At 37.8% G+C, this 57,671-nt stretch carries 47 protein-coding genes and 1 pseudogene (2 of these 48 only partly in view); 18 read left to right on the top strand and 30 right to left on the bottom strand.

The features are described 5' to 3' along the window. From RGB74_RS02495 to RGB74_RS02465, 7 genes are all read right to left on the bottom strand, one after another. Nucleotides 1–640, bottom strand: partial view of a Gfo/Idh/MocA family protein gene (locus RGB74_RS02495; protein ID WP_310761416.1) — the 5' portion only. 440 nt of this gene lie to the left of the window's left edge; only the first 640 of its 1,080 coding nucleotides appear in the window; the start codon lies at nt 638–640; the stop codon falls past the left edge of the window. After that, on the bottom strand, nt 637–1,278 hold the full coding sequence (locus RGB74_RS02490) for a YesL family protein (RefSeq protein ID WP_310761415.1): 642 nt from the start codon (nt 1,276–1,278) through the stop codon (nt 637–639). The genes RGB74_RS02495 and RGB74_RS02490 overlap by 4 nt, the downstream gene beginning before the upstream one ends. 43 nt (nt 1,279–1,321) lie before the next feature. Beyond that, a complete protein-coding gene (locus RGB74_RS02485; protein ID WP_310761414.1) occupies nt 1,322–3,631 on the bottom strand; it encodes an alpha-L-rhamnosidase-related protein in 2,310 nt (769 codons plus the stop codon). Between the two features lie 17 nt (nt 3,632–3,648). Next, entirely contained in the window at nt 3,649–4,524 is an 876-nt protein-coding gene (locus RGB74_RS02480; RefSeq protein WP_310761413.1) for a carbohydrate ABC transporter permease, read from the bottom strand. Between the two features lie 4 nt (nt 4,525–4,528). Next, nucleotides 4,529–5,482, bottom strand: a complete 954-nt coding sequence (locus RGB74_RS02475; protein WP_310761412.1) for a carbohydrate ABC transporter permease — start codon at nt 5,480–5,482, stop codon at nt 4,529–4,531. Nucleotides 5,483–5,668: 186 nt separating this feature from the next. Further along, nucleotides 5,669–6,967: an ABC transporter substrate-binding protein gene (locus tag RGB74_RS02470; protein ID WP_310761411.1), complete on the bottom strand. Its 1,299-nt coding sequence runs from the start codon at nt 6,965–6,967 to the stop codon at nt 5,669–5,671. 183 nt (nt 6,968–7,150) lie between these two features. Further along, nucleotides 7,151–8,170 carry a LacI family DNA-binding transcriptional regulator gene (locus RGB74_RS02465; RefSeq protein ID WP_310761410.1) on the bottom strand — a complete coding sequence of 340 codons (1,020 nt, stop codon included), beginning with the start codon at nt 8,168–8,170 and terminating at the stop codon, nt 7,151–7,153. Nucleotides 8,171–8,729: 559 nt separating this feature from the next. Here RGB74_RS02465 and RGB74_RS02460 point away from each other — a divergent pair. Continuing rightward, the gene (locus RGB74_RS02460) at nt 8,730–9,140 is read left to right on the top strand and encodes a hypothetical protein (protein WP_310761409.1); all 411 of its coding nucleotides are present in this window, start codon (nt 8,730–8,732) and stop codon (nt 9,138–9,140) included. 67 nt (nt 9,141–9,207) lie between these two features. On the opposite strand, the gene RGB74_RS02455 is transcribed toward RGB74_RS02460, so the two are convergent. The 4 genes from RGB74_RS02455 to RGB74_RS02440 all read right to left on the bottom strand — a co-directional run bounded on the left by RGB74_RS02455 (nt 9,208) and on the right by RGB74_RS02440 (nt 16,938). After that, a complete protein-coding gene (locus RGB74_RS02455) occupies nt 9,208–10,470 on the bottom strand; it encodes an O-antigen ligase family protein (RefSeq protein ID WP_310761408.1) in 1,263 nt (420 codons plus the stop codon). 371 nt (nt 10,471–10,841) lie between these two features. Beyond that, the gene (locus tag RGB74_RS02450; protein ID WP_310761407.1) at nt 10,842–12,479 is read right to left on the bottom strand and encodes a thiamine pyrophosphate-binding protein; all 1,638 of its coding nucleotides are present in this window, start codon (nt 12,477–12,479) and stop codon (nt 10,842–10,844) included. A gap of 12 nt (nt 12,480–12,491) precedes the next feature. Next, a complete protein-coding gene (locus RGB74_RS02445; RefSeq protein ID WP_310761406.1) occupies nt 12,492–15,284 on the bottom strand; it encodes a sensor domain-containing phosphodiesterase in 2,793 nt (930 codons plus the stop codon). Between the two features lie 418 nt (nt 15,285–15,702). Continuing rightward, complete coding sequence (locus RGB74_RS02440; RefSeq protein WP_310761405.1) at nt 15,703–16,938, bottom strand: tetratricopeptide repeat protein; 1,236 nt, start codon at nt 16,936–16,938, stop codon at nt 15,703–15,705. A 577-nt stretch (nt 16,939–17,515) separates the two neighbouring features. Between RGB74_RS02440 and RGB74_RS02435 the strand changes: the two genes are divergently transcribed. Further along, nucleotides 17,516–18,181, top strand: a complete 666-nt coding sequence (locus RGB74_RS02435; protein ID WP_310761404.1) for an SGNH/GDSL hydrolase family protein — start codon at nt 17,516–17,518, stop codon at nt 18,179–18,181. A gap of 100 nt (nt 18,182–18,281) precedes the next feature. On the opposite strand, the gene RGB74_RS02430 is transcribed toward RGB74_RS02435, so the two are convergent. Further along, the gene (locus RGB74_RS02430) at nt 18,282–19,196 is read right to left on the bottom strand and encodes a helix-turn-helix domain-containing protein (protein ID WP_310761403.1); all 915 of its coding nucleotides are present in this window, start codon (nt 19,194–19,196) and stop codon (nt 18,282–18,284) included. A 190-nt stretch (nt 19,197–19,386) separates the two neighbouring features. Here RGB74_RS02430 and RGB74_RS02425 point away from each other — a divergent pair, with 190 nt between their 5' ends. From RGB74_RS02425 to RGB74_RS02385, 9 genes are all read left to right on the top strand, one after another. Next, nucleotides 19,387–19,542 (top strand): hypothetical protein, encoded by a 156-nt coding sequence (locus RGB74_RS02425; RefSeq protein WP_310761402.1) that lies wholly within the window; start codon nt 19,387–19,389, stop codon nt 19,540–19,542. Nucleotides 19,543–19,674: 132 nt separating this feature from the next. Next, complete coding sequence (locus RGB74_RS02420) at nt 19,675–20,100, top strand: DUF2712 domain-containing protein (RefSeq protein WP_310761401.1); 426 nt, start codon at nt 19,675–19,677, stop codon at nt 20,098–20,100. A gap of 248 nt (nt 20,101–20,348) precedes the next feature. Continuing rightward, a complete protein-coding gene (locus RGB74_RS02415) occupies nt 20,349–20,933 on the top strand; it encodes a hypothetical protein (RefSeq protein ID WP_310761400.1) in 585 nt (194 codons plus the stop codon). Next, the gene (locus tag RGB74_RS02410) at nt 20,923–21,636 is read left to right on the top strand and encodes a WxPxxD family membrane protein (protein ID WP_310761399.1); all 714 of its coding nucleotides are present in this window, start codon (nt 20,923–20,925) and stop codon (nt 21,634–21,636) included. The genes RGB74_RS02415 and RGB74_RS02410 overlap by 11 nt, the downstream gene beginning before the upstream one ends. Further along, nucleotides 21,629–22,357: a DUF2705 family protein gene (locus RGB74_RS02405; RefSeq protein WP_310761398.1), complete on the top strand. Its 729-nt coding sequence runs from the start codon at nt 21,629–21,631 to the stop codon at nt 22,355–22,357. The genes RGB74_RS02410 and RGB74_RS02405 overlap by 8 nt, the downstream gene beginning before the upstream one ends. A gap of 13 nt (nt 22,358–22,370) precedes the next feature. Next, on the top strand, nt 22,371–23,006 hold the full coding sequence (locus tag RGB74_RS02400) for an ABC transporter ATP-binding protein (RefSeq protein ID WP_310761397.1): 636 nt from the start codon (nt 22,371–22,373) through the stop codon (nt 23,004–23,006). After that, entirely contained in the window at nt 22,993–23,619 is a 627-nt protein-coding gene (locus tag RGB74_RS02395) for a hypothetical protein (RefSeq protein WP_310761396.1), read from the top strand. Before RGB74_RS02400 ends, RGB74_RS02395 begins: the two co-directional genes overlap by 14 nt. A gap of 155 nt (nt 23,620–23,774) precedes the next feature. Then, entirely contained in the window at nt 23,775–24,260 is a 486-nt protein-coding gene (locus tag RGB74_RS02390) for a hypothetical protein (RefSeq protein ID WP_310761395.1), read from the top strand. A gap of 300 nt (nt 24,261–24,560) precedes the next feature. Next, nucleotides 24,561–25,388 (top strand): M23 family metallopeptidase, encoded by an 828-nt coding sequence (locus tag RGB74_RS02385; RefSeq protein WP_310761394.1) that lies wholly within the window; start codon nt 24,561–24,563, stop codon nt 25,386–25,388. Between the two features lie 146 nt (nt 25,389–25,534). Here the strand turns inward: RGB74_RS02385 and RGB74_RS02380 are convergent, their stop codons facing one another. The 4 genes from RGB74_RS02380 to RGB74_RS02365 are packed head-to-tail and all read right to left on the bottom strand — an operon-like array spanning nt 25,535 to nt 28,579. After that, the gene (locus RGB74_RS02380; RefSeq protein WP_310761393.1) at nt 25,535–26,119 is read right to left on the bottom strand and encodes an NADPH-dependent FMN reductase; all 585 of its coding nucleotides are present in this window, start codon (nt 26,117–26,119) and stop codon (nt 25,535–25,537) included. Next, on the bottom strand, nt 26,034–26,807 hold the full coding sequence (locus RGB74_RS02375) for an HAD hydrolase-like protein (protein WP_310761392.1): 774 nt from the start codon (nt 26,805–26,807) through the stop codon (nt 26,034–26,036). The genes RGB74_RS02380 and RGB74_RS02375 overlap by 86 nt, the downstream gene beginning before the upstream one ends. Before the next feature lie 9 nt (nt 26,808–26,816). Next, nucleotides 26,817–27,764, bottom strand: coding sequence for a pseudouridine-5'-phosphate glycosidase (locus RGB74_RS02370; RefSeq protein ID WP_396136010.1), 948 nt, complete (start codon nt 27,762–27,764; stop codon nt 26,817–26,819). Between the two features lie 14 nt (nt 27,765–27,778). After that, nucleotides 27,779–28,579, bottom strand: coding sequence for a cupin domain-containing protein (locus RGB74_RS02365; RefSeq protein WP_310761390.1), 801 nt, complete (start codon nt 28,577–28,579; stop codon nt 27,779–27,781). Between the two features lie 165 nt (nt 28,580–28,744). Between RGB74_RS02365 and RGB74_RS02360 the strand changes: the two genes are divergently transcribed. Continuing rightward, a complete protein-coding gene (locus RGB74_RS02360) occupies nt 28,745–29,932 on the top strand; it encodes an MFS transporter (protein WP_310761389.1) in 1,188 nt (395 codons plus the stop codon). Nucleotides 29,933–30,268: 336 nt separating this feature from the next. On the opposite strand, the gene RGB74_RS02355 is transcribed toward RGB74_RS02360, so the two are convergent. The 4 genes from RGB74_RS02355 to asnB are packed head-to-tail and all read right to left on the bottom strand — an operon-like array spanning nt 30,269 to nt 35,643. Beyond that, on the bottom strand, nt 30,269–31,705 hold the full coding sequence (locus RGB74_RS02355) for a dihydroorotase (protein ID WP_310761388.1): 1,437 nt from the start codon (nt 31,703–31,705) through the stop codon (nt 30,269–30,271). Then, complete coding sequence (locus RGB74_RS02350; RefSeq protein WP_310761387.1) at nt 31,702–32,817, bottom strand: acyl-CoA dehydrogenase family protein; 1,116 nt, start codon at nt 32,815–32,817, stop codon at nt 31,702–31,704. Before RGB74_RS02350 ends, RGB74_RS02355 begins: the two co-directional genes overlap by 4 nt. After that, nucleotides 32,793–33,827, bottom strand: coding sequence for a PrpF domain-containing protein (locus RGB74_RS02345; protein WP_310761386.1), 1,035 nt, complete (start codon nt 33,825–33,827; stop codon nt 32,793–32,795). Before RGB74_RS02345 ends, RGB74_RS02350 begins: the two co-directional genes overlap by 25 nt. A 1-nt stretch (nt 33,828) precedes the next feature. Continuing rightward, nucleotides 33,829–35,643 carry an asparagine synthase (glutamine-hydrolyzing) gene (asnB, locus tag RGB74_RS02340; RefSeq protein WP_310761385.1) on the bottom strand — a complete coding sequence of 605 codons (1,815 nt, stop codon included), beginning with the start codon at nt 35,641–35,643 and terminating at the stop codon, nt 33,829–33,831. A 409-nt stretch (nt 35,644–36,052) separates the two neighbouring features. On the opposite strand from asnB, the gene RGB74_RS02335 reads away from it, so the two are divergent. From RGB74_RS02335 to RGB74_RS02320, 4 genes and pseudogenes are all read left to right on the top strand, one after another. Continuing rightward, nucleotides 36,053–37,291, top strand: a complete 1,239-nt coding sequence (locus RGB74_RS02335; protein ID WP_310761384.1) for an MFS transporter — start codon at nt 36,053–36,055, stop codon at nt 37,289–37,291. Between the two features lie 126 nt (nt 37,292–37,417). Then, nucleotides 37,418–38,707: an ATP-grasp domain-containing protein gene (locus RGB74_RS02330; RefSeq protein WP_310761383.1), complete on the top strand. Its 1,290-nt coding sequence runs from the start codon at nt 37,418–37,420 to the stop codon at nt 38,705–38,707. Then, a pseudogene (gene cysK / locus RGB74_RS02325) lies at nt 38,613–39,614 on the top strand (cysteine synthase A). Before RGB74_RS02330 ends, cysK begins: the two are co-directional and overlap by 95 nt. Nucleotides 39,615–39,908: 294 nt before the next feature. After that, entirely contained in the window at nt 39,909–41,126 is a 1,218-nt protein-coding gene (locus tag RGB74_RS02320) for a tetratricopeptide repeat protein (RefSeq protein ID WP_310761382.1), read from the top strand. 383 nt (nt 41,127–41,509) lie between these two features. Here RGB74_RS02320 and RGB74_RS02315 read toward each other — a convergent pair whose 3' ends face one another. Continuing rightward, nucleotides 41,510–41,719, bottom strand: coding sequence for a hypothetical protein (locus RGB74_RS02315; protein ID WP_310761381.1), 210 nt, complete (start codon nt 41,717–41,719; stop codon nt 41,510–41,512). Between the two features lie 437 nt (nt 41,720–42,156). Here RGB74_RS02315 and RGB74_RS02310 point away from each other — a divergent pair, with 437 nt between their 5' ends. Continuing rightward, nucleotides 42,157–42,921: a zinc ribbon domain-containing protein gene (locus tag RGB74_RS02310; RefSeq protein WP_310761380.1), complete on the top strand. Its 765-nt coding sequence runs from the start codon at nt 42,157–42,159 to the stop codon at nt 42,919–42,921. Between the two features lie 42 nt (nt 42,922–42,963). On the opposite strand, the gene RGB74_RS02305 is transcribed toward RGB74_RS02310, so the two are convergent. Further along, nucleotides 42,964–44,823, bottom strand: coding sequence for a zinc ribbon domain-containing protein (locus tag RGB74_RS02305; RefSeq protein ID WP_310761379.1), 1,860 nt, complete (start codon nt 44,821–44,823; stop codon nt 42,964–42,966). A gap of 348 nt (nt 44,824–45,171) precedes the next feature. After that, nucleotides 45,172–47,322 carry a S8 family peptidase gene (locus tag RGB74_RS02300; RefSeq protein WP_310761378.1) on the bottom strand — a complete coding sequence of 717 codons (2,151 nt, stop codon included), beginning with the start codon at nt 47,320–47,322 and terminating at the stop codon, nt 45,172–45,174. Nucleotides 47,323–47,668: 346 nt separating this feature from the next. Here RGB74_RS02300 and RGB74_RS02295 point away from each other — a divergent pair, with 346 nt between their 5' ends. After that, nucleotides 47,669–49,351 (top strand): bifunctional metallophosphatase/5'-nucleotidase, encoded by a 1,683-nt coding sequence (locus tag RGB74_RS02295; protein ID WP_310761377.1) that lies wholly within the window; start codon nt 47,669–47,671, stop codon nt 49,349–49,351. Between the two features lie 34 nt (nt 49,352–49,385). Here RGB74_RS02295 and RGB74_RS02290 read toward each other — a convergent pair whose 3' ends face one another. The 7 genes from RGB74_RS02290 to RGB74_RS02260 all read right to left on the bottom strand — a co-directional run. Then, nucleotides 49,386–50,420, bottom strand: a complete 1,035-nt coding sequence (locus RGB74_RS02290; protein WP_310761376.1) for a DUF4179 domain-containing protein — start codon at nt 50,418–50,420, stop codon at nt 49,386–49,388. Next, nucleotides 50,414–50,989 (bottom strand): sigma-70 family RNA polymerase sigma factor, encoded by a 576-nt coding sequence (locus RGB74_RS02285; RefSeq protein ID WP_310761375.1) that lies wholly within the window; start codon nt 50,987–50,989, stop codon nt 50,414–50,416. The genes RGB74_RS02290 and RGB74_RS02285 overlap by 7 nt, the downstream gene beginning before the upstream one ends. Nucleotides 50,990–51,119: 130 nt before the next feature. Next, on the bottom strand, nt 51,120–51,383 hold the full coding sequence (locus RGB74_RS02280; protein ID WP_310761374.1) for an excalibur calcium-binding domain-containing protein: 264 nt from the start codon (nt 51,381–51,383) through the stop codon (nt 51,120–51,122). Nucleotides 51,384–51,408: 25 nt separating this feature from the next. After that, entirely contained in the window at nt 51,409–53,295 is a 1,887-nt protein-coding gene (locus RGB74_RS02275) for a SpoIID/LytB domain-containing protein (RefSeq protein ID WP_310761373.1), read from the bottom strand. 106 nt (nt 53,296–53,401) lie between these two features. After that, nucleotides 53,402–55,444 (bottom strand): pre-peptidase C-terminal domain-containing protein, encoded by a 2,043-nt coding sequence (locus RGB74_RS02270; RefSeq protein ID WP_310761372.1) that lies wholly within the window; start codon nt 55,442–55,444, stop codon nt 53,402–53,404. A gap of 160 nt (nt 55,445–55,604) precedes the next feature. Then, complete coding sequence (locus RGB74_RS02265; protein WP_310761371.1) at nt 55,605–56,726, bottom strand: outer membrane protein assembly factor BamB family protein; 1,122 nt, start codon at nt 56,724–56,726, stop codon at nt 55,605–55,607. Nucleotides 56,727–56,865: 139 nt separating this feature from the next. After that, nucleotides 56,866–57,671 carry the final stretch of an Ig-like domain-containing protein gene (locus RGB74_RS02260; RefSeq protein ID WP_310761370.1) on the bottom strand. 3,718 nt of this gene lie beyond the right edge of the window, so the window shows 806 of its 4,524 coding nt (coding positions 3,719–4,524); its start codon lies off the right edge, out of view — the gene reads right to left on this strand; it ends in the stop codon at nt 56,866–56,868.

Raw genomic sequence — 57,671 nt, 5'->3', positions numbered from 1 at the left:
TCTGACCCAGTTTGTGAAAGCTCGAACCCAATACTGCCTTAGGCTTATAATTGTTCATCATCCATAAAGTCAAGTCGAGAGCATGGGTACCTATGTCGATAAGAGGTCCACCGCCTTGTTTCTCTTCGTCGAGAAAAACACCCCAAGTTGGGACGGCACGACGTCTAATGGCTTGCGCTTTTGCAAAATAGACTTCACCAAGTCCGCCTTCTTCACAATATTTTTGTAAATATTGACTATCTGGTCGATAACGGTTTTGGTAACCGATCGTTAATTTCTTTCCCGATCGTTTTGCTGCTTCAAGCATTCGTTCTGCTTCTTCTGTAGTTTTTGCCATAGGTTTTTCACACATAACGTGTTTTCCTGATTCTAGAGCTGCAACCGTGATTTCAGCATGAGAATCATTCGGGGTACACACATGTACGACATCAATGGAAGGATCGTTCAATAACTCTTGGTAGTCTTGATAGACAATTGATTCTTCTCCTCCAAACTCCTCTTTTGCCTTAATCGCACGCTCTTCTACAACATCACAAAATGCGACCATTTCTACAGTATCCAGCTTTTTAAGTGAAGGCATATGTTTTCCGTTTGCAATTCCTCCACAGCCTATGATGCCTACTCTTAATTTCTTATTCATATCTGATCTACTCCTGAATGTTTAATTTTTTGTTCCATTTTTGAAAATACATGGTGACTGATTAAAGTAAGCCAAAATGCTAGAGGACTTCCGCTTAAAAAGAGAGAAAGTCCTGAAAAATTAATCACAAACAAAAACATGAATAGACTTCCGCATATCATGAGAATACATTCCAACGGATAGGACAAAACAATCATCAAAACATTTTTCATATACTGTAACGGCTTGAACTGATAATGCACGTATACCGGAAAAATAAAGAAAAGGAACAAAACGTACAGAATAAATAAAGCAGCTACTAGAAATTTAACAGGAAGAACAATATCCACATTACCTTGAATATAAAATTGGTAATCGATCCAAAAAACAAACCCTATCAAAATGAGCACCAGGCCAAATGGGAGCACCTTAATAAATTCTTTTCGGTAAATCTCCCAAAAGGTTGTAAAAATCTTAATATCGCTGTTCCCCAGCACCCATTTTCTAGTCACTGCAAACATAGCGGTTGTTGCTGGTACAAGCCCAAAGAGAATCAATCCGGCAAACGTAAAAAGAATCCATAGAATATTTAAATAGGCGAGACGTGTAATCCATTCACATAAACTATAAATCTTTCCTATATACCGTGTTCCCTCCATTGAGCTTTCCTCCTGTGTGTCCGTTTAAGTAAGTTCAGTTGTTTTATTTACATACACGAATGGTGTGGCTTGTTGCATCGTTTATCTCAATTAAACCTAAAGCAATTTCTACTTCCTCATCATCTACAAAAACTTTAGCCAGAGGCTCCAGCTTCAGATCCACATTCACCTTCCACCCGCCCTCTTGTAGAGAGATTTCATATATATCCTCTGTATCACCTAATAAAATAGATACATTTACTTCGTTTGATCGTTCACCCGTTCCAATCTGCACGTTTTCAACTTCAGCTTGATTCCAACTTTTTGGAAGTCTCGGTCTTACTGTTACTTCTTTCCAATAAGCCCTTGGCTGGATCCCAAAGAAATAACTAATTAATGGTGTGACTAAACCATATGCGGTCCAAGCTTGAACGAAACAGCCATAATCCGGAGACATTTCATAGATCGACCCTGGAAGTCTTTTATTGAATGTGCTTGCGATCAGGTTAACATACCTTAGCGCTTCATCACTGCGATCATACCGGCATTCTGCTACTGCCTGGACACCTGTTGAAATGGTCATCATTGACGTCTGGTACATTCCGGATAAATACGTCCCCCATTCTCCGGTAAATTCATCAGTACCCATTCTGTTTAATGCTGGGATTGCTTTATCCACGGGAGCAAGGCCCGTTTCCATCGGGGTGTTGATTACCCAGTTCTTGAATAGCCAAGGCTGTTGAACACTTTGGTCCAGCTTGGACATCTTTTCTTTCATCAATTCCATATCAACCGCTGCTTTTTCCGCTCCGTCTCTTCTGGCCCGTTCAATATATAAATCGATTCTTCCTAAGACCATTTCTGGTGTTGCCATCGCGTCTGCATACAATTGTTCATCTTCAATCCATAGTTGATTATTGATGACTTCCTTTAGTTTTTTTGCAAGTGCATCATATTCTCCAGCGACCTTGTCTTCCTGAAATATTTCAGCCATCAATGCTCCTACACGCAATGCCTCATATGTATAAACAGCCGAATCTATCAATTCAACATTAAGGCCTTCGATCTCAATAATGCCATATCCCTCCGGAAGCAGGTCACGATCAGGGTCCATTTCTTCAAGCAGCCAATGAATACCTTTTTTTACTGTCGGGTATATGTTTTCTAAAAACGGCAGATCTCCCGTCCATAAAAAGATATCCCACACACACTTGATAAAATGCGGCGTTTCCTGAGTGTTCCCATTATTCGAGACAGCGCCATAAGTAGAAACCTCATGGATGATGCGGCCGTTTCCGTTAGTTGCTTCAGAAACCTCATGAATGAGGTTAATCGTATCTTTAGCCAAATCCAGGTTCCCGATCGGCAGGTTTCCTTGAAGAGCATAGCTGTTATCGCAGCCAAACCACCATGAATACTCTGGGTGTCCTGCAGCAAGACCACGCCCGATCGCTGGAACTTCCATCGTGAGCCAATCCATATGGAATTTGTTCCAATTGAATACTTTTTCAAGGTGTTTATCAGGAATATTGATATTCGTTGTCCGGAGAATTTCGTTATACCGTTGTTTCTTCGATTCAAAAAGAGTTTTTCTATTTTCTTTTAAGGTAGAGAAAGATTCCAATGCACTTTCTAATGATTCATTTGAACCCGCGATAAAGAAATTAAGTTCCGTAGTTTCTCCCTTTTTGATCGAGATAGTTTGATAGGATAGCAATCCGGATACGCCTTGTCCTGCCGTCTTTTCAGGTCCGAAGAGTGTACGGTCAACGATACCTTTTTCAAAAGACTGATCCCCGCCAAACACGACGTACCAAGCATTTTTCGTATCATTGCCAATAAATATACCTTCGTCTTCATCCAATTTGCCTTCATCTGGAGCATCTTCAATGCCCAGAGTCTCTGAAAACCAGACCGGACTTAATTCTGTTCTCCCTAAAAATGAAAAATCAAACTGACGATCGCTATCACCAATATTTTTTACAAAGTAGGACACGACCACCCCTTCTATACCATCGGGACAGAACTGACGACGTACAATCTCTAAATGACGATCATTCAATGAATAATCGTGCTCGTTGTAAAAGGGATAATTATGAAATCGATCTGCTTCCTTTAGCCAAAACCCCTGTTCATCACCCTCTTCTTTTACATGCAGCCAATAGCCATCTAACAGTTTAATAGGATGTGCCCATACACCACCCATCTCATCTTTGACATGATGACCGAAATCAGGGAATAGCCCGTTCTGAGATCCAATTACGGAACTTCGATCACCTGCGGTTATAAATAAATCTTGTAAGCGATCGGTCTTGCTTTCTTTAAATTGATCAACACCCGTTATTTCTAACTCTTTTTTCTGCTGAATGTTCATAAAGCTCTCCTCCTTCATCAACCTTTTATCCCGCCTGATAAAGATATACCTTCAATAAAGTATTTTTGGCCTACAAAGAACAAGATCAGAGACGGCAGCATCGTCACTAAGGAAGCAGCCATCAAATAATTCCACTGAACATCGTTCTGGCTTTTAAAGAAATTGATTCCTAGCGCTAACGTATAGAGATCCGGTTTACTTAAGTAGAGCAACGGACCCATAAAATCGTTCCATGCTCCGTTAAACTGAAAGATGGCAACTGTAGTTAATGCAGGCATAGTAAGCGGAATAATAATTCTCCAAAGAATACCGACTGTGCCTAGACCATCGATTTTTGCTGCATCCTCAAGCTCGGTCGGAATCGACATATAAAATTGGCGAAGAAGAAAAATAAAGAAGGCGTTACCAAAGAACGCAGGAACGATCAATGGATAAAAGGTATTGATCCATCCCAGGCTCTTAAATAAATAAAATACGGGAATCATCGTTACCGCTGAAGGAAGCATCATCGTGGCAAGCATCACAAGAAATAGTATATTCCTGCCTCGAGCTCGGAACCTAGCAAACCCATACGCCACAATCGAGCATGAGAGCAGTGTGCCAACAATCGTTGATGCTGTGATAACAACCGTGTTTACAAGCCACTTGCCGAACGGCAGAGAATTGAAGGTTAAAACATAGTTATCCCATTTGATTGGATCGGGTATCCATTTCGGAGGAAATGAAAAAACTTGGAACGATTCTTTTAAAGAGGTGGACAGCATCCAGAAAAAAGGGATAAGCATAACGATTGCACCTGCTATCAAAATCAGATAAACAATTACCTGCCACATGATTTTTGACGGCTTCATCCTTTTTTTGTTTGTGATTTTTTCCCTTTCCATCACTGACATGTTTTTACTTCCTTTCTCCCTCATAATGGACCCACAAAGCTGACGATTTAAAAACAAGGAGGGTAAAAATGAAAATAATAATAAACAGAATCCAAGCTAGTGCCGAAGCATAGCCCATATCAAACTCTTCAAACGCTTTTTTGAACAAGTAATAGTTAAAGAATAAAGTAGAATTCATCGGTCCTCCCTTAGTCATGACATACGCCTGACCAAAGGTTTGAAGCGCCCCAATTATGCCTGTAATCAAGTTAAAGAAAATGGTAGGCGTCAGCATGGGAACGGTGATGTGCCGAAACTTCTGTATCCTGCTCGCACCGTCTAGATCAGCGGCTTCATACAGATAATTCGGAATCCCATTCAATCCAGCAAGCCAAATGATAATGCCTCCGCCTGCCCCCCATAGACTCATGATGATGATGGAAAACAACGCCCATTTCGGATCGAATATCCATCCAGGACCTTGTATGCCAAAATAGCCAAGTATGGTATTCAAGAGCCCGATTTGAGGATTGAAGATATACATCCATAAGACCATTACGGCAACACCACTTACGACTGCCGGTAAATAATAGATTGTTCTAAAGATCGACATGCCCTTCACAGCCTGATTAAGGAGCATAGCTATCCCTAGGGAAACAATTAAACCAAGCGGTACGGAGAAGATGGAATAAACCATCGTTACTTTTAAAGCCTGCCAAAACAATGCATCTCCAGAAAAAGCCTTTATATAATTTTCAAATCCTACCCATGATGCTGAAGTTAACAAATCCCAATCTGTAAAACTGATATATAAAGAAGCGATCATTGGTCCTAAAATAAAAAAGATAAAGCCAAGAATCCACGGAGAAATCAAAGCATAAAAGGTTAACTCTTCTTTTCTAGCAGCCGTCATTCTTTTTTTCTTTATCTTTACAGGTACGCTGGTCCTTGCTGCAGCTGGAGCCGTATTGTTTTGCATGTACTCACCTCTTATCTGCAATAAGGTGAGCATATGCCCACCTTATTTTTCCTAATTATTGATGTTACTTAGCATCGAATCTCTTCGGCAATTACTTTTGTTTTTTCGGTGCTCGTGCAGGAGTACTGCATTCAACTCCTCAAAACTTCATTCTCTCGACCTTCTCGCTTCTAAAACATCAAAATTTTACTTCGCTGCTTTTTTGAGAAGCTCATCTGACTCTTTAGCAGCTTTATCCAGTTCTTTATCTACATCCATCTTTTTCCCTGTCATAAACTGCTCCATGAATTTCATGTAGACATCCCTTGCACCAGATGAAGCATAATAAGGGCTGATCAATTCAGGGAAAATTTGAACATCCTCAATCCCATCTACAAATGGCTTCAACACGGGATCATCTGTTTGCCCTTTTTCTTCTGCAACTGATTTAACTGCTGTGAATGCATGATCGGCGAATACAGCTGCCCCTTCTTTACCCGTCAAGTATTTCAGATAATCCCATGCAGCATCTTTATGTTTTGACTTCGAATACAAGCCATAACCTGCGTAGAAAATACTGTTTACTTTACCATTTGGACCTTGTGGAACCTCAACTGTTCCAAACTTTAGATCTGGATTTGCTTTGTAATCATTAACCGGCCAACGTCCCATTAGGTTCATTGCGACTTTACCGGCACTAAATAAATCTACACCCTTAAATGCTTCCGTATCTGATGTTGAAGGAGCGACCTTATCTTTAAAATACATGTCATGGTATAAATTGAGAGCTTTTTTAGATCCATCACTGTTAAAATAGCCGTCAATTTCCGTTCCATCCTCACTGATTACACTGCCACCATAGCTATAAAGAAGCGGTGAAAGGAAGCGCTGTTCAGCCCCGCCCAATCTCACTCCCCATTGAACAATTTTCCCATTATCCTTTTTCGTTAGTTTCTTCGAGATTTCATAAAAATCATCCCATGTCCAGCCAGCTTTTGGATAATCTACACCAGCTTTGTCGAACAAAGCTTTGTTATAAAAGACAGCAAGTGTTGAATAGTCTTTCGGCATCGTGTAGAGTTTATCGTCAATCTTTCCTACATTTAAGACGTTTTCATAATAATCTTCTTCTTTAATTCCGCTTTTACCATCTACAAATGGGGTAAGTTCTTCTAAAGCACCTTTTTCCATAAACGTTCGAATGTCCCCGTCCCCGATTTGGAAAATATCAGGAGCATCCCCAGCAGCAATTTGAGTGAGCAGCTTTGTTCCATATTGATCTGGAACCGATTCAATAACGATTTTCACATCTGGATGCTTAGCCATGTATGCGTCAGCAATTTTTTGCTGCATGGCTTGACCGTCTCCACCTTCCCATGTTCCAACACGCAATGTTACTTTATCTCCATCTTTTCCGTTACCATCAGAAGAGCTATCGCTGCTGCAGCCTGTTAGCATTAGACCAAAAGATAAAGATAGTGCTAATAGCAGTCGTCCTTTTTTCATCGTTCTTACCCCCCAAATAAAATTTTTATATTGAAGTAACAGTTCACAGACTTGCGGTCGAGTACTGTCACAAACAACCACTATTAAATCTGAATTGTTGACTGGTAAACGCATGAATCAAAACGTTTCGGTTTTGTTTGACAAACAAAGTAATCTTTAACGTTTCGGATTTTTAATAATGAATTATTGTTTGTTATTAAGTGAGGTAGATTCTCTAATGATAAGATGTGTGTTTAATAGTCTTTGATGAGGAGTCGTGTTGTCTTTTAACATACTGATTAAAAGTTCTGCGGCCTGATAGCCCATTTGGTACTTGTCTTGTGAGATGGTGGTGAGTGAAGGAGTCACATATGATGCTAATAAGATGTCATCATAACCGACGATCGATAAATCTTCAGGAACCTTGATATTCAACTTGGCCGCTGCTTTTATTACGCCAAGAGCCATCAGGTCACTCGCGCAAAAAATGGCTGTGATTTCAGGGTTGTTCTGAAGCAGTTCATAAGCAACTTTTTCAGCGGTACTGTCTAAAAAGGACCCATTTACGATCCATTCTTTATGTATCGGAAGTTCTGATTTTTCAAATGCGGATAAATAACCTTCTAACCTCTTTTTGCTCACATAAGCAAAATTATGCCCGTTCATAAATGCGATTTTCGTATGTCCAAGCTCAATCAAGTGTTGCACAGCTTTCATAGCACCTAATACATTGTCTGTTGTAACGAAACCGACCGAATTTGAATTGACTGGTATATCAATCAATACGCACGGAATATCGCTTGTAACTACTTCTGTTAAATAGCGATCGTTTGTCTTAATACCAGAAATGATTACTCCATCAACCCTTCTTTCACGACAAAGCTGAGTGTATGTTTTTTCTTTTTGCTTATCTGAACTTGTACTGAATAAAACTAAATCATATCCCAAATCACCGGCACACTTGTTAATTCCAGTTAGTACTTCAAACGTAAAGTTATCTTTAACCCCTTCACGCATTAAATCGGACACAAGTAGACCAATTGTTTTCGTTTTCTTCATAACTAAGCTTCTCGCAATGTGATTAGGACTGTAATTCAACGCTTCAGCTACTTCTTTTACTCTTTTTTTAGTCTTAGGACTAACATCATAATAATCATTTAATGCTCTGGATACTGTGGTTACAGAAAGCCCCACTTCTCTTGCTATGTCCTTTATCGTAGCCAATTGGTCGCTCCTCCGAAACGTTTAGGATTTTATATTTAAAGGATAAGCGATAACGAAAGCGTTTTCAACTATTATTTTTGAATATTCAAAAAATTATAATTGAGCTCCATTGCTATCATAAAAAATCTATATAAAGAAGCAATCCCTCTTCACTAAAACTAGCAGATTTAATAGTTTCCTTTCATATAGGAAACTTTTTAATCCATTTGTTTGATTTACCTAAAAAATTAACTAATAATCGCCATAATTCATCAACAAGCATCTGATGTTCAGTAAAAATATTTTCTGGTAACTTTTCAAGCGGGAAAAACTTATTCTGTAATGATTCCTCGTTACTGTCAACCAAATTACCTTTATATTGCCTACAAATAAAGGTGATTTGGACTAACGAGACTTGGCCACCATTTGAAAATGTATCGTCATATTCTGGGCCTTGTGGTGACTATTCTTTTGTATGCAATTGTTAACAATTAATTTTCTGCTTGTAAAAATTTGTTATAATAATTAATAATATTATCATATTTGCACTAATAGGTTTATTTGACTAGGAGCGTTTTATTTGTATAAATTCTATTTAAAAAGAAAATTATTTGCCTCTTTTCTTTCTTCTTTCCTTTCATCATTTATCATTGCAGTTCTACTCCTTTGGGCTCAAGTGGAGTCCGTTCATGATTTGACAAAATTAATAAAGTCGATTTTCCAAGCAATCTTTTTTTACAACCTTGTTATAGGTATTATTGTTTTAACATATGGCAATATTGTTTCATCAACTTTAGAATTTATATATAAAAGTCAAGACTATAAAGGAAAAGTAAGCAATGTCCTCTATGTGATCATCCATGTATTCTTTGGTGCTCTTTTCGGTGCTTTATTAGAAGGAGATATTGGAACCGCTCTAATTTGCGGACTTCCTGCACTCATTTTTGGTATTACAGATCTGTGGCTAATAATGGATGGGAAGCAAGAATGACGAGCCAACATATCCTACATAATAAAAGAGAAAAAGACAAGAGGGCGCTCATGTCTTTTTTTATTGCTTATAATTTTGAATGACTTTTATTTTTTGAGGTTTTAAATAGTGTACTTATCTGCTGTTTAAGAGCATCTACCATTCTCGGATTCAGCAGAGTCAGTCTTTCCGTGTACTTATCCCAGCAAGCCATTAAGATGATCGCCATCAATGCGACCTGTGGTGAGTAGAGGACATAGTCGAATACACCCGTAAGAATAATGACCGGCAAGGAAAACAGAAACACATCCAAATACACCTTATTCTCCTGCTTCGAGAAATAGAGAGAGAACACTTTGTAGCCATTGATAACGACGACGATAAGAAAAGCAATTCCTCCAAGCGCGCCATATTCGGTAAAGATGCCGAGCAGAATGTTGTGAGCATGCGGTATTTTTTCGTAAAAATAATGATAGTATTCCTTTTTAAAGCCTAAAGGCGTCGTCCCAAACAAGGAATGTTTTTGCCAAATATAAAAAGAATGTTTCCATATTTCTTTTCGCAGACCTGCGGATTCGAAAAGCTGCTCGCTCCTTGGCATCCAGTTTAAGATAAGCTGCATATTCAAGCCCATCATAAACGCAAGTAACATAGCCCATAATTTATTGAATCTGAAAATAAATAGCAGGAAAATAACGAACATACTGGCAAATCCAGCCTTTGAGCCGGTTAAAATGATGGCATGGATGAACAGCCCTACGATTGCAATCTTAACCCCAAGTTTATAATAAGCCGCTTTCCTCAAGTTCTTCACACAATCAGAAAGAAGAAAGGATAAACCGAAAAGCAGCACAGCCACTGAAAAGTTAGGATTGTAGCCTGCCCCAATCAGCCTTTGATAGTCATGCACATTAGAAACACCCAATAAAGCTGTTCCTGTAAAGTAGCTCATCACCTTATGATTCATGATAGTCTGCTGAAATGGGTATAAACTATAAAAGTACAGACCACCAAATATCGTGATCCACTTAAATGCAGAAAATATTTTTTGAACGCCTTCATTCTTAATCCTTACGTATAACCCAAAGTAGGCCAGGAGCAGCGCGGATACGAGAAAAAACGAATAATTATCCATCATTGCCGCAGCACCTATTGATGACACAAACATGCAAATGATTAAAAATAAGCCCGGCGATAGCGTGATCTTTTTGCCTTCTTTACATACGTGATGCAACGAATACCAGCCTGTGAACAATAAAATAGTGATACCGACTGGCGGGAGAACGAAACAAAGAAAGATTCCTATTTCAAGAAAATACTTTTTAATCCATGCTAGAATAAAGTTTTTCATATATAACCTCTTTTTGTTCGCATAATGATTCATCATACTAAAAGAAAGAGAATAAAATAGCATTTTTACAATAACAAAACGATAACTTAACGGTGGATTTATTAATTTACCTTTTGTTAATGAAGTTATTTCCTCTGGTTAAACAGTTGTTTAAATTCCTTATCGAGTTTGTCGAATTTTGGCGGCACGTGCTTATATTCTGAAAAAGTGTGGGTTTGTTAAAAAAAAGTGCGCGATTCCAATCTGTTTTCCTGTGATTGCGAAAAAAAGTGTGCGATTCCGACCCAAAAGTCTGGGATCGCCACATTTCCACCCGTACAAAATACAAAAAAAGAAGCTGAATCCACTGATTCAGCCTCCCCTTACCACTTTTACTTCCCAAACGAAGATAAAAACTTAACGCGATCGCCCATTGGTGGTACGTTATTGTCCACCAACGCGATTTCGAGTACGGCTGGTCCCGCATTATTTTGCAATGAACTCAGCATATCCAAATTAATGTCTTCTAGTCGCTCAACTCGTGCACTTGGGATTCCAAATGCTTCTGCCATTTTTGCGATGTTCACCGGTTCTTGTTCAAAGCTTGGGTGTGAACGTTTGTATTGAAGCGAATGGCCGTGATACACCATACCTAAACGAGCGTTGTTCATGACCACAAACAGGATTGGCAAGTTATTTTCTTTTGCCGTCAACACTTCCATCCCGTGCATGAAGAAGCAGCCATCGCCTGTTATACATGCCACCGGCCGTGCAGGATCAGCAAACGCAGATCCTAAAGCAGCACTCAATCCGCTTCCCATCGCGCCAAAGTGGACGTTTATATCAAATGTATCGGGATCCAACACCTTCATGTAGTGAATCACGTAGGACATGAACTCACCGATGTCGATCGTATAACGGTTTGTTTTCGGAAGGTATTCTTGCAATTTCAGCAATACGTTTTGCGTATTGTACTCTTCATCCACTCTACTGCCTTTTTTAGAAGTCCATTCTACTGATGTTCTCTCCAGTCCTAAGCGGCGCAGTTCGCCAATCAGCATTTCCAAACTGACATTCACATCTCCTAAAATCGGATAATCTACATTATACTTTCTGTTAAACACTGTCACATCAAAGTCAATTTGAATCACTTTACGGTCTTTCGCGAGGTTCGCGTTCCAGTTGTTTGTTGCCGTTTCACCAAGACTCGATCCGATCACTAAAAGTGTGCTGCCATTCCCATCATTAACAAGTTCTGATGCACTTTCATGACCGGCAAAGCCGAACACTCCTGCATTTAATGGATGGTCTGACGGAATAAAGCCTTTCGCTTGAGGCGTGGAAATGATCGGCCATTCCAATAGCTCCGCCAGTTCAACCAGCAACTCAACGGATCCTCTGATCCCTTGTCCGATAAAAACGTAACCGCCGCCCTTTGATTCGATCATGGTTCGCGCTGAGTCTTGAATGATGCTCGCCTCTGGGACCAACACTTCTCTTTTTGGGAATGCCGGCAACACCACTTCATCCACCGACTCCAGCTGCACATCGATCGGCATTGCAACATGAACGGGTCCGGGAACACCGGATAAGGCGATCTCTACCGCTTTCGCTACCTCATCTAAAAGCTGGCTCGAATCTCTCACGGTCACACTGTACTTTGTGACAGGTTTGAAGATCGGATCAGCGTCCAATTCTTGTGAAGCGTTTAGTCCTTCTGTATTCACCGGCACGGCACCTGTCAAAAATAAAACGGGAAGATGCTCTCTCATCGCATTTGCTGCGCCTGTGATCAGGTTCGTTCCACCAGGACCGCTGCTCGCGATACAAACCCCCAGCTTTTTAGAGTACTTCGCATAAGTGGCTGCCATGTAAGAAGCCGCGCCCTCATGTTTTGTAACGACTGGTTTTATTTCGGGCATTTCATATAGTTCGTCGAAAAAAGCGTTCACGGAACCGGCAGGAATTCCAAAAATGTACTCTACTCCGCCACTTCGAAAAAAGTCCAATACTGATTTTACTGCTTTCAATTAAACCGCCCCTTAGTTTTTAATCGTAGAATAAAACAATTCCTCAACCTTTTCTCCACTTACAGGCGGACTGAAATAATACCCCTGCATGTGCGAACACTCGCTGGACAGTAGAAAATCAATTTGTTCCTTCGTTTCTACACCTTCTGCGATCACGTTTAAGTTCAAGTTTTTCGCCAAAGAGATGATCGTGTTTGTAATGGCAGCGTTGTTTTTATCTTGGACGATGTCCCTCACGAACGTCTGGTCAATTTTTAACGTATCAATCGGGAAGTTTTTCAAGTAACCAAGCGATGAATAACCCGTTCCAAAGTCGTCGATCGCGATTCGAATACCGAGTTCTTTCAACTTTTGCATGATGCATAACGTCATTTTTGTATCTTGAATGATGGCGTTTTCCGTCAATTCCAGCACAAGAAACTCCGGAGACAGCTCAGTTTCCTGAAGGATGTCATGAATCATCGGGATAAGTTTCTTTTGCGTAAACTGCTGTGCCGCCATGTTCACGGATAAATACACAGGTGGAAGTCCTTGATTGTGCCACTCTTTAATCTGCTTACAAGCATTACGCAGCACCCACTCCCCGATCGGTACGATCAAGCCCGTTTCTTCCGCAATCGGAATAAATTCTCCTGGTGAAATCATCCCTCTAACCGGATGGTTCCAGCGGATCAACGCTTCAACACCAGTGATTTTTTTATTCACAAAATCCACTTGAGGCTGATAGTAGATGACAAACTGATCATTTTCTAAAGCCTTGTTCAAGTCACTCTCCAGCTTAATGCCGTCGAGCGAACGGAAATCCATATGATTTTTATAAAAACAATAATTTCCGCCTGATGATTCTTTCGCTTTGTACATCGCCGTATCTGCATTTTTTATTAACGTATCAGAATCTGCGCCATCACGCGGATATAGGCTGATTCCGATGCTCGTCTTAATAAAGACCTCGTTGCCATCCAAGCTAAAAGAACGCGTGAACGAATCTAATATTTCTTCAGAAAGCTCCTTTACAGCGTCTTCACTCGTTAGCTTCGGCATGATGATGGTGAATTCATCTCCACCCTGTCTCGAGAGCGTATATGCTTTAGGGATAAAGGAAACAAGGCGCTCCGCCACCTTCTTTAGAAGTTCATCACCAAAACTATGCCCCATCGTGTCATTGATCGTTTTAAAACGGTCAAGGTCCAAGAACATAACAGCCAGCTGCTCATTGTTTTGTTCAGCATCAACCAGCTCTTCATTCAACTTGTCTCTGAACAAAATTCGGTTGGGCAAGTTAGTGGAACTGTCGTAATACGCAAGATATTTTATTTTTTCTTCCATCTTTTTTCGAATCGTATTGTCTTTGAACGTGATCACATAGCCAACAATATGATCCTCTTCCTTAATCGTGGAAGTAACAAATTCGACGGGTATGGTCGTCCCATCCATCTTGCAAAAATGTTTGTCCGTTAGGAATGAGTTTTCGGGAATGATAAATTCTCCATTCAATCCATTGCATTTGATCGAGCGGTATATCTCATAAAAAGGCAGTCCAATCAGCTCTTCTTTGTCTGAATAGCCGAGCATTTTGACCGCGGCAGGATTACAGAACGTAAAGTTCCCATTCAGATCTAGTCCAAAAATTCCTTCACCAGCAGAATCCAGAATCAGTTCGACTTCACGGCTCAACCGGCTCAACTTACTGACTGCTTCGTTTAGCGCCTCATTTTTTTGCATCAGCTGTGACGTTCGTTCTTGAATGATGATCTCCTGTTTTTCAACAAAAAGAAGATTGAACAGCGCCAATGCGGTCGCATCAACAATCGACTGTGCAAGCTGAAGATCCACGTCCTTATAATTTCGATAGCTATCCTTCAAGTTTGCCACCGGAATAGTTCCAAGCACCTCTCCCATCGCAATGAGCGGCATCGTGTACATCCCTTTGATTCCAAAGCTGCGGCAAGCATCATGATTCGGCCTTGGATCCTGGAACACATCAGGAATATAAACCGCTTTTTTCGTCATGATGACTTCCTGAAACATAAGGTCCTTTTTAAAATCGACCTCGATCTGGCCATGCTTCTTCTTCCAGTTCTCTTCCGTCCAGTCACTCTCTTTACTGAGGCTTGCTGGCCGAAGCTTTCGTTCCGCGATCGGATCGATGATGTGCGCTGCTATATTGGTGTTGCCGAGCACCTTTCCGACATATAAAAAGCATGTGTCCAGCACAGCCTGCATCGTCGAACATTCGGACAGCTCCCGGTTCACATCAAGCAAAAGCTGCTTTTCAGCAAGAAGGCTTTCCTTTCTATGCAGGCTTTTCGTGTTTCGAATCGCAACGGCTGCCATGTTCACATAAGCCTGAACCGTCTGGATTTCAGAATCGGACAAATCCATTGGAATACCGTAATCGAACAAAAACACTAACCCATACGTCTCATCACCGTTGAAAATCGGCAAACAGAGGAGCGACTTGATACTGAACGCTCTGATCGGCCTTGGATCCGGTCGATCATCCTTTGACGTATCCGGAATATAAATCGCTTCTTTTCTCTCCAAAACTTCCTTCGCCAACAAATCCACATTCGGATCAATGACAAGGTTCGTTAACGTATTCCCATTAATTACTTCCGGTTTCCCAACAAATCCCCTAAACGTTCCATCATCCTGCGGCAAATAGATGCCTATGGAATCACACTGAACGATCTCTTCAGAAATGGCCGAAACCACGTGTTTTAACACATCTTCTAATTCCAATTTCGTATTGATCAACTTTGTAATATGGGCTAATCGGGAATATCTCGTTTGATTCTCTGACATGTTCATCCCCCACAAAATGGTGCATATAGTTTACAAATATTGCGTCTTTTCCGCACACCAAAATCTACTCTCTTAAACTATCGGAAAAAAGCAGGGATTTTGAATAGGGAGTTAGGTGGAGGAGCAAAACAGGATGGATGGCTTGAGGGGTGGTTTGTGAAGTTGCAGTGACAATTGATCCAGCAAGAACTGGTTATGGGGATTTTGGCCTTTGAAGGGATGAGGTTTGAGATAAAACAGGAAAGCCCCTCCTTTAATAGGAAGGGCAAATTTTATAGATTAGATAATTTCCGCACTTATGATCGGTGGTGTTACAGGCTTTGGAAGATCTTCATCAGATAGTAATGGTACGGTGGATATTACCATAAAAAACAGTGCCATTATTAATAGTTTATTTTTTAACATCGTGCATTCTCCCCTATTGAGCTTTTCTCAATTCATACGCTTTCAATAGACATTCCCTTGAACTCTTATACAATTTTTGTGAAGAATAATAGTTAGCCAGAAGCTCATAGCATCGTTCCATGTTAAACAAATCTTTTCTTTGTTCATAGAACGGCACTGCCTCATCCCTCAGCAGTTCCAAATATTCTTCACAATCTATTCGATCTCTTACATGAAATTTCATGATTTTTAGCAGATAGGTATGCGAGGTAATGGTATTTCCTAACAATTTTAATCCAATCTCAATCCAAGTGAGGCTTTCTTGCTTGTGACCCAAGACATTCCACTCTTTCGCAAGCAGATAGATGGTATTCTCTCTGCCTTTATAACTCTTTTTATGTTCGATCGCTTTTAAGAAATGGCGGATTGCCTTTTTTGAATCGTTTTGTCCTTGATAGACGCACCCAAGATTATGGTGGATCGAATCTCTCACATCTTCTGTACTCTGTATGGTTTGTGCAGCGTTTAAAGCTTTAAGAAGGTACGTTTTTGCCTCTTCAAATTCTCGTATTCTATTGTAATTGACTCCCAATAAGATGTAACAGTCAATAACTTTAGAAAACATGATTTGCTTATTGAACTCCAGAAGAGCTTTTTCCGTATGTAGAATAGATAACGTGATCTTATTCATCCGGGTATAGATCAGTCCTAGCTGATAAAAATACTCCGGTTCATCAATATAGCCTTTAATAGATAAATAGTATTCTAACGCATCCTCTAAGTTTCCGTTCAGATACTCATATAAACCTTTAAAGTAAAGATAATAGTTTCCTATGTTTTTAGGAACATAACTTATAATAGAATGGGCAATTTTCAAATAGTGATCGGCTTCTTCATATTTTTCTAACAAGAGGAAATGTCTGGCGCACATTACTTTATAGAACGCTAATACCTCAACATCATCTATAGATTCTGCGGGTTCCTTTAGTTCATCATAATAACGGTTAGAAGAAATAGTGTCCCTTAATTTGATAACTTCGTACCAGTCCAGCATCTCTTGTTTTAATTTTTCTATGGTCTCTTTTGGAGAAACCTCATTAAAATTGATCTGTAACCGTTCACAAAGCAACCCAAGGATTTCATCAGAAGGTACTAAGATACTGTTTTCGACTTTACTCAAGTAAGGAATCGAACAGATTCCCGCTGCCAGTTCCTTTTGAGTAAGATTTCTTACACTTCGATAATACTTAATCTTCGTCCCTCTGATCATAACGTGTGTCACCTCTTAATAAGATAAAAAAATAAGAAAATTATTCCAACTTAATACCTATCATACCATATCGAATAAACATTTTTTCCTATGAACCGGCCACTGTGTTATTGAGAAAATCCAGGTTATTTTAAGCGTATAGAGCCCTATAATTTAGAAAGTTTCCCAACTTTCTAGTAGGTTAATGAAATGATGGTTAGTCAATCTAATTAAAAATGTGTGCTTAACCATTGTTGCTCTTAAAAGTGGTTGATTTCCGTTTCAGGATGCTCGCTTTCCTCGAGGGGTAAGGTGAGCCTTAGTGAAAGACATATGAAGTACTTGCTCCTGCGTCTGCATGCAAAACAACTTCGAAGTGAACTTCCTCGTCGCATGCCTTGCGAGAAGTATATTCAGGTGGCTGGCACGCACCTTGCACTCCAATCAACTAATCAATGAAGCGACTTTTCGAAAACAACAATCTTTTAGAAAGCAGCCCAGTATAAAGATATAAGAAGTGTTGCACTGTTTTTACTCCAGCAAAATGGACAAGAATGTTAGTATATAACCTATAAATCATAACTATCAGGAGCTGAACATGAACTTTAAAAAAATCATTATGATCACTACACTGCTGTTTCTCCTTGCAGCTGTTCTCATTTACGTAAAACAACATAAAGAATCAACTAACGAAAACAAATACGAGGGCAAGACATGGGTCACAATCGGAGACAGTATTACGTATCAAAATGGTTATCAGCCTTTAGTCGATCAAACCTTTCATTTTGGAAAAATTAAAAATTTTGGCAAAAGCGCCTATACGACAGAAATGTTAGTAAACGAAATGGACACTTGGGAAAATGGAGCTGCACTCGTTACGTTTTTCGCTGGAACAAATAATTTTGGACAAAATGTAGACTTAGATGTAACGAAGCGTTCAACTGATCAGATTTTTCGTCATTTAAAAGAAAAATATCCTGCAGCTGATATCGTGGTTGTTTTACCTTCACAAAGGTGGGGTTTCATGCGTGACCCCATACCCGAACCTACCATGAAAAACCACAAAGGAATCACGCTCCAGCAATATTGTGATACCATCGAAGAAACGGCTAAAAAACACAAACTTCCTGTAATCGATTTGTACCATAATTCAGGGATTACAAAGGACAACATTGATACGTATACTAAAGACGGACTTCATCCGAATAAAAAAGGATTCAAAAAAATCGCTAACGTGATGAGTGATTTTTTCATTCGGTTTTGATCGAATAAAACTAAAAGAGCTGACTCATCTCATGTGCGATAACACACTTCTGAGCCAGCTCTTCCTTCTTACAAACTTTAAACAACCGTTTAAAGCTCCCCTACTCTCCAGCCGAAAGTACATCTTTTCTTTCACCAAGAAACTGCTGTTTTTTCTCTTTAATCAGGTCCATATACATATCTTTATTTTGCAGTTTGAAAATAAAGATGGCATTTTTATAATTTAGGGAGATCTTGTCATAACTTTCCTTTAAGTTTTCAAAGCAAAGACCTTTTTGATAATAAAGCTGCCCAAGGACATAAAAGCTTTCCTGCTTTAAGCTATCATCAATGGCTTGATCAATGATTTGTAAAGCATCATTATATCTTTGATCCAGAGTATACACTTTTGAAAGGTTATACATTACTTTAATGCGGAATTTTTTAAATGAATCGATATAGATTGTCTTATTTAAGATCGCCTCATAATATTTATAACTGTTTGTGTAGTCTTTATTTTCCGCATAGATCGCTGCTATTGAATTATGTATTTTTAAATCTTGATAGTTATCTTGATCCAATAAATTATTAGCGGATAGCAATTCCTTTAATTGATCGGTAACCTCAACATAAGACATGAACTTCAGGTAATAGGAAGCTAAATAGTAATGCCAATTAATAAACTGTTCATATTGATAGCCGTATGATTTTAGGTTGTTTGAGCGTTCAAACTTCGTGATTTCATACAGTTCCTCATAATTTTTATTGGTATTCAGTTTTTCAATCCACTCGATCGTGGTAGAAATATATCCATTACGTTCTTGAAACAATAAGGAGATAAAGTAAGTAATCTCCACTCGAAGTTTAATCGAAATTAAATATAAAGTATCTATACCAGGAAAACATTCCCCAGACTCTATTTTGCTGATAGCAGCTTGTGAGCATATTCCTTCTGCCAGTTCTTTTTGGGACATCTTATAATATTTGCGTAGATTAAAGATTTCCTCACCAAGTCTCTCCATATCTAAAATCATCATCATTTTCACCTCTGCCCCGAAAAATATAACAAAAATTATATTTTTTCTACATTTCGTTAAAAGAGTCTTGAATTTCTCTTCATAAGACTCAGAAATCCATTTTTCTAAAAATACACTACTTTTCCTTTTATTGTAATATAAAACCAACTCATTTTGTTTATTTTATTACCACCCTTAAGGAGAGAAAAAAATGAAAAAGGTTTTAATTTATTTGTTACTCGGAATTTGTTTACTTTCAGGAAGTACTTATTTTGAAAATAAAATGGATTTTAATCACTCAAACCATGAAGCTAGTTCTAATGGTCCAAGCTATATTATTGAAGACGATCTTCCTTTCGAACATTAATAATTAACACTAGGAATATATACCCATATTAAAAATAGAACTTTAAAACTATTGTTCTCTTTAAATTTTACATATATTGTAAAATCGTTACAGTAAAATGTAATAATTTGTAAAATAGCAGGAGGAAAAGAGATGAAGAACACGGTTAAAAAGTTTTACCGCGTAGGCTTGGCTGGAGTTATGGGGTTATCATTACTTGCAGTAGGAAACATGGCATTTGCAAGTAACGACAACGTTCCCTACAGCTTTACGTTGAAGCCTGGATATGGAAACTCATATTCAGCTGAAAGGTATCGCCAAACATCTGATACTAGCAACAAGTGGAAAGTAAATCTTTCTTATTCTAGTGAAGGTGCTGGAACGGTCGCTACTTTTTGGTTAGATAAGAGCACTACACAAGTATCTGATACTCATGATGTAGCACAAGGTTCTGGAAATCATTATTATACGGCTTTCAGTACTGCCAATCAGCATGATGTTAGATTAGGTGCAGAAAACAATAACTACTCAGCTAACAGTTACAGCATCTCAGGATACTGGGACGAAGAAATCAACTAATGATCACAGGCAGTGGTAATCCATGATTACCACTGTTCTTTTTCAACTTACTTCTTAAGAATTGGGTGATTCGATTGCAGAGCCAATTTTATCGCGTTTTACATACAAAATTAAATCGCTTTATCTTTTTCATGATTATATTGATCCCTTGTGTGGAAGTAATCCAGTTACTATTATTGAAATTCCAATCCGGTTACGAACTTTATCCACCCTTCTCTTTCTTTTTATCAGGTGCAAGCAGAGGGCATATGACACAATCTCTATTGTTATGGTTCTTGCCTCTCTTTTTAATGCTGTTAGGCTCAGATACAATTATCCAAGATGTCCAGACCGGCACTCATACGATTTTCATTAGTAAGCTTGGAAAAAAGAAATATTACTTCCAAAAACTTGCCGTTTCCTTTGTTATTTCATTTACAGCTATGTTTCTTTCACTTTTATTAAATTTCATCTTAGTTTCTCTATTTTTTATGAATGGCAAAGATACAAAAGACTTTACACTGCAAGATAACCAGCTGTTTCGTTTAAGCATCGAACATCCTTATTTAGCTGTTCTATTTTTTTCCTTATTAGCTTGTCTGCTCGCAGGTTTTGCCGGGTTGCTCGGATCCGCCTTAAGCTTGTTTTTTCAGGACAGGAAGTATTCTTATTCGGCTGCTTTTTTTATTTGGTTTTTTCTTGTCTTGCGAGATGATTCATTAATGTACTTATTTCAGCCATTTGCAGAATATGGATTTGATGTACTTATTCCTATTTTATTGATTGCATTAGCTGTGTTTATTTTGATACCTGCCATTATTTACTTCTATGAGGTGAAATACAATGACGGGTAAAAGGATTATTAGTATATTCGGTATCATTTTATTCTTTATCATTGTGTGGTTCATCACCAATAGCCGTTATATCGGTGCTTCTACAGTGCAGTCTTTAATCATTATGAATAACAGTGCATTCGGTTATAACTCGTTAAAAGCGTTCACTCTGTTTTATCCCGTGCCATTTCTGTTCTTTTTAAATTATTTTTTTCTGTTTGAAAAATCGTACACACTCATTAGACAGCCTAGAGAAAAACTTTATATCCAATTTGTCTTTAAAATTCTCATCATGGCTCTTTTATTTTCGTTTATACAAATGGTCATTAACGACCTATTGAGCGCTATTTTTATGGATTCTCAACTATTAGCAGATAACCAGTTCTTCCTCATCAGTCTGCTTCAGATGGTGGTGCTCACGGTTTATCTGGTGTGGATGGGTATCTTTTATCGATGGATTTATGATGTGAGCAACTCTAGTACGCTCGCAATCTTTGTTACATATTTATTTTTAGGATGCCTTTATTTCGCCGGTCTTCTACTGATACCAGCGAATATGTGGGATCCGATTAAGGAACTTAACATTTTTCAGCCTTTATTGGAACAGGAAAAGACCTTGTCAGCTGTTTGGTTAACGGTCGGTAAACAGGTCATGTTAGCTGTTATGTTTTATTTAGTCGGCTCCTCCATCTTTTTAAAGAAGGATATTCTAACCAATGATTAAAAATAGAGTCTTCTTTTTACTCGTGATCCTGACAATGGTCGTGCAAGTCCTATTCATGAATGATTTTGATACGTTGTATTCTTCGTTTCCGTTTCTGGATGGAGTACCCATTACGCCGTCTTACAGTTTAGAAACTATTTTTTTACTTTATTGGTTTCTACCGATCGTCGCTATGAGCTTTTATTTTTCAGGATCATGCAGCGATAATCTCAAACATTACGGAAAGATTCTAATTACGAGAAACTACAGCAGATCCAGATGGATGTTGAATCAGTACTTTTCGGTGCTTATCGTCCTTTTAACCTTTTGTCTCATTCAGTTCATCATTTTCTCACTGTTGTTTATCAATGAAACGACTAGTCTGCAGCCCGTGGCAGCAATCAAACTTTTTATCATGTACTTCTTTACACTCTCAACGCTTTTTAGTTTTCAGTTAGCACTAGAGCTCTATCTTTCACCGCAGCTATCGCAGTTGATCGTAAACGGATACATCGTCGTTTCCGTCCTTTTTACGCAGCAAATTTATAACTCTGCTCTCAAATTAATGAACTACTTGCTCATACCGAACTATGCAATGGGCTTTAAAACAGGATTAACGCCAATACCAGCGTTCCAAACTGATCTCATTTCATTCCTATTCGGATTATTCATCCTTATCATCCTAATGGCGTGCACAGTCGTCCTCTCAGTTGTGAGGATTAGAAAAATGGATATCTATTAAAGTGGGGGATAACATGATTGAACTTGCAGATGTAAGTAAAAAATTGAAAGATACGTATGTATTGAAAAATGTCTCTTATACGTTTGAAAAAGGAAAAATCTACGGCATCTACGGTAAGAATGGGTCAGGAAAAACGATGCTGCTCCGCTCTTTAGCAGGACTGCTTATTCCGACAGAAGGCCGTATATTAATAGATAACAAACAGCTTCATCAAGATATTTCCGTCCCTCCGAGTGTTGGGATCATTATTGAAAACATGCAGCTCCTGCCCCAATTCGATGCTTATAAAAATCTCAAAATGATAGCTAAAATCAAAAAAACGGCAACAGACGAAGATATTGAATCGTCGATCGAACGAGTAGGACTCGACCCTCATTCCCATCTAAAAGTAAAAAAGTACTCATTAGGGATGAAACAAAGATTGAACTTAGCTCAGGCGATTTTTGAAAAACCGGATCTCCTGTTGCTGGATGAACCAACAAATGCGATCGATGAAAAAGGTGTAAGCCAAGTCCACAAACTGCTTTTAGAAGAAAAAGAACGCGGCGCTACCATCATCATCGCCAGCCATCATAAAGACGATCTTTCCTTGTTATGTGACAAAACAATAAAAATGTCCGACGGATTATTGATCGATGAACAATTTTAAACGAGTTCTTTTTATAAGTCTGGCTGTACTGTTTATCGTATTCATTGGAACTCCTTATCTATTAAAGATCATAAAAAATCAAAACCCTGCGCTCATGAATAGTGCAGAACAAATCACCCTGAAACGTGGTGACTACATCGTAAAAAAAGATATTGAACCTGGTTTTTATGATATTACCGCTCTAACCGATAATGTTTCTTTCATGCCATTCAAACTATCAAAAGGTGATCAAATTCTCGGGTTACAATTAGATAAAAATACACATGTGATCATTGAAGGAAAAGGGAAAGTTAAGCTCTCACCCGCTAAGTTTGAGACACTTAAAAAGCCCGAAAATGAATATGTGATTGACCATTCCGGTAATTACTTGATCGGAAGACAGATTCCAGAAGGTCAATACAAAATCTCCTTCAACATTACGAGTAATAAGAAAATAAAAGAAATGCCTTTTATTCAACTCCTCCCCGGCTATGGGAAGGATCCAATAAAATCTCTTACGTTCGAAAAGAAATCTACCCAAGATATTCAGTTACAAACAGGGAATGTTTTGGAGGTTCATAAGTCGATGATGGAAGAGTATGATCATGTTGTTATTACGTTAATCAACCAATAGTGTTCAATGCAAACCCCAACCGTTAGAAGCGGTTGGGGTTTCTTTTTGTTTAAACACTTGTTTAATTAAATTTGCTAAATCGTCTTAAATGGATGTTTTTTTCTGTAGAATAGGACAATTCCGCTAGTGAATAAGGTGATTGTGGAGGTGAATTGATGAAAAAATATTTGCTGGCGAGTATTCTTTTTTTAGTGTTCATCCTTTCTGGTTGTGGGGATGATCCCGTTCAAGAAGATCTGCTTCATTACGTGAACAAGGAAGCTCCAAAACTTGCTAAAGAAGAAGGGAAAGCCGTCGGCGCGTATTCCAGCGTAACAGGAACCAACTACACCGATGATTTAACGATGTACAATGTGTTGTTAGACGAAGTCATACCCCAATATAACGAGTTCATAGATGATTTAGAATCTGTCGATGTGAAAACGGATGAATTAAGAAAAATCCATGAAAATTATATTGAGGCAGCAAACATACAAGCGAGCGCTTTCTTAACATTAGTGACGGCACTTGAAAACCAAGACAGTGCACTCGTTAACGAAGCGAACGAAAAATTGAACACCGCAAGAACAATGCTTCGCGACTACCAGCAAGATATCAAAAAACTGGCGAAGGAGCATGATGTGGAATTGAATAAAAAATAACAAGTAAATTCCCCCTTCTATACATACAACATAGAAGGGGTTTTTATGTTCCTCTACCCCATAATCTTCATTCATTTATCCCTCATTTATAAGTAAAAAATAAGATATTTTTAAAAATCCCAACCATTTCCCTATTAAGACTAAAGTTTAATAGCTATAAAGTTTAAATTTTTATATTGTAAATTTATTTTTTGATAGTCTTTTTAACTCTTTTTATGTAGCTATAAAAGTTTTATTGTATAAATATAGAATTTAATTCTATTTTATGTAATTTATTTTAATATTTGGGGGATTATCAGCATGAGAAGTATAAGCATGAAGAAAATGAGTTTTATTTTATCAACCGTTTTTGCATTTCTATTCACAGCATTCTTTTGGGGAACTGATGCTCAAGCTGCGGCTGGCGACAACACGTTTATTAAACCTGCAGAAGGAGTGTTCACCTCGTACTTTGGAGTAAGAGATGGTACAAATCACTATGGAGTGGATATCGCGAAAAGCGGATATGTTAAAGTTGTCGCAACAGCTCCAGGAACAGTTAGCAGATCCTATTTATCTACTTCCTATGGAAATGTCGTTTTTATTAAACATACAATCAGTGGCTTACAATATGAAACAGTTTACGCTCATTTAAATACTAGAGATGTAGGGGTTGGAGCTACTGTATACCAAGGTCAGATGATTGGCACTATGGGGAACACAGGAAATTCAACCGGACAGCACCTGCATTTTGAAGTTCATCAGCCTTACTGGACTTCTGCAAAAACGTATGCGGTGAACCCGATGAACTATATCCCAACTTGGGAAGGTAAATATAAGACAGGCAGTTTCACGACTCAAGTAGGAACGGATACCATCTATCCAATCTCCTATAATGGCGACAATGATATCATCGTAAAAGTGGACTCTACAAGTGCAACTGCCGGACAATACAAAGTCTATCTACAGCGAGTGATAAGCGGATCGTGGACAAGCGTTGCACAAACGGATGTCCCTAAAACAGGTGTCACAACCGTTACTTTCACACAAGAAGACAGCGGAACAGCATTAATTCCTAATACACAATACCGACTTCTATTAAAGAACTCCGATACTGCCAGCGTTAGTTACAAAGTTTGGTATGAATAAAATTTTCTTAGTAATTAGTTTTTCTTTCGTCAGCCGATGGAAAGAACATTGAACTTCAAACGCGGTAAATACATTATCTTCTATAGGATTTTATGTACTATTCATTTATATAAAACACTCAGGTAAGGACCTGAGTGTTTTTTAGTTCAAATACAGATGTTATTTTCCTGTTCTTTATATTCGAACAAATCAGCTCTGTTATTTCTAAGTTGAAGCATGTCAGCAAAATCGATTACTTCATTCGCCAGATCGTTTATTTTTTCTAACAGATTTAAATTCGTGCAGCGACCATCTTCGAAAAAACAACCATCCACTACGATTTGCTCAGCTAACACCATTCCATATAGGCCGCGCAGGAAAGTACGCATACTGTTCAAACAATTTATTCCGCCTTTACCGCCACCAGAAGTGGAAATGATACCAATCGGTTTTCCTTTGATTTGTTCACCAGAAACGAAATCAAATGCATTTTTCAGCACTCCAGAAAAAGAGTTGTGATACTCTGGTGAAGCTACGATAAAACAATCGGCAAGATTCATACGTTCTACAAAGCTTTCCGCATACTTTCGATTTTCATTTGAACCATCAAATATAGGAAGAGGCGTTTCTTTTAGGTCGATAAAATCGACACGCACTCTTGGAATTTTAATTAAACAGTTTTCTAATTGCTTTAAAAGGCTCCTTGTTGCTGATACTTCGCGTACACTGCCACAGATTAGAGCTATTCTCATTATAAACATCCCTTTCTTTTGAAATTGCTTTTTCTTTTAAACGTAGTACATCCAGTAAGTTTGATACGCTATTAACGATATACGTAGGATTCGCAGTGAGTAATTCTTCTTCTGAACCGTATCCAAACGTAACCCCTACTGAATCGACGCCTGCGAGATTTGCTCCGATTATGTCGTGTTTTCGGTCCCCAACCATGATAACTGAATTTGTATCTATCTGAGGTTGAGAAGCCAGTATATGCTGAATGATTTCTACTTTTTTTGACCGTGTACCATCAAGGTTACTGCCGATGATGGAAACAAAAAACTGATCTAATTTGAAATGTTTTAAAATAATTTCTGCAAAAACAGTTGGTTTTGACGTCGCCACATGTAGCTCGACACCATCTTCTCTTAGTGCCTTTAACATCTCCTGAATACCTTTAATCACTTCATTTTCATACAGTCCTACACTACGAAAGCGCTCTCTGTAAAATTCCACTGCTTTTATCGATTCGGCTACATTGAGTCCATAGTATTCCCTAAAAGACTCATCTAGAGGAGGACCAATAAAACACTCAAGGACACTTAGGTCCGTTACCTGAATCTTAAATTTACTAAGGGCATACTGCACACACTGGGTTATTCCAAGCTTAGGATCGGTTAAAGTTCCATCTAAATCAAACAATACATGGTTGTAAGATTTCATAAGTACCTCCTATACGAGTTCTAGTGTACAATTTTTAAGTTGCTGCAGTTCACTTGCAACCTGAGCTCCAACTCTAGCATTGTCTTTTACAAGTTCAATTGCAGCGACTAGGCTCTTTCCTTCTGTATATTCTTTTACACGTTTTAAAAGAAATGGTGTAACAGCTTTTCCAGTAATGTTTTCTTTTTTCGCTTCTGAGAGTGCTTTTTCAATGATGGATTCAATAAATGACTCTTCTAAAGCGAACTCAGCCGGTACCGGATTATTTATTAAAACGCTGCCATCCATATGTAAAGTATGCCATTTTGTAAAGAGAAGATTAGCAGTTTCAGCCGCAGAATCTATACGAGAGTCTACTTTAAAGCCGCTCTTTCTTGCAAAGAACGCTGGAAAGTCATCGGTTTGAAATCCGAGTACAGGAACACCCTTTGTTTCTAGATATTCTAGCGTCAAACCTAGATCTAGAATGGATTTAGGTCCAGAAGTCACCACCGCGACACTGGTATTTGCTAATTCTTCTAGATCTGCTGATATGTCCATTGTGATTTGGGCTTCTCGGTGGACCCCACCGATCCCACCTGTAACAAATACTTGAATTCCAGCAAGCTCTGCTAGAATCATAGAAGACGCAACAGTTGTACCGCCATTTTTCTTTTGGGAAACAACAAACGGAAGGTCCCGGCGGCTGACTTTAATGACATCATCCGATGTTGCCAGGAGTTCGATTTCTTCTTCAGTCAACCCAATTTTAATCTCACCTTCTATGATGGCAATGGTTGCTGGTACTGCTCCGTGCTCCCTTACAATATTTTCAACAGCTAATGCTGTTTCTTTGTTTTGCGGATAAGGCATACCGTGAGAAATAAGGGTAGATTCTAGTGCTACAATCGGTCTGTTGTTAACTATTGCATCCATAACTTCTTTTGAATAGTTAATTTGTTTTTTTAAGTTTTCCATTTCATCTCACTCCTTTATTTGACTTCTGGTGATAAACCAGCAAGTGTGTAAAAATTAACGTCGAATGGAACTGGACCACCACAAGTAACAAAACGTTTCGCATTCGGTCCCTGGTCAGGGTTTCTAGTCCCATGGTAAATATTCTCTGGTGAATAAAGAATATCTCCTTCTTCGAAATCAATCCATTTACCGTCGAGGTGAACTTGCCCTTTACCCTCAACGCCTATGAATAGTTCTTCAGAAATTGGATGGGAATGCACCCCAAAATTTTGTCCGGGTTCTTGAATGCCACAATGCAGACTAAGATGTGCACAACCAGTACCTGGCCAGAATAAGAAGTTCATGTTAGCAGGAGCGTTATTTGTTTGGGTTGGATCAGTACCCATGAATCCTTCAAAAATCGTTTCATTGTTAAACAAATGATTAAAATGACGAGGAGAAATAGACGTTGTACTACCCTGTAGTAAGTCACTCTGCCAGATATAAATACGTGTGTCCTCTGTCGCTTCAATCGAATAAGCAAGTCCTGTTGGAGCATAAAGCGAAGCATGTTTCTCAACGGTTTGACTCACATCACCGATTGTGGCTTTACCACCGCCGCTAAAAATCACCACTATTACTTCTTGATTCTTTGCCATCTCGCAGCATCTCCATATTTCTCCTCTAGGAATGTCCACAACAACTCCAGTAATATTTATAGATCCCAATTCTTTACGGATTGGATGCGCCAAGGAAAACGGACCGTTTTTTTCCCAAATAAATTCATTTTTTCGAATTACAGCACCTCTAGTTAACTTACTTACGGATATTTCCATCTTCTTTCCTCCTCATGATTGCTGTTCTCACAATCAGTATATGATACCGAAAGAAGTGAGTAACCAGTAAGGAGAGTTAACATGTTATTTACAGGGGTAAATAGCGTTGACTATTAACAGAATCGGCATAGAATAAAGATTATCTCAACTTGAGGAGGGAAAATAATGCAACGTGAAAAACGTCAGATCATGACACTGCAGGGATTTTATTTATTTGCTTTTTTTGGTGTAGGAAGCCTTTTTCCATTACTAAGTGTTTATTTAAGTAAGGTAGAAAACTTAAACGGATCTCAAATTGGCTTGATAATGTCGCTTGGTCCAATCATCATGATTTTCTTACAGCCAATATGGGGAATGATCTGTGACTATACACAAGAACCAACGAAAGTATTAACCATTACCGTTCTGTTTACTGGAGTAGCAGGAATTGGCTACCTAGTATTTGACCAGTTAAATTGGTTTATTGCAACAGCTATTGCAATAGCTATATTTCAGAGTGCAATCATCCCGGTATCAGACAGCATTACATTAAAGTACACAGGCAAAATAAATTATAGCTACGGAAACATAAGATTATTTGGTTCATTAGGTTTTGGTCTTGCCGTATTTGTGATGGGGAAACTCTCTGAATCCAACTTGGGACCTAAAGTTATTTTTTATTCTTTTTTACTAGCGTTATTAGTTGCATCCGTTTTATCATGGCTCGCGCCAAAAGAACGACAAATATCAAAAGTAAATCTAAGAGAGGGAGTTAAAAAATTATTTATCTACAAGAAGTATATTCTCTTTTTGGCAATTACTTTTATGATTTTTGCCCCCAACCTTTCAAATAATACATACTTTGGCTTATTGGTAGAAGATAGCGGCGGCCGATACGCTGGTATTGGAATTGCATTTATGTTGGCAGTTTGTATGGAGATTCCCTTCATGAGAATGTCTGGTCGTTGGATTCAGCGTTATGGGATCTTATCTGTCATACTACTCGCCGGCATAGCATCACTCGGAAGGTGGATTTTGTATTACTTTGAACCAAATATGACAATTATTTATCTCTCTACTGTCATTCAAGGGTTCTCAGTTGGTTTATTCATTCCCGCTGGCCTTCAGTATATTAAACAAATAGCACCACTCAACATGGAAGCAACAGCCGTCACATTTTATGCTGCTGTCGGAAATGGCATTGGTAACTGGTTTTGTACGTTCATCGGCGGATACCTTTATGAGTTCTATAGTATCAATGTCGTTTACCTATTCTTTAGCGGATTAGCTTTTATAGGAGTAATACTTACCATCATCCTGATTCAATCAGAAAATGCATATGCAAAAACTAATCAAATTGCAAAATTTCATTAAGAAAAAAATTAAATAGTCGTTCATTAAATCGCAGTGTAACTCTTTACTAAGGATTATTATTGAACCTATTTACCTACCAAAAATAACTGATTTAAGTGTAAAGGATTAAAAGTATCTTAATAGAGTACATAGATAAATTTGAGTGCTCAAATAACCAAATAATAACAAATCTCCCTTTTAGCGGATTGAATAAAAATTTTATATAACTACACGATAAAAAACGTCCATCTAGAATTAGGACGTTTTTTGGGGGTGCTATTAACTTAACCGGTTTAATTGCTTCTTCTACTAAAAACAACCCATTCAATATTTATCAGTTTTGCTTTGTATCTTCTGTTAGGGTTTAATGCTATTGCTCGCTTTAGCGTAAATTCTATGGAAAGGACTATATGTCAAGTCCACAAAACGCGGAAATGATTTCCCCTTAAATTTCACCATTTTCCCATCTGGATTCCCAAATCTTCCATTGTCATAAACAATTTGTCCTCCTCGAATCGTCATATGGGGTTTTCCTTTTAACACTTCTCCTTCATAAGCTGACCATCGGCAAAGTCCATATAGGTCCTGGACTTTAACTTTCCACTCATTATTTAAATCCATTAGGACAATGTCAGCATCCAAGCCTTCCGCAAGTCGTCCTTTAATGTGATCAATTCTGAAAAGATCGGCTGGACTTGAAGCTAGGACTGTTGCGACTTTGCACATAATTTCATCGTGTGTAAATGATGGGAAATTTTTCAATAGCCCCGTTACCAAAACAGGAAGCATTTCTTGTACACCAGGTAGTCCTGGTGGGCATTTTTCAAATGCTTGATTTTTTTCTTCAGCTGTATGAGGAGCATGATCACTACCCACAGAAGTCATATGTCCTTTTATTAAAGAATTCCACAACCTAAACTGGTCCTCTTTTTTCCTTATCGCCGGACTAAGCTTCGCTCTCGAGCCGAGATGTACGCTCTCATCAGCATTGAACCATAGTTGATGTGGAGTTGTTTCATAAGTTACAGGGTAACCCGCAAGGGACGCAAGCTCGAGGAGCTCTGCTTCCTCAGCTGAAGAAACATGGAGCACATGTATTTGAGTACCGTGTTTTCTAACGAATTCCAATACACGTCCGATGGCAATGATTCCTGCAGTTCGAGGAAGATGCTTCTCATAGTCAATTAGGTTTGTAGGTGGTTGTTGAAGACTTCGGAATAGGTTTAATGTTGTCTCATCCTCCGCGTGCAGAGTAAGAAGAATGTTTTTATCTGCTGCGATTCTAAAAATCTCATCAAGCTCATACTGATCGGAGATTACATTTTTAGCCGTATGGTGTCCAGTGAGAAACACTTTAACACTAGCTACAGATTTTATATCTACCTCATTTAACCGAGACACATTTTTGGGCTCCACCCCAAAATGAAACCCGAAATCAACAAGAGACTGACCAATGATATTATTCTCTTTATCATTAATTTGAGCCATGGAAGTGGTATAAGGACTTGTGTTAGGCATATCGAGTACCGTGGTCACTCCACCAGCTACAGCCGCCTGACTGCCTGTTTTCCAAGTTTCTTTATGAGTCAAGCCAGGGGTACGAAAATGTACATGAGAGTCAATCAAACCAGGAAGAATGTATGACCCTTTTGCATCGATTTCTTTTATACCTGACAAATTATCCTTATGCTGAAAAATTTTTTCAATCTTACCGTTATTTACAGCAACCCCACCGATAAACACATTGTCAGGAAAAACAAGACGTCCATTAAAAATTATTAAGTCAAAGATCATATCATCATCTCTCTTCCTGTAATCTCTTTTGCGAGATCATTCACAGGTCCCATCAGTGCGACTGCTCGAGAGTCCCTTGTCAGGCGCTCGATAGCCTGACCTCTCATGTAACCTCCACCTCCCATGATTTGCTGGCAATCACGACAAATTTTCTCGCTCACTTCAGAGGCAAAAACTTTACTTTGATAAGATAAACTGCCTCTCAACTCATCATCACCAGATGCTGCACGTTCAACCAAAGAGCGTGAGGCTTCAAGGAGAGTGCTCAGTTCAGACATTTTAAAATGAAAAATTTGGTTGTTGGCGAGGTTACGTTTGATTAAATGTGCTTTAGCGAGAGCAAGAACACGATCAGATATTCCCACCGAAACAGCACCCAATGACATACCCGACTCACGAATGTGAGAAATAATCGATGGTGCCTGTCCGACGCTACCAAGAAGTGCATCCGAAGAAACAATACAATCGTCCATCTCAATAAAGCCAGTCGATGAACCTCTCATACCTGATAGGTTCAGTCTGGAGTTTGCAGAAACACCAGGTGTATTGGTTTCAATCAAAAAAAACGATTGACCCGAGTTACCATAAAGAAAGTCAGCTTGATTCTCCCCAGTTTGCACAAGAACTAAATACAAATCAGCGAGTCCAGCACCAGTAGTAAAAGTTTTTTCGCCTGAAACCTTCCATTTATCGTTTCCAAGAGGCTGAGCAATGGTTCCTAGGTTCTGTTTGTTGGCTCCCGCTCCTTTTTCAGACCAGGCAGAAGCTGCAATCCATTCACCTGAGGCAAGTAAAGGTAAATATTTATTTTTTTGTTCCTCTGTCCCCCACTCCAAAATTCTGGAGATGACCGACATATGCTGAAAAGCAATAATTGCAACTGAGGGATCGACTGAACCTAGTCTCTCAATGATGCGAGTAGCATCGAGAATGCTTTTTCCTAGTCCCCCATAAGAAAATGGTACAAAAGATCCTAACAGACCCGACTCTCGGAGGGCTTGTAAGGATTCAGCGGAAGTTTCACCAACTTCATCTGCACACGCAGCGTTCTGTTCAAGTACATGCAGAATGTAATCCAAGTTACTTTTTACAGCAATACCGGCTGTTTCCATGGATGAATCTCTCCTTTTGCTAGATTGATTGGTTCAATCAATTGAACGTTTTTGTTTGAGATGCTGTTATACAAGAGGCGGTCTTCTGAAGAAGAACCAGTTGTGATACTAGATACACAAGTAGTACCTCCTTGAGTCACGATTTTTACCAAACCGTTTTCTGTCTTCATGCCTTCTATCATTCGGTAAACGACAGTATCTTTAATGGCTGATGCCACACCGAGACAAGCTGTACCAGTCAACGCTAGCGTCGGGTGCCACTTTGGAACAGAGATAGCGCGAACTGACAGGCTTTCCTCATCGAATCGCGACACAGCTGCAATTTTTGGGAAAACACTTTCTGGATTCCAACCCAGTCTTTTAGATGCCGCAATTCGAATTCGCTGAAGTTTTTGAAATAGTACCTCATCAGCTTGAAACAGATCGAACTGATTGAAACACCCAAGTGTTTTAGCATCTACAAAGACATAAGGATTTCCAGCGGAAATTAGAGAGACTTCTACCACCCCGTCCTCTGTCTCCAGGACATCTGATGGATTACCGGTTAGCAGAAAACTGCCAAGACGGGTGTCCCCCGTTTCAATAAAATGAGCCGTACAATTAATCCCCTGGCGTGTAGCTTGATCAACTTCACAAACTAAACTATTTCCGATGTTTTCAACATAAACCCTGACACGAAGTCCTGGACAAGCACTAGAAATCCACCCCCATGTAATCGCAACTTGAATGGAAGCGAGTATAGAGTGTCCGCAGCTGCCGGTGTATTCAAATCGGCACGGCTCTCCTGGTATAAGTTGGAAGAAGAAATAGTTCAAATCGTACATAGGGTGTGATGATGGCTGAATAACCGCATACTTCGTAATAGTTTTATAACCTTTCATCTCCTGCAACCTAGAGTGAATAGAGCTTAATACTGGAAGGATAATCGCTGGATCGTTATCCATATTTCGACCATCAATGACCACCGTAGATGAGACACTGCCTTCTGCCTTTGCGATATATATCAACATGTTAAATCAAAACCTCTACTTTGGCGGAATGAGAGCCGATCGAAACATCATATTGCGTTGACCAGAGCTGGAACATCATTACAGACCATAATGCAAGAGCATTCTTATCGCTCGGCTCATGCGCCTGTTGATTCAACAACTGATCAATTGTCTTTACATTAAATAAATTCTGGTTTCGGATGGTATCGTAATTTAGCGCTTCCTGAATAAAGGTAAACAAAGGAAGACCCGGTCTCATCATCGCATTAATAGGAAGCGTAAACGGCTGCTTCTTTCTGTGTAAAACGGAATGTGGAAGCAATCCATCTGCTGAACGATACAGAATACGTTTTACTTGTTCTCCCTTGATGCGCTCATCATCCGTGAGTTGACTTGCAAAATTGACGATACGTGGCTGACAGAACGGCACTCTCACTTCAACAGAATGAGCCATACTCAAGTGATCTACACGACGAAGGTGATAGTTAGGTAACCGATATGATCGTTCGAACTCCAAAATCGTATCAAGACGATTACCGTTTTTACTTTTCAGTTTTTCTTCAATTGCTTTTCCCATTCTGCCTTTTTCATTTAGGTATGCCGTGTAATCGGAACTATATAGACTCTCACGGATACTCTGATTTACAGCTCCCAATGAATCGACGTATGGACGTATCCAATCTCCCATGCAAGTCATCGCTTCTTTATAGCGATCATATCCTCCGAACATTTCATCTGCTCCATCTCCAGACACAGCAACCTTAAATCCCGCTTGATTTATAGCTTCAAATAGTGAATAGGTACTTAAAGTAATTGGATCTGCGTTAGGCTGACCGAGCTGCTTCACAACCTGGGGAATGATATTTTGGAATTCTTTTGGATCAATTGTCACTTGATGGTGAATCGTACCGTTCTTCTCAGCTACTTCTCTAGCAAAAGCTTTCTCATCGAATGGCCAGTCACCCTTGTATGCGATGTTGAACGAATGGATGCCTTTTTTATGTTGGCTCGCGATCGCAGTAATCAGACTTGAATCGAGACCACCGCTGTTAATTGTAGAAATAGGCACATCAGCCTCAAGAAGCCCCTTCACCTCATTTGTTAAATAGGATAGCAATGATTGACTCGAGGCTTCATATCCCTCGATTGGTTTGGACGCTGTTAAATAAGTTTTCCACTTACTTACTTCAGGGCAAGCCCCTGGTCTAACTTCTAAAAACGAAGAAGCGGGAATCGTATAGATTCCTTCAAACATCGTACGTTCACCGAAAATAGCTTTTGTTGTCAGGTACGAATCGACCCCTTGAAGCCATAGGTTTTTCGGAATATTTTCAAACCCAAGGAGAGAGGGAAGTTCAGATGAGAAATAAAAAGCTCCTTTGGCTTCATCCCAGTAGTAATACAGTGATTTTATTCCGATTGGATCTGTCGCTAATAAAAGCGTATGCAAATCGTTTCGAGTATCAATAACCGCAATGGCAAACATACCATCAAGATACCGCACAAAATCTTTTCCATACTCAAAGTACATTGCTGGGAGAATTGAGCCGTCACAGTGGTCATTAAAAACATAACCTTTTTGTACTAATTCCTTGCGAAGAGCTTCATGGTTATAAATTTCACCGTTAAAAACCACGCTGATATGTTCACCTAGTTCGTATGGCTGTTCTCCGTTATCTAGATCAACAATGGAAAGTCGGTTGTTCCCAATCGCCCAGCCAACCCCATTTTTAAAGGATTGCTGATCCGGTCCACCGGCTAACTGTAAATTTGATACTTCTCTTAGAACGCTCTCCGCTACCTTTTCTGGTCCAATGTAACCAAAGATTCTACACATCCATGTATCCACTCCTATTTGTGTTTTTGGCAAGTCTAGCTCAGCCAAGTTAAAACAATTTTATATAGCAGGAGTTGGAAAAAGATATTGTAAAGCAGGTTAAGCTTTTACTTTCCTCCGTAAATAAACTTCTATATTTTTTCAACAATTTCATAAAAATGAAAACTTACCAAGTATTAGCTTAAGAAGAATAAAGATTTATTATTGTCATTAACAATCCATTCATAAGTTGGCTTTTCAAGATCCCTTGTCAAGAGCCGTTGTAAGAAGAAGAGTTAAAACAAATGTTACCCCCAGTAAATGTATTTACCCAAAAAATGAAGGGTGCTATAGTTTGATTTAATTCACGGGAGTGAATCATAAAGGCATTTGTTTTTAGAGGATACAACTAGAAGAGAGGATGAAAAAAATGATTGATTTACTTCGTAACAACAATGCAAGGCTAATCATCCTGAACACATTATTTTCTGGGCTTGGTTCAGGGATTATTATTATTGGAGTCTCATGGTACCTGGTCCAATTAGATCCTCAAAATGGGGGAAGCCTTGGGTTGCCAATGTTAATTTCAGCGGTAGTAACATTCTTTCTCGCTCCATATCTTGGTGTATTTATCGATCGATACTCAAGGAAACGTTTTTTCATGGGGTTACAGTTTACAATGATTTTTTTGAATACTGCTTTAGTTTTTGCGGGCATGCTATTTTCTTTTAACTTAATTGTCTTAACACTCATTTACTTAACAGGAACCCTCTACTTTACAGTTCATTACCCAGTTTTAAATGCCCTCGTACAGGAATTATTTTCAAGCAATCAATACAAAGAAGTAAATAGTCTATTGGAAATCGAAGGACAAACCGCTTCGATGGTTTCTGGAGCAATGGCAGCCATGCTATTGGCACCACTCGGCTTAACCGGATTGCTCTGGATCAATGTACTGTTATACGTTCTATCAGCCATTACATTGTTTTTTGTTTCCTATCAATCTAAAGAAAAAGTAGTAAACAGAGGTAAGAAAAGAATCATGATGGAGTTTTTAGAAGGATTGCATTACTTAAAACAAAACCAAAAGCTCGCTTGGTTTTTCTTATTGACCTTCTCACCATATCTTTTAGTACTGATGAGTAATTATCTCAATCCTATCTATGTCTCGGTGATGCTTGATGGTCGATCAAACACATTTGCCATAGCTGAATTCACTTACGCATTTGGAGCAATTTCCATCGGCTTTTTAATTAATCAATTTAGTAAGCGTTTTTCAGAAACCATTCAAATTATTATTTTTATGTTTTTTATCGGAATCTCTTTCTATAGTCTTTCCTTTTTACACATGAATACCCTCCTCTGGACAGTTATGGCTATCATGGGCTTTTGTAATGCAGGCAGTCGAATCATTAGAAACACACTGATTATGGTACACGTTCCACCTCAATATCTGGGTCGTGTAAACACAACTTACCAAGTCCTCACAACACTTTTTAGAGTGGTTCTTCTTACAGTTTTCTCTGGAATCATGAGTAAAGATCTTATCACTTACTTATACGCAGGTTTAGGCGTTGCATTGCTCCTGTTCTCTATTATCTCTCTTCCATTAAGTAAGTCAGTGATTTTAGAAAAAACACCGGAATCAAAATTAAAAGCAGCTAAGTAAAAATACTTCAAACAAACCGGCTATAGTTTGGTTACACAAAGTAAAATCTAGTAAACTTCTACTCGTCACATATCAGGTATATGACAATGATAGCGTTAGAGCAATTCAGAAAGCGGGGTTTTTAAGATGAAAAAACATATTGCGTTTTTAGAAAGTAATTTATCTGGATCAGGATTTGAAGGATTAAAAGTGGCGAAAGAAATGGGATATCACGTCACTTTCTTAACTCGGGATCTTCAACGATATCTTGATGTTCCTGGTGGGGCAGACTATTTTAATCATTATGTTGATGATATTCGTTATTGCGAAACCAACACTGTAGAAGATGTACTTCATGAAATTCATAAAGAGATCAAAGAAAAGACCTTCTCAGCTTTTTTAACATTAGGGGAGTATGATGTACCCATAGCGGCTAAAGTGGCCAAGCACTTAGGTCTTCCTACCCTTGATCCAACTGCAGCAACAATCGCTCGAAACAAGTATCTCACCCGAGTTTATTGCGAAAAAGCCGATGTGCCCATTCCCAGATTTAAAGCGGTGAGAGAGAGCGCTGATTTACAAGAAATCATAGGTGACATTGGCTTTCCATGTATCCTAAAACCCGTAGATGAAACAAGCAGCACTGATGTAGTAAAATGCAACGATTTAGAAGAGTTGATCAGTCACTTTGAGTCCATTAAAAACAAGGCTGAAAACACAAGAGGGCAAAGTCGATCAAACAAGGAATTGCTGGTAGAAGAATACATGGTTGGATATGAAGTCAGCATCGAGGTGTTAACTCATCACGGAAAACATGTGGTTATCGGCGTAACCGATAAATTTTTATCTGCTGGGAAGCACTTCGTTGAAGTAGGTCATTCATTCCCTTCTGGCTTACCCGAAAAGATTGTAAAAGAGTGTGAGAAAGTTGCTGTTGACTCACTTGATGCTATTGGTTTCAATATGGGGGCATCTCACATCGAAGTGAAAGTAACAAAAGAAGGAGTAAAATTAATAGAGATTAACGCTAGACCTGGAGGAGACAAAGTTCCTACACTTGTTGAACTGAGCATGGGATATTCGATCGTCAAAGACGTACTCAAACTATATTTGAATGAAACACCTGATCTATTTGATAAACAACAGGTGAAAAAAGGAGCCGCAATTCGATTTATTACTGCTTATCCAGGTGTTATCCAACATTTGTCCGGCATTGAAGAAGTGAACATGCTAACTGGAATTCAGCAGTTTGTTATGTCTGCCTCAGTTGGAACTGTCGTGAAACCACTTGATCGAAACGGTCATCGTTTGGGGCATGTGCTCGTCGTTGCCGATTCACCTTATGAAGCTTCACGAATCGCAGATACTGCAATCGGTCAACTCTCTATTGAAACCAATACTTTGTCGAAGGAAGCCGCTTATGCAAACCATGTCTAAGGAAAAAATTTTTAATAGTGTATTAGAACTGATCGGAAATACGCCAATAGTAAAGTTAAACAATATGAGTAATGGAGCTGACATTTTAGCCAAACTAGAAATGTATAACCCTACTTCTAGTGTAAAAGATCGAATCGGTCTAACCATGATTGAGTCGGCTGAACAAGCAGGAATTATTACACCAGGTAAAACGATGATTATAGAACCCACTTCAGGAAATACAGGGATCAGCTTAGCTCTTGTTGGACTTATTAAAGATTACCGCGTGACGATTGTTATGCCTGATAGCATGAGTGTTGAAAGAATGAAAATGATGAAAAGCCTTGGCGCCTCTGTCATTCTGACACCTGGAGCGGAGGGTTTTCTTGGCACCATCGAAAAAGCAAAGAACATCCGAGATAAAACACCTGATTCCTGGTTGCCTCTTCAATTTGAAAATCCCTATAATCCAATCGCCCATCTAAAAACAGGAGAAGAAATATGACGTGATACAGCAGGTAAAATAGATGTCCTCGTTGCAGGTGTTGGGACGGGCGGAACGCTTAGTGGCACAGCTGAACAGCTTAAAAAGTATAACTCGAATATTAAAGTTATCGCTGTCGAACCTGAAGAATGTGCGTTACTTTCAGGGGGGAATCCAGGTCTGCATAGAATCCAAGGCTTACTTGGAGGGTTTATCGCAAAAACTACCAATCGTAGCCTGATCGATGAAGTCATCCCATGTTCATCTGAAAATGCACTTCAGACGATGAAAGAACTTACTAAGCAAGAAGGGCTTTTTGTGGGAATATCATCTGGTGCAGCTATGTGGGCTGCCCGAGAAATCTCTAAACGTTCTACATTCTGCGGTAAACGGATTGTAGTTATCTTCCCAGACTCAGGAGAACGCTATTTAAGCGTAATATAATGTTTCACAACAAATTGATAAAACAATCAAGAACTTTATTTATGATTTTGGTTTTGTTTAATAGTCTTGGAGTTGATTAGAAACTATTCAATTATACAAAAACTAAAATGTACATCAGATATTCGGATCATGGGATATCTGATTTTTTTGTGGAATCTATTCCCGATTAAATAGATAAGAGTTTTTTAAAATATTTTGGTAAAATTTACATAGTTAAATAATGTTATATGGTAATATTGAATAGATAGGTAAGAAAAAAGTTAGTGCGATGAAAAACGATAGGAGCTATGATCAATGATTGGTAAAAGGATTAAAGAAGCACGCACTCAAATAGGTATTTCCCAGCGCCAACTTGCTGGCGAAGACATGACAAGAGCTTATATCAGTTTAATCGAAAAAGGACATGCAATACCATCAGAAAAAACATTACGAATAATTGCAAATCGACTTGATAAACCTTTATCTTATTTCATGGGTGACGAAGATGAAGATAGCACAGAAATCTCAGAAGCCATGCTAGAAAGAGCCATTAAAAAGGCCAAGGAAGGCCATATAGACTCAGCTCTTAACATTGCAAATAGAATCTTCTCCACCACCCAATCCCTTCCTGTAACAGTAGATACATATTTTTTTATTATTGAAACAAAGCTGAATCAAGGTCTTTATGATGAAGTATTAGATTATGGAGAAGAAGCGCTGCCTGAAATACTAGCATTAAAAGATCGACACGCTATTGTCCGCTATTACATGCTTATAGGAAAAGCTGCTTTCAGGACAGAAAATTTTTCTCTAGCAAAAAAGTCATATGAGAAGGCAGTAAAATATAGTAATCAACTCAAAAAACTACAAGATGAAAAAATACAGGCTTTAACATTTCTGGGCACTACTAGCATTCGATTAGGAAATATTAAAGAAGCGATAGAATACTATATTGAGGCTGAGAAAGAAGTATCACTTACGGGCAACCGGTTATTCCATGGCCAGATTCTTATGGGTCTCGGAAAAGCATACTTGAAGACATGTGAATACGAGAACTCATTGATATGTGCTGAAAAATCCATAGCATTACTAGGAGATTATGAGCAGGAAAAGGTTTATGCCCTTCATAATAAAGCGATTGTGAATTACATGCTTGGAAATGAGGAAGAAGCGATTGATATTCTAAAGGAATGTTTACAAATCTATAAGAATAGTAATCAGTCTTTAAAGCAAGCTTTTATATTAGAAGAACTTACTAAAATCAGCATCGAAAAAGAAAATTTTCATAAAGCTAAGCAGTATTGCGATGAAGCAATTAAACTTCTAGAAATAGAAGAAGACGGAATCCTAAGAGGGAAATTGTATCGGGAAATGGGACAAATTTTACGATATGAAGGGCAATTGGATCAGGGATATTACTTCTTAAGAATGAGCTATGACTTGCTTATTAGATTAAAAGCTACTAATGAAGCTGGAGAAAGCCTTCGCTTATTAAGTGGAAGTGTGACTGCAATATCAGACAAACAAAAATAAAAAGAAGCTGGAACTTTTTCGGCTTCTTTTTATTTGGTTCTTTTCTAAAGGATTGTTGCTTTTTAGCAATTTTCGTAAAGAGACTTCATTGACAAGTTGATTGGAGTGCAAGGGCAAGGTGCGAGACTCCTGCGTGATCAGTGGGACAGGTGAGACCATCCAATGGCGCAAAGCGACGAAGGGGCTCACCGCACGCCCCGCGGAAAGCAACATCCTGAAACGGAAATCAACCACTTTCAAAAGCAACAAAGTATGCGAAAACAGCTTTTTTGAGATCTTACCTTGATAAAATGCTAGAATCTGAGCTTTTGAATCGAATAAGTCAAAATGATATTTTATTAAATAAATCCATCCATTTTTTTGAAATGCGTTTAAGCTTTTACCTAAAAATTTTGCTTGATAATAGGTGTTGGGTCAATAGCTTCTGCGACTTTGAAATCTTGTATATCAGACGGGATTGGTTTGATTATAGGTGTCGGATCATTAGCTTCAGACAAATTAAAACTTGGTCCTTCTTTTATCAATAAAAATCCGTATGTTCCTGTTCCTACTACAGTTAAGGATAAAGCAATCCCCGCAAGTAATTTTTTCAATTTTTTCTGCCTCCTGAGCGATTTAGTCTGGTTTATTTAATTAACCTTATTTAATCTTCTACTATTTTCTTACCATGGGGTATCCGTTAAAAAACATTTACCTTATGTAAATAAACTCCTTGTATTTATAGGAAAAAATACTCATTGTTTTTCATATTATATACCATTATTACTAAAATTTACATAATATTATAAATCAAAATTATTTTATATTTATCTTAGTACCGCGCCCTCTTTTTTGAAGCCTAGTGTCTCTCTTATTACTCCCTTTATGAGTAACAAATGTCACATATAGGATGATGCAAGTAATTTGTAGTCTTCAGGGTTAGATAATACATTTATTATAAAAAATACTACAAACTGTATATTTTTGCTGTATAATTTATGGGCAGTAGTAATTTTATACTATTTTTATTCTATGTTGAGGGGGATTTTCAATGGTTTGTAGTAAGTGTCAACATGAAAATACAGGGGGAAAGTTTTGTGGAAAATGCGGAAATAGTTTGTTAGCAGATGTAACAAATGAAGTAGCTGCGACTTCTGTTCCCACACATTCTGCACAACAGCCAAATGTTCATGTGGAGAATGCAAAAAAAGTAACAAAAATGTATTTCGGGTATTTTATGAACATTTTAAAAAGCCCATATTCTCAGTCTAAATCAATTGGCACCGAACATTTTATAAATGGACTAATCACCGTGGCATTGTATGCATTATTTATTCCATTGATGGTGTATCTAGGTTTAAAAGATACAATCGGAATTTTTCACGATTCACCATTTTTTACTTTTGTCGTTAAGCCCTCATTTGGTTATGCTGTTTTTATCATGTTAGTTGCAAGTTATTCATTTGCCGCTATAAAATTAGGAAAAGTTCAAGTTAGCTATCAAGCTGTTATCGCTAGGTTTGGAAGTCTATTAGTACCATTTGTTGGTATGTTTGGTCTAGCTTTATTATTTGCAGTTTTAGAGATTAAATTTTTTGTACTTATCTTATTTATTGGTTTTATCGGATCTATTTTTACAGTTCCTGCTTTAACAATATCAAGTTTCAAAAAAGACACTAGTAGTGGATTGGATGTCGTTTACGGAACCATTCTTACATATGTGGCTACCTTTATTACTCTTGGTATTATGGCAAATATTTTATTAGAAGCCATAAAGAATGCTTTAGAGCAATGGTTTGGCAGCTTCTTTTTTTAAAGAAAAGCTCAGCGGAAAAATAGTCCGCTGAGCTTTTTCTTCTTATTTTATATTCGTTAACATTAACTCTCCGTTATCTAAGTCAGCAGTATAAGTCCAGTTATATTTCTTAGTTTTTGTAGAGCCACCTTCACTTATGGAAATTTCCTCAGTAGTTTTGATGATAAGAATATCTCCATCTTGTGACCAATCATCTACATTATAAGTTACAACTTCTTCAGAGATCCCCTTTTCACTCAAGCTTTTAACAACAGATTGCTGAGCTTTATCTAATGAACTTCCAGGTTTAATATAAGAGGAAACATAGCTATAATCACCATAATTGACAGCTTCAACAAAGCCATTAATATAATTAGACATAAGAGCATCAACATTGTCATCAGAAATAGAAGTGGATTCTTCGGTAGAGGCACTTGCAGATGCCCAAGCACTTACATATTCTTTAGGCTCTTTTTCTTTCACTGTCTTTACATTTTCTGAATCAAAACCGTACGATTGACTAGTGCTATTTATAAGCCAATTCTTACTATTTTGATTGTATGTAAGTTCATATGTCCAATACTCTTCATCATCTTCTAATTCAGGTGTATCATCTTCATAATAAAAATCGGAATAATAATCTTGCTTAGTATCTACATTAACCTTCCAAGAATCACCATCGTGAAACACATTAAATGAATCCAGGTCAAAGGTAGTAGCAAGATATTTACCTTTAAAATAAATATCATTATCTTTAGCTTCTTGGATTTCATTGGAGATCTTTTCTTCATATTCGTTTGTAGTATTAGAGATTTTTTTTGCATCTCCAGAAGTATAAGCGACAATCCATTCTTTATCATGTTTAACGATTGTGTCCATTAACATCTTTTTAAATTCTTTATTATTTGTTAAATCAACCATGATATTGTTATCTTCAATTTTCATTTTATCTGTTTTGATAGTTCCCCAAGGAAACTTTGCTTCAACAGCCAGTGTCATAGAACCATCTGTAAGTACCGGTCCAAAAGTAGGGTTCTTAAACGGATTTACTCCGACATCTTTTCCATTAATAAACAATTTCCCTTTAACACCTGATTCTGAATCAATATTTGATTCTAAATAAATATCTTCACCATCAAGGTTTATAGATTTGTAAGCTTCCTTACCTTGATTAATTAATGAAACTTTATCTTTTGACACCAGATCAACAAAATCAGTCTTTAATTTAGCTTCCAGTGTATATATACCTGGAAGAAAAGGACCAATTTTTTTCTCATAATCGGGTTTATTAGATTTTCCTACCTTTTTATCATTTAAATATAATGTAGTATTTTTATAGTTTGTACCTACTGTTAGGTAAACAGAATTAATATTAAGCTCATAGTTATCATAAAACAAAAATTTACCATTCTTTTCTAACGTTACTACATTATCATTTAAGTAATCTTCTGCAAATTCATCAAAAAAATCATTGGTTTTGGCAACTTTTTGTTCTTCATACTCCGATTGTTTTCGTAATAAGGAAATAATATTCTCTACTTCTTCAGGATTTTCATCTATGTATTTCACAAAACCTTTTACACTTATGTCATCAATTTTTAACTTCTTGTCATTAGATGTAAGTAAATCAGCAATTTCTTCTGAATCTTTTTCATTTAATGCTGTTTCAAAGTTATCAATCAAACGGTCTTTATCAGTAAGGACATCGCCAGTTTTGTAAGCTCCTAAAAGTACGGCTGCACCTATACCTGCTGCAATTAAAAGTCTTTTCTTCTTCTTAGCCAATGGAGCTTTCTTGTACTCGTTTTTTGTTGTTTGTTGAATCATTTTGTTAGACTCAGTTGAAGTTATTTCTGTTCCACATTCATTACAGAACTGAGTATCTTTTTGTAGTGGACTACCACAATTTGTGCAAAAATCCATGTTGCATCCCCCTAATAATAAAGTACCAGCATAAAAACAACTACCTTTTTACTATTGTTTTTATATCCACGCATAATTATAGTACAAAATATTTATTAAATGATATAAAAAATTACATATAATACAAATTTTTGTTTAATTAATTCATTTGTTTAAAAAGTTTCAAATTCATTGTAATAAGGTGTTAACGATTTGAGGGGATGATTTTTTATGCGAGTTTACGGTCATCTGTAAAACAGGATCTTTCATAGCGGAACGAAAAGATGAGGGACTTTTTTTTCATCACATATACAATGCACTAAAATAAGAAAAACACGCTGAGTTTCCCCAACATGTTTTTCTTTAACATTAAACCACCTTCACCGATGTCCCCTTACTCACATTCCCGGCTTTGTCTTTTGCTGTTACGGTAAGATAAGTGCCCTTCTTCTGAGCCTTGATCGTTACTTTAAAATTACCCTTTGAATCTGCAGTTCCCGTTCCTATTGTTGTGCTTCCAACTTTAATCGTAATAATCGAGTTTGCCTCTGCTATTCCGGTTACTTGTGTTGTTTTTGTCGTTACTCTATTAACAGTCGGAGCTGCAGGAGGGATTTTGTCTTTCACCACTACTTTTGCAGATGAACTTACATTTTTTGCAGTATCTGATGCTGTTACATATATCGTAGCACCCGCTTTTTGAACGGGAATCTTAACATAAAAACTGCCTTTTGACGTTTCTTTTGTAATGTAACTTTTGCTGCCGATTTTGATGGTAACTGTTGTCTGTGCTTCTACGGTACCAGTAACAGCCGTCGATTTATTCGATACTTCTTTTACAACAGGTGATTTAGGCGGTGTTTTATCTTTGACGGTTAAGGTTTTCACTGAACTTTTATTACCGGCTTTATCCGTCGCCCACACTTCTACTTTTGTTCCTGCTTTTTGGAGCGGAATCGTGACTGAAAAAGTTCCCTCGCTCGTGTATTTTGTTGAATATATTTTACTGCTGATTTTTACATAAACCATAGCATTTTTTTCTGTTTTTCCAGTAACTTTCGTTAATTTATCTGTTATTTCATTAACGGTCGGCACGCTTGGTGCTATACCATCCAAAACGGTTACTACCGCTTTTTCGCTTGTTTCACCAATTCGTCTAAATGTTACGTATAATTTTTTCCATGCATTTTGTTTTGGAATGTTCACTGTAAAGTAACCATTATCCGCATAGCCCTTGCCTATTATTGTATTGCCATCTGAAACACTAAAGACTGTGCCGTCCTCTTCAGTTGTTGGTCCTCCTAAAAAACTTGAATAATTGTAAACCTTGTCTACTTGAGGAGCTGCAAACTTCAAACCAAGTGCTTTTCGAGCATTGACGCGGCCATTTCCAAACAAAGGGTCTTTCCCAGTCGTACCCAAATCATCCGCTGAATTGTATAATCGCTGAGCTACTTGTTCGTTCGTCAGATTAGGATTGTCTGCCAAGATTAGAGCTGCCACACCAGCAACAACTGGTGAAGCCATAGACGTTCCGCTCAATTCACCATAATAGCTATCCGGTAAAGTTGAATATATACTCGTACCTGGAGCTGTTATGTCTGTGTCTCCATAATTTGACCAATATGATAGTGTATCATCATCATCTGTCCATCCTACTGAAATGACATTTGGATAAGAAGAAGGATAATGAAGGTTATTTTTCCTTTCGTTACCAGCAGCTGCTATGACTACAACTCCATGTTGATACGCGTATTGAACGGCATCATTAAAAAGATCGCTATAATAATAGCCTCCTAAACTCATATTAATAATGTCTGCTCCATGTTCAACCGCATAATAAATGGCATCGATTACATCTGATGTGTAAGCATATTCGCCATCAAAAGCATCGATTGGCATGATTTTCGTATAAGGTGCTACACCGGCAACTCCAACTCCATTATTAATAGAAGCTCCAATAATACCAGCCACGTGTGTTCCATGGTCGTCTGGAGTTAAGTATTTGGTTGACCCGGTAACAATGTTATAAGGAAATACGATCCGGTTTACTAAGTCTTGCTGATATAAATCAATTCCCCCATCAATAACAGCAACAATTACATTTGGAGAACCTTTTGTTTTATCCCACGCTCTTTCCGTTTCAATCGTTTTATGATGCCATTCATCACTGAAATATTTATCATTTGGCGTATATTCTTTTTTGATTAAATAATCAGGCTCTGCATATTCGACATTTTCTCTCTTTTTTAACTCTTTAACGTACGTATGAATATCCTTTTCTTTTGGAACTTCTAGAGTTACGATTTCTTTGTTCTGGTTCACTTGATTTTCTAAGGATTCATGCCTGTTAAGGCTAAGCTTTTTCGCAGGTTCCTTAAATTTTACGATAACGCGTTCTGGAGCTTTTAATTTCATTTCTAACTTTGTATTCGTTGCTGCTCCAAGCGCCGTTTCAGGAAACTTGAATTGAAAAGAAAATACACCTACAAACATGAACAGAACGATGAGTCGTTTCATGAATAATCCCCTTTTTATACATCCATAAATTTAGATAATAACCAGTTTTATACATATGTAATAATACTATATTAATATCGGTTTTACCTTTAGAAAATTGAGAAAAGGCATTAAAATCTCTTATTTCTTTCTACTAAAAAAAGATCATAATCTGACTACTATTAATTCCGGCATTCAACAGTTAATATCCCATAAGATATTTTCCTAAATATTACATTTGTAACACGATTGTTATCATTACATTAAACTTTCAATTTCCAATTATATCGACATCCTTCGACCCCATTTGCAATTTTCAAATGCTACATTAGGTATGTATGACAAATTTTGAAAGGAATGTGATGGAATGTCGGTTAAACAATCGATTAAAAGTATACTAGCTTCATCCCTTGCTATAGGTCTAATTTCTTCTCAATTAACAATGCCTGCTTTTGCACAACCCAAGGCCAAACCTGAAAATAAGCCTCAAAAAGACAAAACTTTCAAGATGTCGATTATGCATACAAACGATACACACGCCCATATCGACAATGTGGCGAAACTAGCAACTGCAGTCAAAGAAGTTCGAGCAGCAAAGCCAGGCTCATTATTATTGAGTGCAGGTGATGTGTTCTCAGGTACACTTTACTTCAACGAGTTTAAAGGACAAGCAGACTTGGAGTTCATGAACCTGCTGAAATATGACATGATGACTTTCGGTAATCACGAATTTGATCTTGGTGCCAGCCCTGAAGGACATCAGGCGTTAGCTGATTTTATAAAGAATGCAGATTTTCCGTTTGTGAGTTCAAACGTTAACTTTTCAAAAGACGATCAGTTAAAAAACTTGTATAAGGGTTATTCTTTAAAATACAAAGATGGAAATATCTATTCAGCAGTTATTAAAAAAGTAAACGGCGAGAATGTAGGATTTATCGGACTCACTACAGAGGAAACAAAAGATATTTCAAGTCCTGAAAATGTAACATTTGAAAATTATATTAGAGAAGCAACTAAAGATGTGAAGCTATTAGAGTTATTAGATGTAAATAAGATTGTAGCCATCACACACCTTGGATATGATGACAATCCAGCCTATGACAATGATTTGGAATTAGCAAAACAAGTAAAAGGTATCGATGTCATTGTTGGAGGTCATAGTCACACACAACTGAATGCCCCTGTTATTGTGACAACAGATAAAAAAGGCAAAAAGAAGGATCCAACTGTTATCGTACAAGCCTACCAATATGAAGAATATTTAGGAACATTGGATGTGGAGTTCAATAAAAAAGGTGTAGTTACAGGACAATCGGGTCAACTAATCAAGTTAGCGGACAAAGCAGATGATCCTGAAACAGCTCAATTACTGAAGAAGTATTCCGGAAAAATCGCTGAATTGAAGAACAAGCCTACAGGTGGAGTAGCTGAAAAAGCTTTAGAAAACCCTCGTGGCAATACAGGATACAGTGTACGAAGCAGTGAGACTCCACTTGGAAACTTAATTACGGATGGTATGCTGGATAAAGCACGTGATTATAATCCAAACGTTGTGGCAGCCCTGCAAAACGGCGGTGGAATCCGAGCTGCAATCGATCCAGGTGAGATCACTTACGGAGATGTACTAACGACTCTTCCATTCGGAAACACACTTGCTACAATGAAACTGACTGGAGCAGAAATTAAAACAGCTCTTGAACATAGCGTAAGTCTGGCACCAGTGGAAAACGGCGGATTCCTTCATATGTCGGGAATGAAGCTTACTTATGACAGTACAAAATCTGCTGGCAGCCGTGTTGTTTCAATCGAATTGAAGAACACGGACGGAACCTATACAGCAATCGATCCGAGTAAGGAATATGTAATTGCAACAAATGCCTTTACCGCTAAAGGCGGAGACGGTTTCACAGTATTCAAAAACGCCTATGATCAAGGCCGCGTAACCGATCTCGGTCTGTCAGACTGGGAAAATCTCCGTGATTATGTTGCTGAACTAGGAACAGTTAATCCTCAGATTGAGAATCGAATTGTGGATGTTTCTAAACAATAAAAGTAAAGCTCGCCGGTCATTCGGCGAGCTTTTGTTATTCCTTTTTCAATGGAACGCTTATTACCGCATTTTCCGATACATCACTCGGATTGTACACTTTTACCGAAATAACGTCCGGTATGTCTTTTATAGGTGCAAAAGTAGACTTCGTAATAATTTTAACCTTACCATCAGGCAGATTCTCTATATTTCCTATGACTCCGTTGTCTGCTCCAACTTCTACAATACTATACAAATAATTCTTATTCTCTATCTTATCTTTATCGATAATCATTTCCGTTTCTAATCCGATTGCAGTCGGAGTGAATTGTACCCTTTTTACAATAATTTCTCCTCCTAAAGCTGCCATTTTCTGATTAGGTTCAAACGTGGATGACTGATCTATCTCTTTCGTTACAGGAATCTTAATATTCCATTTACCCTTTACACCTTGAATTTCAGAAAAATAGCATTCTAACGTAAAGTGATCTTCCTTTATAAAGTCTTGCGGATAAATTTGCAACTGGCCTTCATACTCATTAGCACTTAATTTCTTAAACTCATCGCCCAATCCGCCATGGAGCACAGAACCGTTTATTTTAAACTCATGCATGCCTTTCAGCAGCAAAAAATGAGATGCGCCAGCCCCGTTCGCGGGTGGATCTGGCCATTGTGTGGATGTATTATTTTTCACTTTATAATCCACCGTAAGATTATTCCCATCATAAGAAGCCTTTGTTAGCGTAACTTCAATGTCCTCAGAAACTGCTGTATATAGATGATCTTTTGTCGATTCTTGTTTATTTGCTGTATTCAATGTCTTTGCCGAATGAAAATCTTGATAAATCTGACCCATTACCGGTAGTTTTTGCAACACATCCGCTATCCCTTGAAAAACAAACCCTCCAACAAAAAGAACAAAAAAAGCAACCGTTAACAGGCTTGTAAGCACGAGCTTCATCCTAAGCGCAAAACGTTCTCTATTCGTATCCTGTCTGATCCGATTTCGTATTTCTCTATGCAATGAAGCCGGCGGCTGAACTTGATCAAGGTTATCATTGAGCTCGTTCTTAATATTTTCATTTAACATTCGTAGATCCCCGCCTCTCCTTTATCGATAGAGTGCCCATATTTTTTACGTAAAAATTGAATTGCTGTATGATGCCTGGACTTAACGGTTCCAAGCGGAATATTCAGCACACTCGCGATCTCATTCAGGGAATACTCGTAGAAATAGTAAAGGAACAAAACGGCTTTTAATTTGTAGGGCAGTGTATCGATCATAGAGCTCACCCACTGTTTATTTGTGCTTTTCATCCGTTCATCGTCATATACGTTTACTTCTTCCTTATTCACTTTCTTTAATTTCTGAATAAGTTCCATCCGTTTCCATGCTTTCAGTTTCCAATTTTTGATCTGACGAAAGACGAGACCATTGAGCCAAAATAAAAAGGGCTTTGAATCATCATAGTTAGAAATCGATTTCCAAACTTGAAAATAAATCTCATTCACCATTTCATCGACTTCCTGCTTATTCGAAGCAAGTACATAGACGGTATAATATACTTTTTGAATTGTAGCGAGATAAATCTCATCAAAGGCTGCAAGATCTCCTTCCTTTAACCGATTTATAACCGCTGGTGTAATCATGGGTTCCATCGAGGTCCTCCTATCAATAATCAATCACCCTATATTGTCACTTTCACCAGAAAAGGTTCATTTTCCCAAATTTTTTTATTCAACATAAATAAAGAGAACCACGGTATCCCGCGGCTCTCATCTTTGTATGTTAACGTTCGCAAGCGATTAAGTCTTTGTCTCGATCACTTTTTTTGTTTGCTTCATAAAGATTTTTTGAAACATACGGCTTATATTTCGTTTTTCCGCCTTTATTTTTTACATTGGCTGCTTTTGCAACTCCACCTTTGTAAGCTTTGTTTAATTCCGTACAATTTTTATATGTCTTTGCTTTCGGTGCAGCTGCTTCAGAAGGTGATGAAGCCACCCCAAGAACGACACCAGCAGAAAGTAAAATTGGCAGTATTTTTTTCATGTTTTATATCCTCCTATTTTCTAAACTATTTATTAATCCACAGAACACCTTCAGCTTTTTCTTCATAATAAGAGGTAAGCCCGGTTTGTTTTAAGAATGTTACTGGAACATATACATTTTTATTGATCATTTTCGGTCTAACGCTTAATGTGATTTTCTTTCCGTTTACGGTAGCCGTGTTATTGGTGAGTGATGCCGAAACTTTTCTGGCCCCATCCACAATCGCAAAGCTTTGAGATGACCAGTAGTACGTATATTTCATGTTATAACGCTTTGTTAAACCCGAAATTGGAACATAAAGTGTACTTCCATCACGGATAATGGATGCACCTAAACTTTGTACCTTACCAGAAGTTATCGGTGTAATTCCGTTTTTGTAACTGATTGTTTCTTTTACATTGACATAGTCTTCCACAACATATCCCGTATAGCTACCAATCTTCACCTTAAACCATTCTCCAGTTTTACCGAGAATCGTCAAAGATTGATTCAGTTTTCCTTTCGTCAAACTAGCTGAATCAGTTGTAGCAGTTTTACGGATATTAACGCCTTCATAATTGATTGTTCCTGTTACTTGCAGAGGTGTAGTTGGTATCGTCGTGATTTTGTCGTTTTGAATCACAGTGCCAGGATAATAGAATTTAAGAATATCCCTGAATCCCAACCCTTTACTTGCCATCGATTGAGCACCATACTGACTTAAGCCAACTCCATGCCCATAACCTAAAATGGTTAATTGATAATCAGTGGTTGTCGTCTTAACAGCAGATACATACTTGCTTTTTAGGCTGAGTGCATACTTTATTTGATCAGCGTTCAGTGTCACTTTTTTATACAAGCGTTTAACTGAATTATTTGAGTCCGCTATTACATTGCCTGAACTGTCTTTTGCAAAATAGGTGATATTAAAGTCAGCCTGTTTAATGCGTTTTCCTGATGTTCTTTCTTTTGACAGAGTAAAAGAATTGATGCTTACAATCTTTGCTGATTGACCAGCTGTAAGAAAACGTTTCTTTAGCTCATCAGTAAGTTTCGTATCTCTTTCTTTTACGCTGTCCCACCATAGTTCTGGATTCTTTAAGTCCAATCCTGTTAAAGTAATTTGAGTTTTATAAAATTTTGAGCTGGATACCTTTTTAGGATCATATGTATCCGCTTTTGCCGGGAAGTATGGCAGTTTAACAGCACCTACAGCTGGCCAAGCTCCAACATTCGTTTCAGTAAAGCCTCCATTTGAAGAAGAAAATAACGATTCTATTAATTTACCATTGTAAGTTAGGACTTTTCCTCTTGTTTCATAGGCAGCCTTTATGGAATCATTGTAATATTTGCTATATCCGACGTAACGTTGAAAAGAAGCTGTATCGTTAACTGATCGTTTTAAGCTTAAGGCATACATGACATACGTTCTAGCAGCGATTGCCTGTGCCCGAAGTGCATGAAGTTTGAATGCTGAACCCATTTCACCGGGAACAACACCTTTTACGTATTCCTCTACAGGGAGAATATTAATAGGTCTAATGTATGTAGCAGCCTCGATCGAAAACTTCATGGTTCCTAGATATGTTCTTTCGACTTTACCTAGAAGTGTTGTGACATGGCTAATTGAAACAGAACTTGGTTGAACAGTCAGTTCTTTTCCTTTTGTAATAAACTTGCTTCCGTCATAAAGATGAAGCTCACCTTTCAATAGTTTAACTGTGTATTTTTTATCTGAGGTTAATGTTCTTCCGCTAACCGACTCTTTGAAGCTGCCTTTGCTGATAAAAGAGAGCGAAGAAACATTCTGTATATCTTCTTTTAATAAAACAGAAACATTTGTATCCGCTGCGTTGGCTGTATTCGGTTTTGTAAAAAGAATGGAACTGAATACTAACAATACAGCAATAAAACCAATGGACCACTTCCTCATAAAACACCAACTTATCCTATTATTTACAAAATATAGTATAGCAGAATAATAGGATAATAGTAATAGAAAAAAAGACGGAATACCTAAGCATTCCATCTTTCATAATTTATTTTTCTGCACTATAACTGATTGCAGTTCGGGTACTTTCAAGCATACCTGAAGGTGTAATTGAGATATAAACTTTGCCAGCTGTTGTTCCGAGCTGCTTTAAAGAAATAGTTAAGCTTGAACCCTTTGAAGTAGAAGAAGCTAATAGCTTTCCTCCGCTTGAAGCACTATACACCTTAATCACATCGTTTTTTTGCAGTTTCGAAACATAGATCGTATCGTTTTTCTTCTTGTTGTTTGTAATTTTCACTTGGCTTGAAGCGAGTGCGTTTGCTTGTTCACCTTTATAAGTGACTGCTACTCGATCACTTTCTGCTAAACCAGATTTCGTAACACTTACATAGATTTTCCCGCTCTTTGTACCTACCTGCTTAATCGAAAGTGTAGCGGATGTTCCCGTTGAAGTTGCAGATGCAAGTAATGTTCCTTTACTGCTCGCATTATATACCTTCACCACATCACCTTTAGCTAAACCGTTTACAGTAACAGAGTCAGACTTACCTTTGTTGTTGTTTACCTTAACGTTTGCAGCTTTAACAGGGTTTGATTTCATATAAAACTTAAAATCATAGGCTTTATTATAAGAATCATATTCATTTTTTACTACGAAATAATAAGTTCCTTTATTCAGCCATACTTTTGAGTAGGAGTAACCTGATACTAGTTCGTCATCATTCGTATAAAAATAGGTATATACCCCACCATTGCTGTTCTGGATATGTCCATACCACCTTGCTCCTGGCAGTTGTTTAAAAGCTAACGAAACATTCCCGCTAGTAGGTACTGTAACCTTGTACACATCTGTATCATCAGAGTGCGAAATTCTTCCGGTATACGTATTGTTAAGCTTCGTAACAGTTGCAGATGTTAAACTATCGTTAAATTCTTTTTCATAAAAAGGACTCGCTTTAAAGCTGGCTTTTAATTTATAAGGATGATCATAAGCATAATCTGAATTGCTTACTTTTATATAATATGTTCCTTTTGGTAATCCCACTTGAGCAGTAGCATTTCCGCTTACAAGTTCACTGCTGTCTGTGTAAAACCAATCGTAAATACTGCCTGTACTATTTTGAATGTGCACATACCACTCCGAACCTGGCAATTGGTTTAAAGATAACGTTACATTACCGTCAGATGGAAGTGTGATTTTGAAGATATCGATATCGTTATAATCTTCTAAACTCCCATTATAAGTTTGATTTAAATTCATAGAATCTGCAGAAGTTAAATTATCATTAAATTCCTTCTCATAGTAATCACTTGCTGTATAACTTACTTTAAATTCATAAGGAGTTCCATAAGAGTTGCTATCATTTGCTATTTTTATGTAATATGTACCTTTTGGTAATCCTACTTGTGTAACAGCATCTCCCTCTACTAATTCACTATCGTCTGTAGTAATACTTTCGTAGATGGAACCATTACTATTTTGGATGTGCCCATACCAGCTGACCCAAGATTCTTGCTTCATAGTAAGCTGGATATTGCCGTCTTTTGGCAAAGTAATCTTATAGAAGTCAGCATCATAATAATCTCTTATTCCACCTTTATAGGATTCATTAAGATTGATTGGATTAGCAAAAGTAATACTGTCATTGAACTCTTTCTCATAATTATTGCTGGATGTAAAACTTGTTTTAAATTGATACTGTTTTCCATAAGCATTGTATTCATTTTTTACTCTGATATAGTAAGTCCCTGCTGGCAACCCAACTTGAGTTTCGGAATAACCAGACACTAGTTCGCTGTTATCCGTATAAAGATCTTCATAAATATTCCCGTTAATATCTTGTATTTTGGCATACCATTCTGCATCTGCTTGATTTTTTAAAGATAACGTCACATTCCCTGGACTAGTTAATGTGAATTTATAATAATCCTCGTCGTAATAATCTGTTACAGTTCCATAATAAGTCTTATTCAATTGAATCTGAACCGCTTCACTTACACCTGCTTGAACATAATGGTTATGTCCTACAAATAATACTGAAACAAGCATGAAAATAAATAACGTACTACTCTTTAAAATCCCCTTCAACTACCTCATCCTTTCAAATATGTAAAAACAAGATTATTTTACAGTATTTTCTTTTAAATGGGTATAGTTTACTAATATATTTTTACTATATAATTGGTAATTTTTTAAAATTTCACTTATAAAATAAGAAAACCCATCTTCTAAGGATGGGTTAAAGAGATTAAAAATCAAAACTAAATGTTTTTCCGTAGTTAAATGAACTTATTAAATTTCCTTTGGAATCGATCAATAGTGAATTAACCCTTGTCTTTTCTTGAGTTGCCCAGCTGGTTTTCCCCATTTTTAATTCAAAACGATATAATTTAGATCCTTTTTCAAAAGAATCTACCCCAAGATAAAGATGCGTTTTGGTAAATAGCCAATCTGAATTCCACATCCCACCGGTTTCAATGGTTTTAGACCATTTCTTCATACCATTGGAAATTGCAACTAGACTCTTTTCATTTTTTACATAGACCATTCCTTGTTGGTCTACCTTAAATTCAGGATACCCCTGTACTTTGTAACTCCACTTTTTCTTACCATATAGATCTTCAGCAACTACATTACCCTTTCCATCCAAATAATGGAGGATGCTGTTGTTTCCAATTTGTGGTCTAAACGCATTCTTCTTTAGCCATTTCACTTTTCCTTTTGAAGTAATCGCGTATAGCATAACAGTATCATCCATTGTAATGGCATCAATATATAATGTTCCATTCTTATCGATTTGAATATCGCTCATTAATGTATCACCAGCTAGCTTTACCTTCCATTTCAGCTTCCCTTGTGGTGTAAGTGCATATAGATATGAAGAATTATAAGGTCCGTACATCTCTGTATAGTTGCCTTGTCCAAAGTATATGGTTCCATCTTTTCCAACCACAGGCTTAGAAGGAACTCCACCCGTTACGTTATACTGCCAGATTTTATTCCCCTTTTCATTGATCGCCAAGATTGCTCCATCACGATAATTATCTTTGCTGAAACTGGAATAAACTGTTTTGTTGCTTGCTGCAGCAGGAAAATAAGCAGGAAATATCCCCTTAGCAGCCATGTAGCTAAATTTCATTTTCCCTGAAGAAGATAGTGCAGTTATACGACCGTATTCCGGTCTTGAAAAAACCTCATAAACAGATCCATCTGCTCCGAGTGATAACTTTGCACTGCAGTATTCTCCGCAATTTTTATTATTAGGATAATAAAAGGTAGATTTCTTTACTGCTGCACTTGATACCGTTGGATTTAGCACAAAAGAAATCATTAGTAATGTCAGAATAAGTATTTTCTGTATTGTTCTCATATGTAGTAACCCCTTTTTTAGACAATACAATTATATTACTTTTCTCCTAATAAATTGGCAATATGTTGTTTTTTTATAAAAAAGGAAGAAAAACCAAAAAAACACCCAGACCATTAAGAGTCCGGGTGCTTTATTGTGTTTAATATACTTTCACAGATCGTTTTCCACTCGTATTGCCAGCTGCGTCTTTTGCATGTACAGACAACATCTTATCCTTCTTTTGGGGCTTTATACTAACCTTAAAAGAACCAGTTGAGTCTGCCACGGCTTTTCCTAAGTAGCTAGTTCCTCGGTAAACATAAACCGTAGCGCCGTTCTCCGCTTTACCCGTTACATAGGTAGACTTAGTCGTTACTTTGTTTACTGTTGGAACAGCAGGTGGTGTCTTATCTATAATTTTTGTAACTTTAGGTTTACTGATGTTCCCTGCCTTATCCTTAGCAGTTACTTTAATCTCAGTTCCAGCTTTTTGTTTCGAAATCGTAAATTTATAGTTTCCGTAACGGTCTGCAGAAACACTCTTAAAATATTTCCCTGCGATATACAGCTTTACTTCTGAGTTTGATTCCGCTTTACCACTTACTGATGTAGATTTATCTGTCACGCTATAAATAATTGGCAGAGATGGTGCTGTCTTATCAATGGTGAATTTAACAGTCGTTTTGTTTCCAGCTGTATCCGTCACAGCTACAGTATAAGTACCCGCTGTTTTAACAATTGTTCCGCTCTTAATTGAAATTCCGTTTAACAAAGCACTGCCTTCATTAAAGGAAATTGTGACGTCTTTATTATAATATGCATTATTTACTACACCCGTCACTTTTGGACTTGTCTTATCAATCGTAAACTTAATCTCTGTTTTGTTTCCAGCAGCATCTGTTACAACTAAGGTATAGAGACCAGGTGATTTAACGATCGTTCCGCTGTTTATTGAAACGCCATTCA

The sequence above is a fragment of the Bacillus sp. NEB1478 genome (genome assembly GCF_031582965.1).
Taxonomy (GTDB): domain Bacteria; phylum Bacillota; class Bacilli; order Bacillales; family Fictibacillaceae; genus Fictibacillus.
The sequence above is the reverse complement of the archived record's forward strand: the minus strand, read 5'-3'. Positions and strand labels throughout refer to the sequence as shown.

What these genes read in the sequence shown, in the direction of transcription:
- RGB74_RS02475 (WP_310761412.1), bottom strand. Translation starts at nt 5,482, where the DNA reads ATGCAAAACAATACGGCTCCAGCTGCAGCAAGGACCAGCGTACCTGTA.
- RGB74_RS02405 (WP_310761398.1), top strand. Translation starts at nt 21,629, where the DNA reads ATGATTAAAAATAGAGTCTTCTTTTTACTCGTGATCCTGACAATGGTC.
- RGB74_RS02440 (WP_310761405.1), bottom strand. Translation starts at nt 16,938, where the DNA reads ATGATCAGAGGGACGAAGATTAAGTATTATCGAAGTGTAAGAAATCTT.
- RGB74_RS02375 (WP_310761392.1), bottom strand. Translation starts at nt 26,807, where the DNA reads ATGAAATCTTACAACCATGTATTGTTTGATTTAGATGGAACTTTAACC.
- RGB74_RS02345 (WP_310761386.1), bottom strand. Translation starts at nt 33,827, where the DNA reads ATGTTGATATATATCGCAAAGGCAGAAGGCAGTGTCTCATCTACGGTG.
- RGB74_RS02380 (WP_310761393.1), bottom strand. Translation starts at nt 26,119, where the DNA reads ATGAGAATAGCTCTAATCTGTGGCAGTGTACGCGAAGTATCAGCAACA.
- RGB74_RS02490 (WP_310761415.1), bottom strand. Translation starts at nt 1,278, where the DNA reads ATGGAGGGAACACGGTATATAGGAAAGATTTATAGTTTATGTGAATGG.
- RGB74_RS02455 (WP_310761408.1), bottom strand. Translation starts at nt 10,470, where the DNA reads ATGAAAAACTTTATTCTAGCATGGATTAAAAAGTATTTTCTTGAAATA.
- RGB74_RS02420 (WP_310761401.1), top strand. Translation starts at nt 19,675, where the DNA reads ATGAAGAACACGGTTAAAAAGTTTTACCGCGTAGGCTTGGCTGGAGTT.
- RGB74_RS02370 (WP_396136010.1), bottom strand. Translation starts at nt 27,764, where the DNA reads ATGGAAAACTTAAAAAAACAAATTAACTATTCAAAAGAAGTTATGGAT.
- RGB74_RS02430 (WP_310761403.1), bottom strand. Translation starts at nt 19,196, where the DNA reads ATGATGATTTTAGATATGGAGAGACTTGGTGAGGAAATCTTTAATCTA.
- RGB74_RS02360 (WP_310761389.1), top strand. Translation starts at nt 28,745, where the DNA reads ATGCAACGTGAAAAACGTCAGATCATGACACTGCAGGGATTTTATTTA.
- RGB74_RS02310 (WP_310761380.1), top strand. Translation starts at nt 42,157, where the DNA reads ATGGTTTGTAGTAAGTGTCAACATGAAAATACAGGGGGAAAGTTTTGT.
- RGB74_RS02295 (WP_310761377.1), top strand. Translation starts at nt 47,669, where the DNA reads ATGTCGGTTAAACAATCGATTAAAAGTATACTAGCTTCATCCCTTGCT.
- RGB74_RS02365 (WP_310761390.1), bottom strand. Translation starts at nt 28,579, where the DNA reads ATGGAAATATCCGTAAGTAAGTTAACTAGAGGTGCTGTAATTCGAAAA.
- RGB74_RS02410 (WP_310761399.1), top strand. Translation starts at nt 20,923, where the DNA reads ATGACGGGTAAAAGGATTATTAGTATATTCGGTATCATTTTATTCTTT.
- RGB74_RS02485 (WP_310761414.1), bottom strand. Translation starts at nt 3,631, where the DNA reads ATGAACATTCAGCAGAAAAAAGAGTTAGAAATAACGGGTGTTGATCAA.
- asnB (WP_310761385.1), bottom strand. Translation starts at nt 35,643, where the DNA reads ATGTGTAGAATCTTTGGTTACATTGGACCAGAAAAGGTAGCGGAGAGC.
- RGB74_RS02395 (WP_310761396.1), top strand. Translation starts at nt 22,993, where the DNA reads ATGAACAATTTTAAACGAGTTCTTTTTATAAGTCTGGCTGTACTGTTT.
- RGB74_RS02350 (WP_310761387.1), bottom strand. Translation starts at nt 32,817, where the DNA reads ATGGAAACAGCCGGTATTGCTGTAAAAAGTAACTTGGATTACATTCTG.
- RGB74_RS02300 (WP_310761378.1), bottom strand. Translation starts at nt 47,322, where the DNA reads ATGAAACGACTCATCGTTCTGTTCATGTTTGTAGGTGTATTTTCTTTT.
- RGB74_RS02425 (WP_310761402.1), top strand. Translation starts at nt 19,387, where the DNA reads ATGAAAAAGGTTTTAATTTATTTGTTACTCGGAATTTGTTTACTTTCA.
- RGB74_RS02385 (WP_310761394.1), top strand. Translation starts at nt 24,561, where the DNA reads ATGAGAAGTATAAGCATGAAGAAAATGAGTTTTATTTTATCAACCGTT.
- RGB74_RS02320 (WP_310761382.1), top strand. Translation starts at nt 39,909, where the DNA reads ATGATTGGTAAAAGGATTAAAGAAGCACGCACTCAAATAGGTATTTCC.
- RGB74_RS02355 (WP_310761388.1), bottom strand. Translation starts at nt 31,705, where the DNA reads ATGATCTTTGACTTAATAATTTTTAATGGACGTCTTGTTTTTCCTGAC.
- RGB74_RS02275 (WP_310761373.1), bottom strand. Translation starts at nt 53,295, where the DNA reads ATGAGGAAGTGGTCCATTGGTTTTATTGCTGTATTGTTAGTATTCAGT.
- RGB74_RS02330 (WP_310761383.1), top strand. Translation starts at nt 37,418, where the DNA reads ATGAAAAAACATATTGCGTTTTTAGAAAGTAATTTATCTGGATCAGGA.
- RGB74_RS02285 (WP_310761375.1), bottom strand. Translation starts at nt 50,989, where the DNA reads ATGGAACCCATGATTACACCAGCGGTTATAAATCGGTTAAAGGAAGGA.
- RGB74_RS02400 (WP_310761397.1), top strand. Translation starts at nt 22,371, where the DNA reads ATGATTGAACTTGCAGATGTAAGTAAAAAATTGAAAGATACGTATGTA.
- RGB74_RS02390 (WP_310761395.1), top strand. Translation starts at nt 23,775, where the DNA reads ATGAAAAAATATTTGCTGGCGAGTATTCTTTTTTTAGTGTTCATCCTT.
- RGB74_RS02265 (WP_310761371.1), bottom strand. Translation starts at nt 56,726, where the DNA reads ATGAGAACAATACAGAAAATACTTATTCTGACATTACTAATGATTTCT.
- RGB74_RS02480 (WP_310761413.1), bottom strand. Translation starts at nt 4,524, where the DNA reads ATGTCAGTGATGGAAAGGGAAAAAATCACAAACAAAAAAAGGATGAAG.
- RGB74_RS02470 (WP_310761411.1), bottom strand. Translation starts at nt 6,967, where the DNA reads ATGAAAAAAGGACGACTGCTATTAGCACTATCTTTATCTTTTGGTCTA.
- RGB74_RS02290 (WP_310761376.1), bottom strand. Translation starts at nt 50,420, where the DNA reads ATGTTAAATGAAAATATTAAGAACGAGCTCAATGATAACCTTGATCAA.
- RGB74_RS02435 (WP_310761404.1), top strand. Translation starts at nt 17,516, where the DNA reads ATGAACTTTAAAAAAATCATTATGATCACTACACTGCTGTTTCTCCTT.
- RGB74_RS02415 (WP_310761400.1), top strand. Translation starts at nt 20,349, where the DNA reads ATGACACAATCTCTATTGTTATGGTTCTTGCCTCTCTTTTTAATGCTG.
- RGB74_RS02445 (WP_310761406.1), bottom strand. Translation starts at nt 15,284, where the DNA reads ATGTCAGAGAATCAAACGAGATATTCCCGATTAGCCCATATTACAAAG.
- RGB74_RS02335 (WP_310761384.1), top strand. Translation starts at nt 36,053, where the DNA reads ATGATTGATTTACTTCGTAACAACAATGCAAGGCTAATCATCCTGAAC.
- RGB74_RS02305 (WP_310761379.1), bottom strand. Translation starts at nt 44,823, where the DNA reads ATGGATTTTTGCACAAATTGTGGTAGTCCACTACAAAAAGATACTCAG.
- RGB74_RS02280 (WP_310761374.1), bottom strand. Translation starts at nt 51,383, where the DNA reads ATGAAAAAAATACTGCCAATTTTACTTTCTGCTGGTGTCGTTCTTGGG.